The sequence below is a fragment of the Halomonas sp. DP8Y7-1 genome (genome assembly GCF_019801685.1).
In the GTDB taxonomy this organism is placed as follows: Bacteria; Pseudomonadota; Gammaproteobacteria; order Pseudomonadales; family Halomonadaceae; genus Halomonas; species Halomonas litopenaei_A.
On the sequence record NZ_JAHVIN010000015.1, the window covers coordinates 1 to 57,671 of the forward strand.

Here is a 57,671-nt window from a genome sequence, read left to right on the forward strand (position 1 = left end):
TCAAGACCGGCTTCGTCCACCTCGTTATTGCCAGACGCATTGGGCGACTCGGGGTTCACCTCCACCACCGGGGTAGCGTCCACGGTGATGGTCAGGGTCGCGTTAGCGGTATCCCCATCCGCATCGGTGATGGTGTAGTCGATCAGCACGTCGCCTTCAAAACCCGTCGCCGGGGTAAAGGTCACACTGCCGTCACCATTGAAGCTCACGCTGCCCTGGCTCGGGTCCTGCAGCGCGGCGTTGGTCAGGGTCACCGGACCATCGGCGCCGGCCACGTCGGCCCCGCCCGCACTGCCGTCCAGCACGTTGACGGTGATCGCCACGTTCTCGTCGGTCTCGGCCGCGTCGTCGGTGGCCTCGGGCACGTCATCCTTGATGTCGACGGCCAAGGCCGCGGGATCGCTGACGTCGCCGTCGGAGTCGGTCACCACCAGGCTGAACACGTCCTGGATGCCGTCGCTGCCGGTGCCCTGGCTGCTATGGTCGGTGGTGTTGTCGTCCAGGGTGTAGGTGTAGCTGTAGACGCCGCTGTTGACGGTGACCGTCAGCACGCCGTAGGTGCCCTGCACGGTGCCGCCGTTGGTCACGTCCACGCCGCTGATCACCACCGAGCCCACGCTGTCGGAGCCGGTATCGATGGCGATGGTGCCGCTGGTGGTCTCCAGGTCGGTGGCAGACTGGCTGCCGCCGTCGTCCAGACCGGCTTCGTCGACTTCGCTGTTTCCGGACGCTTTCGGTGCATCCGGCATCACCTGAACAACGGGCTCGTCATCCTCGACAACCACCCGCCAGGTCGCCTGGCTGGTGTCGCCATCATTGTCGGTAAGGGTGTAACGGATCTCAGCGGTGCCCTCGAACCCAGGGGCTGGGGTATAGGTAATGGTGCCATCGGCATTGAACACCAGACTGCCGGCATCGGCGTCGACTAGCTCGGCCGCAGTGAGACTGGCGCCATCGGCACCGAGGGTATCGGCACCAGTGGCATTGGTGACAACGTTGAGCGTGACCGCAGCATCGTCTGTCGTTTCGACAGTGGCATCGTCCACCGCAACAGGCGCATCATCGATGATCAGAATATCCAGCGAACCACCGGCACTACTGCCATCGACGTCCACTGCGCGAACCGCCAGGCTGTCCAGGAAGCCACCGTCTGTGGCACCCGCTTCGGCATCGTTATCCACGTTATTGGTCAACTGATAGGTGTAGCTGACCGTGCCACCGGCTGCGCTACCGGAAAAACCGGTCAACGTAAGAAGCCCGTGCTTGGTAACGATAGTGACCGGCGAGGTTCCCAGCGCGCTCAGCTGAGCAAAGGTGAGCGTGACAGGTCCGACGGACAGCGTTGACAAGCCATCTGGAGAGGTAAAACCAAAGGAACCGCTGCGAATCAACTGCGTGCTATCTCCGCGGGTGCCGCCACTCAGATCGGCCTCGTAGAGGACCTGTTCAGCGCTGGACGCGCCCACCGGTAGATCGCCGGATCCTCCAGGATTCCCGGGACCGCCAGGTCCTCCCGGGTTACCGGGACTGCCAGGACCTCCCGGATTACCGGGGCCACCAGATCCCGGCGTGCCGCCGTCTCCAGGGCCATCGAGCCCGATCAGAGTCACACCTTCGTCATCGTCACCGGGATCGACGGCATCGACGCCGGTGAAGTCACGGTCGATGAGCTCGTCACGTCCACCAAGATCAAACTGGAACGCCAGCGGGTCCACCAGCTCCACGATGCGCAGCAGACGGACAAAATTGCTACCTTCATCATCACCGCCACCAGCGCCACCGGCAGCCGGATCTTCGAGGTTATCAAAAAGATCACCATCTCCAGCATCGATCGCCGCGAGCAGGTCATTGAGCTCTGCGTCCCCCAACACGTTATCGGCCTGATCGGCAAGCTCAGCGAGTTCGGCAAGCTCCTCACCCTCACCCGTGGAAGCCGCCTGTGTACCGTCGGGTACAGGGGCGTCAATCAAGGCAGCACTGCCTGCGGCAAGCGGAACACCGAGTGACTCCAGCGCACCGTCGTCCGCACCGTCTCCGGCTTCAGTGGTGTGCAGCACCGCATCGACGGCCCCCTGGGGGGATTGCCAAAGGCTTACCTGCCCGCTCCCCGTCAGCGCCTGAGGAGCACCGGTGCCGCCGGGAGCGATGGACACCTCACCACCCTGGGATGTCACCAGTCTCTCGCCGTCTTGGATCTGGTCTCCAGGACGAAGCTCTCGAAGCGTCCCGTCTTCGCTTTGAATCCACGCTTGCCCTTGAACCGCCACCACTGTCGCTGTGCTCATTATCGAGTCCCTGCCCCTGTCTCGCGGAGTGCCTCGCCGTCCCAGGTACCGTGGCCACAATGACCCCACCAAGACTCAGCGCATCCCGCTAGTTATCTCCAGATAGCTGTCGGTGCGTTCCGTTGTTGCACATATCTGCAGTCTGCAAACAACCCGCACATCCAGCACAATTTGGAAGCAGTATTAGCGAAGCACCTTATGTCTCGGCATTGGACTCAAGTACAGGCACAAAGAGCATTCCGTTGCAGAACGCTCAGTTTGGTCAATTTTATAAGCATCAATCTTAGATTAGAGATGCATTTTCACACATCAAAATCATATAGAACTCACATTACCTAAGATTAAAATACTGGTACTCACTGCCGTGACCATATCTATCTGAGACACACCTTCTAACACTAGTTATCTAGTCATTTTCTGCTAACTCGTTAAATCAGCGATCTTTTGTGGTCCTGCTTCCTAGAGGGCGACGCCCAAGACGTGCCTCACTCTTTTGGGAGGCACGCCGGACAGCCGGCTCCCACTGTGTCTTCTCCTCCCCCCAGGCATGACGTTGCTAAGTCGTCAAAAACCGTCTTTAGCACCAGCGCGCCGTCCGCAGCGCCGGGGTGAATTCGGCACGCCTACCTGATTTATAAAAAACCTATTGCTTTCAGATATTTATAACAAAAAAGCACAAGGCGTATCTAATGGGCAACATCTAGGATGTTGATTTTTAAGGACTTATACAAAGGTCACATACATGCGTCTCCTTAGGGAGACACTTTTGTCTTTCACTGAGCCCGAACGGCTAGGCACACCAAAGACGAAACGCCATAGGTATATGTTTTTTCTACAAATCACTGAAACATGGCCCAGACTTTGCGCACCAGAACACCCAGTACAAGGCTTGACCCGCGCCACAGCACCACAGCGTGAGTGCACCAGGGCAGCCCCCACTACCACAGACGTTCGCAAGGAGAGGGTTCATGAAGATCACCATTCACGGTTCTGGTTACGTGGGTCTCGTCACCGGCGCCTGCCTCGCTGACGTAGGACACGATGTCATGTGTGTGGACGTCGACCAGGTCAAGGTCGCCCGACTCAAGCGCGGCGAAGTCCCTATCTACGAACCAGGATTGGAAGAGCTGATCCGCCACAACATGGATGACGGTCGCTTGCGCTTTTCCGACAGCCCACAAGAGGGTGTCGCGCATGGTCTGCTTCAGTTCATCGCGGTCGGAACTCCGCCTGACGAAGATGGCAGCGCTGACCTGACCCATGTGCTGGGTGTGGCGCAGACCATTGGCCAGTACATGGATGACTATCGAGTGGTGATCAACAAGTCCACCGTGCCGGTGGGTACAGCCGACAAGGTCACTCAAGCCGTTGCCAACGCACTGGAAGGTCGTCAGCTGGATGTCGATTTCGATGTCTGCTCAAACCCGGAATTTCTGAAGGAAGGGGCCGCCATCGAGGACTTCTCGCGAGGTGCTCGTATCGTGGTGGGAACCGACAGCGATCGAGTACGCCGCCTGATGCGCGAATGCTATGCGCCCTATAGCCGCCAGCGCGACAAGCTGATGTTCATGGAAGTCCGCAGTGCCGAACTGACCAAGTACGCAGCGAACGCCATGCTTGCGACAAAAATCAGCTTCATCAATGAAATCGCCAACCTGGCGGAGCATCTGGGAGCGGATGTCGAACAGGTGAGGCACGGTATCGGCAGTGATCCTCGCATCGGCTATCACTTCATCTACCCGGGATGTGGCTACGGTGGCTCCTGCTTCCCCAAGGACGTCAAGGCACTGGCGCGCACGGCCAGTGAAGTGGGAGCACCAGCGCGCATGCTTCAGGCGGTGGAAACCGTCAACAACAACCAGAAGACGCGACTGTTCGACAAGCTGGAACTCGCGCTGCATGGGAACCTGGAAGGACGCACCATCGCCATCTGGGGCCTGGCATTCAAGCCCAACACCGACGACATGCGCGAAGCCCCCAGTCGCGTGCTGATGGAGCAACTGTGGCAAGCCGGCGCACGGGTCCAGGCCTTCGACCCCGAAGCCGCTGCCGAGTGTCATCGCATCTACGGTGAGCGCCCGGACCTGTGCCTGTCAAAACAGCGCGATGCTGCCCTCGAAGGCGCCGACGCGCTGGTCATCTGCACCGAATGGAAAGCCTTCCGCACGGTGGACTTCGACAAGATCGCTCGCACGCTTAACCACCCGTTGGTCATTGATGGCCGCAACCTCTATTCCCCCGAGGATGTGGAACAAGCTGGGCTCAAGTACTACGCCATGGGCCGTGGAGCGTCTCTCCAGCAACCCAGGGTGTGAGGGCTCGACCATGTCATCACTTCCCAAGCACACCTCCGTGGCCAGCAAGGCCACGGAGTTGACCACCCTGGCTCTGCTGCTCGCTCTGCTCGTCGTGCTGGTCAGTGAACTCCCATCAGAGGTGTTCTCTCCGGCGTCGAAGAGCTTCTTCTTTGCCATCGGTGCCGTGGGTGCCTGGCGCTACTCCTGGTGGTTCGTCCAGGCCCTGCGCTCGGTGTGGTACAACCGCCGCATCTTCCCGCGGATGCGGGCACAGGCCGATGCCTTGGGTGACGCCGGCAGGCCGTCGGAGCTGTACGTGCTGTGCACCTCGTTTCGGATCGATCCGGACGTCTGCTATCGCGTCTACGATGCGCTGATTCGCGAAACCCGCAGCTACGGCGTGCCGACGACGGTCTTCGCCTCGGTGTCGGACCAGACCGACGTGGACATCATCTCCCACGTCCTGCAGGAGCATGGCTGGCCCGGGCATATCGAAGTCAGATACATGTTCCAGAAGGGCGACGGCAAGCGCTCCGCCATGGCCGAGGTGCTACGTGCGATCTCCCGTCGTGCACCGGCACCGGACGCGCTATTGGTGTCCATGGACGGTGACATTCTGCTGGAACCCGGCACCCTGGAGCGCTCGCTGTCGTTCTTTGCGCTGCGTGATGACCTTGGCGCTTTGACGACCAACAACAGTGCGATCGTCACTGGCAACGATGCCACCAAGGAGTGGTACGACCTGCGCTACGCGCAACGCCACCTGGTGATGAGTTCGATGTCTGTGTCAGAGCGCCTGCTGGTGCTCACTGGGCGCTACAGTGCCTTTCGTGCAGACCTCGCTACCCACCCTGACTTCATTGACATGGTCGAGAACGACCACGTGGATCACTGGCGCTTCGGCACCTTCAAGTTCCTGTCCGGCGACGACAAGTCGACCTGGTACTGGCTGCTGAAAAATGGCTGGAAGATGCTCTACCTGCCGGACGTCTACGTCTCTGGCTTCGAGGAGCTACCTGATCGCACGCGCTTTTTCGCCTCTACCACCGATCTGATGCGCCGCTGGTACGGCAACATGCTGCGCACCAGTGGCCGAGCCATCGCCTTGGGACCGCGCCCAATGGGGCTATTCACCTGGTGGAGCCTGATCGACCAGCGTCTCTCCATGTGGACGACCCTGATCGGGCCGACGGTGGCGATACTGGTGTCCTTGTTCGTGCGCCCGTCGTTCATCTTCGCCTATGCCCTGTGGATTCTGTTCACCAGGGGCATCTCGACGTTGATTCTTGCCTGGCAGCGCGGTCGCTTCAGCCTGCTGTGGATTCCGCTGATCTACTACAACCAGGTCTACGGCGCCCTGCTCAAGACCTACGTGAGCTTTCGCTTCAATCGGCAGAAGTGGTCGCGCCAGGGAATCTCTGCGGGTGAACCGGACAGCCCCAAGGCGGTTCGTCGACAGCGGCGGATGGGGCATCTGCTGCATGCCTTCCACGTCTGCCTGATGCTGTTCGTGCTGACCCTGGCAACCGGTGTGCTGAAGATCCCGGACGCCACATCCCTCGACATTCTTGGTCAGTCAGGAGCCGCCGCTAGCCCCGCCACTGTTGCGCCTCCCTAGGGGCTCTACGCAGCGCCATTCAAGCGTCCCACGATACCCGATCGATACGCACGACCAGATACGTCCCGACACGGCCAACTTCGACACAGGATCTCAGATACCGCCATGAGCGATTACTTCGACCACCACGATCAAGAGACACCTTCGTCACGTCCTGCCTCTTCGCCCTCTCGACAGCGGGCAGAGCCTAGCCTCGGGCAGGCTGGCCATGACGCCAGTACCAGCAACGGTGACAGCCGCCCAGGCCTCGCCCACGAGCGACGCGATGAACGCCGCTATATCCGCGTCACGCCGACCTTTGAAGTGCGCTTCGAGGATGGCAACCGTTTTCGCGGCGTCGACCTGTCACAGGGTGGGTTCGCGATCGAAAGCCCGAAAGCCATGCGCAAGGATGCGCGCATTCGCGGCGAGATCGCCATCCAGACCGCCAGCGGGGAACTGCTGGTGCCGGTCGGCGCCAGCTGCCGCCACAGCCTCGCACAGGAGGGGCGCGCCGGTACGCATCACGCTGGCTTCGAGATTACCGACATTTCCCCCTCCCACCTGGAGCTGCTGCGCCAGGTCGTGCGAGCCCACCTGGCAGGACGACCGCTGAACGTCGAACAGCTGTTGCAGGGTGAAGACAGCCAGACTCCCCGCAAGCGACGTGGAGCGGGCAGTGCACCGCAACCTGCGGCGCGTCCCCCCAAGCCCTTGGGTCGTTACGTGGCGCTGTTCATGGGCTTTGCGGTTCTGGCCATCGTGGCGGCGGCCACGGCCTACCGCAACTTCATGCTGATTGAACCCAGCTTTGCCGCGGTCACCGCTCCACGCATCGATATCCGAGCCCCTAGCCCCGGTATCTTGATGGCCCATGAGCTGGAAGCCGGTGATCGCGTCACCCGCGACGAAGCACTCACGCGGGTCAAGGACGTAGACCTGGAGTCCGACCTCATTCTGGCCGAGGCGGCTCAGCGCTATAACAGCCAACTGATCGAAAATCTGCAGGAAAGCCTGGATAGCGCCAACGGCGGTCAGGTCAGCCTGGCCAACTCCGCTGAGCCGGGCAACGGCGAAGCCGTCAGCTTCGAGACGGTGTCACCCGCCATTGCCGAGGCCCGGATCGACCAGTTCGAGACGGCCAGGGACTTCCAGGCGTCCCGCGTCACCGCACTGCAGGCACGCCAGTCCCAGAACGAGATTTACAGCCCCTGCGACTGCCTGGTCGCCTGGGCCCTGTCCAGTTCTGACGGCACCTATATCAATGAAAGCGAAAAGATCATGACCTTGATGCGCACCGGTCAGGACGAGGTCATGGTCGAAGCCCTGGTCCATATGGACGACATCGACCGCATCGAGCCGGATCAGTTGGCCTACCTGTCACTGCCCAATGCCTCAGGCACGATCAGCGCCAGGGTGCGCAGTGTGGCTCTCGACATCGAGCGCCAGCCCCGCGCGGGTTTCCCCAGCTGGGTGCGCCAGCAGCAGAACGTCGCCAGCGTGCTGCTGGTACCGGAAAAGCCGTTGCCCGTCGAAAGCGTCGGCACCCCGGTGGACGTGCGCTTCACCGAACAGGCGCTGCTGGGCGCCACCGCCGAGTGGATCTGGCAGAGCGGCCGCGGCATCTACCAGCAGGCCAGTCGACTGTTTTCTTCCGCCGAGGAAAGCCCTGAGGCCAACCAGGCAGGCTGATGCCCTCGCCATCGACGCGTCAGGGGAGCGCCTCCCCTGAGCGCTGCATGACAGTGATCAAGGAGAACACGCCATGACCAACACGACGCGCCTGACCGCTTCTGTCCTCGCCGTACTGGCCGCACAACCGCTGCTGGTCCAGGCCGCTGACGAGCCAGGACGGCCCGATGTTGCTGCCTGCTCCACCCGCCTTCCGCTGGTAGCGTCTCCGGCGCCGATGCTTGGCGAGTCGAGCGCTCACGATGCGATTCGAGAGGGCTTTGACACCACCCGAACCTGGGGCACCGAGGAAAACGTCGAACTGCTCGCCGGACACGCCGAGACGCCCGCCCTGCGCGTGCATTATCCGCAAGGAACGTCCTCACCGGGAGACACCGACGTCGGTGGTGCCGGCTTCTACGCCGAGCCCGCCGAACTGTCAGGCAGCGACCACGCCTGCCTCAGCTATCGGGTCCGTTTCGAGCAGGGTTTCGACTTCGTCAAGGGCGGCAAGCTGCCGGGTCTGTTCGGCGGTGAAGCCCCCAGTGGCGGCGATGACGTCACCGGCGAAAACGGTTTTTCGATGCGCTACATGTGGCGCGAGAACGGTCAAGGCGAGCTCTACGAATACGTGGTGGGCGGTGACAACGACTACGGTGACTCCATTGCCCGTGGGCGCTTCAGCTTTCCATCCGGACAGTGGGTCACGCTGGAACAGGAAATCATCCTCAATGATCCCGGCCAGGCCAATGGCGTCGCTCGCGTCTGGGTCAATGGCCAGCCGCTGATCGAGCAGACCGATATCACCTATCGCACCAGCGACAGCGTTCACATCGACGGCCTCATGTTCTCCACCTTCTTTGGTGGACATGGCAAGGACTGGCGCACGCCGCGGGACCAGCACGTCGACTTCGCCGACTTTCACTTCTACGCACCACGTTCATGAGTGTGACGGCCCACGGGCCGTCAACAAGGAGACCCTGCATGCCTGACTTGCGCGGATCATCGCCTCGCATCATCGCCTCGGCCTGGACAGCGCTACCTGCCGTGCTGGCGGGCAGCCTTGCGCTGGCAGCCGTATCGACAGCGGCCCAGGCCATGACCCTGGAAGAGCGAGCCGAACTCGACCTCAGCGACTACCGCGTGACGCGACCTGACGCTTCCTACTTCGATGTGGACAGCCGCATGCAGATGCTGGCAAGCACCGATAACTCCATCTTGCTGCAGGAAATCGACCAGCTCTCCAACGGGCCGAGCTGCCAGCAGCTGCTGGCACAGGAGCCGATCACGACCCGGCTGCGTATTCCAGGCTACTACCCCAGCCCCAAGGAGTGGGAGCTGGCCTCCCAGCCGCTGTTCGACTTTGAAGACAGCGTATCGATGCTGGCTGGTTCCTTCGTCGCCACAGCCGACGACTACTATGCACAGTGCCTGGTGTCGTTCCTTGATCAATGGGCGCAGCACGATGCCTTGACCGACTTCCACTACGATCCCATGGAGCCCCAGGCGTGGTTCGCCACCGAGTCGATGATCTTTGCCGCCGGCATGGCCTACTCGGTGGTGCGGCCCGAGGTCGAGGGCCACACCCAGGCCAAGCAACGCATCGAAGAGTGGCTGAACCGGCTGGCGCACAAGCACGCCAAGATTCCCGGGCAGCCCGGTAACAGCTGCTGCAACAACCACTTCTACCGGCGAGCCCTCTACGCCAGCGTGATCGGGGTGGTGACCGAGGATGACGAACTGTTTCGCTTCGGTGTCAGCGCCATCTATTCGGCACTGTCCGACATGACTGATCAGGGCGCCTTCCCGCTGGAAATCGACCGGGGTCGTCGCGCCACTCACTACCAGAACTATGCCCTGCTCTACCTGATCACCAACATGCAGGTCATCGCGCGTCAGGGCTACGACATCTTCGATCTCGAGATAGACGGCCACAGCATCCACGATGCGGTGGACTTCGCCCTGACCATCTTCAATAACCCGGAAGCTCTTGGAGAGCTTGCTCCTCGCGAGCAGTACACCGGTTTTCTCAAGGACAACCAGTATTTTGCCTGGATGGAGATCTACCAGAACCACTTCGATGATCCCCGCATCGAGGAATTTCTGACTCAGGTCCGTCCGGTCTACAACCGCAGCGCCGGCGGATACCAGACGCTCTACTTCATGTCACCGCAGGCGCAACAGCACCTGGTCATCGACGAAAGCCGGCGCGAGACGACCGCCTTCGAAGGCCTTGCCGATGACGCTGTATCGCAGTGACCGATAAAAAAGCCCCAGGAGGCCTGCCCATGATGCTCCCCCACTTTCGCTCCTTTACTCCTCAAGGCCTGCGCTGGTCGAAGGCCTTTCCGCTGACCGCATCCGCCGCCATGGCCCTGTGGCTGGGCGGCTGCGCCGCGCCGGGCTCGCAGTTCCAGTCGACCGGGGTCGACCCGTTGCCGGCGCAGTACCAGGACTTCTTTGATGGCGAACAGCCGCGCAATCCCGAATGGATGCATGACAACGCGCTCGACAAAGCCGAGCAGCTGGTCGCCGCGGGACAGACCCGCGAGGCGATCCTCGAACTGAAGGCCGTGGCGGCCCAGGACATACCCAAGGCGTACTACGAACTGGGCAAGATCTGGGACCAGGGTAAAGGCATCCAGGCAGACCCCGCCAAGGCGGCCACCTACTATGAAGACGCCGTGCGCACCCCTTCCTACATACTGGGCCACGCATCGCTGAATCTGGCCAAGCTGAGCCTTGAGCAGGAAGGTGCCCCCTACCGCCCGGTACTCGCCTACTACCTGCTCGAACAGGCCATGGAGGAGCAGATTGGCCGTGACGAGGGGGTGGTCATGGCATCGCTACTGGCTCGCGGTGCCGACGGTGTTGCCGCCGACCCTCAGCGTGCCCTGGCGCTTTACCGTCAAGCGGCTGACACCGGCAATGCCGATGCCACTCTGGCCTTGGCCCAGGCTTACGCTGAAGGCGGCTGGCTGGACAACGACCCCGAGCGCTCACGCCAGTATGCGCAGCGCTATGCCGAAGGCCTGCGCGAGCGAGCCGGTGGCGGCGACGTCAAGGCCATGACCGAGCTGGCCGAGCTGTACGCCGCGGATGGCCTGCTTGCCGGCAACGATGAGCAGCGCCTGCATTGGCTGACTCAGGCCGCCCAGGCGGGTGATCCTGGCGCTGTCGCCAAGGCCGGCCGTGAGATGCTCGAAAGCGGCCGCGCTGACCAGGGCGCTGAGCTGCTGAGTGAGGCGGCCAAGACGGGCGATGTCGATGCCATGGAGCGCCTGGGCAAACTGCTGCTCGAGGGAGACGGGCTCAGAGCGCGTCCCATGGAAGCCCGCTCATGGCTTGAAAAGGCCATCGCCGAAGACTCCGTGACGGCGCGTGTCACGCTGGGCCGTGCCCTGCTGGAAGGGGATGCATTGCCGGCCGAGCCGCAGCGAGGCATTCGCCTGCTCGAGGAAGCGGCCAACCGCGATGACGCTCTGGCCCTCGCGGTTCTCGGCCAGGTCTACCTGTCTGACGAGCGGGTGCCGTCACAGCCGATCATGGCCGCTCGCTATCTAGAGCGTGGCCATGAACTGGGGCACCCCTTCGCCACCGAGCAGCTGGGAAAGCTGTATCTCGAAGGCCGTGGTGTAGCCGCCAACCCGGCCCGCGCCGAACGCCTGCTGCGCGAGGCCATCGAGCAGGGCCAGACCGGCGCCTTGCGGGTACTGGGTGAGGCCTACCTGCAGCAGGACGGCCCGCTGGCCTACCAGCCCAATGAAGCAGAGCGCCTGCTGTCCCAGGCCGTCGAGGCGGGCGACACCAGCGCGGCCACTCGCTTGGGTGAAGCCTACCTGACTGGCGACCTGGCCGGTGGTCAAGGCCTCCAGCAGGCCTCTGTACCCTCACAGCCGCAGACGCCAGCCGCGTCCTCGACCATGTCACCAACCACGTCATCAACCAGGCTTCCCACCCCATCGGCGCAGCCGGAGGTCAGCCCCAGAGTCGAGGCGGGTCGTCGTCTGCTGACACAAGCTGCCGAGCAGGGCGACGCCTATGCCATGGTGGTGCTGGGCCGAGCCTATCGCGATGGTACCGGTGTCGAGCGCGACCTGACCGCGGCGACAGACTGGCTTGAACGGGCCGAGCAAGCGGGCCATCCCTCCGCGGCTGAAGCCCTGCTGCGCACCCAACGGGATCGCGGCAAGGCCGGCGATATCCAGGCCCTGATCGCTTCTGCGCGCCAGGGAAACGTCAACTCCATGGCGGATCTCGGTCGCGCCTATCGTGACGGTCAGGGCATTGGCCAGAACAACGCCGAGGCCAGTCGCTGGCTGGAACAGGCCGCTCGTCAGGGTCACCCTGGCGCCGCCGCCGCCCTGGGCCGGATGTACCTGGACGGTGATGGGGTCAGCAGGGATCCCGCCAAGGGCGCCGAATTGCTCAAGATGGCGGTGGCGGGAGGCCACGCCGGCGCGCGAGCAGACCTTGGCGAGCTGCTGCTGAGCGGTAATGGGGTCGACGCCGACCCTGAGCGAGGCCGTCAGCTGCTGCAACAGGCCGCAGAAGCAGGCAACCAGTACGCTGCCCAGACTCTGGGTGAGGCCTATCTGGATGGCCAGGGTGTCACCGCCGATGGAGAGCAGGCCGAACGCTGGCTCAGCCAGGCCAGCGAGGCCGGCAACCTGTCGGCCCGCTCCGCCCTGGGCACGGCGCTGATTCGCGGCGACCAGCAACTGGCCCAGGACGTACAGCGAGGAGAGCAGCTTTTGACCAGCGCAGCCGACCAGGGGCATGCCGGCGCCCAGGCCAACCTTGGCCGCGAATATCTGCGCGGTGACAACCTGGAGCGTGACACTCGGCAGGGAGCCGACTATCTGCTGCAAGCCGCTCGCCAAGGGCACGAGACCGCGCGGCTGGCCCTGGCCAAGGCCTACCTTGCCGCCAACGGCCTGGAAAACGCCAACCGGGAACAAGCGCTGGTATGGCTGGATGGAGTGATGGACGGCAACTCGCAGCTGGCCTCCCAGACCCTGCATGACCTGCTGTCTGACGAAGCCACCCTGGCCGCCATGCCCGCTGCCATGGAGGCAGACAGCTAATGTCCTGGCCGGCCGGGGCCCACGCCCTGGCCGACCCAGCCATCTCTCCCCCCTATCTCTCCCCTCTATCTCTCCATCCCCGCCAGTGTCGCGAGAGCGCGGCGCTGGCTAGCTCTCTAGACGCTCACTCAGGGCCTCGATAAAGGCACGCAGCTTGGCCGACTGGCGAAGTCTGGGCGGGTAGATCATCTGAATGGTACGCGTGCGCTCAGCGTACGTCGGCAACACCTCCACCAGCTCCCCCCTAGCCAGATCGTCGGCCACCAGATAGTCTGCCACTCGCACGATGCCCCGACCTGCCAACGCCTGCTGACGCAGCAGTCGATGATCATTGATGCTCAAGCATCCCTCCAGGGTGACGTCCTCCGAATCGAACGACCAAAGCTGTTGCTGGGTGAAGGTCAGGCAACGATGCTCGCGCAATTCTGCCGTGGATTGGGGCTGACCATGGCGCGCCAGATAGGAAGGTGCCGCGCAGCAAACCGCGCGGTAGCGCATCAGCGGACGCGCGATCATGCGCTCCGGTGGAACCAGGGTCGAGCGAAATGCCAGATCAAAGCGCTCTCGTGTCAGGTCATGGTTGCGATAGCTGACGTCCAGGTGCAGGCGTAGTTCGGGATGGGTGCGCTGAAAGTCGTTACAGATGTCCATCAGGTAGTGCTCGGCAAACAGCACCGGCGCCGTAATGCGCAGCTCTCCTGACAGGCGCCCGCCAGCGTGCTCGAGCTCTCTTCCCAGCTCTATCAGGCTATCCTGCACCTGGTCCATGCGCCGCAGCACGCGCTCACCATCTTCAGTGAGCCGCACGCTCCTGGTCGAACGAATCAAGAGACTGACGTTGAGGTCACGCTCCAGGCGCCGGACCTGCTCGGACAAATAGCTTTTCGACACACCGGATTGTTCGGCAGCACGGGTAAAACTCAGCGTGCGGGCGACATCGGCGAACAGTGCCATCCGCTCCAATGTCTTGTGATCAGGACTTGCCATCATCAGATTCCTGTCAATAAAGGACGGTCCGCACCACGAATGACGCCGTGATTGCAATAAAACTCTACCCTTGCGGAATGATCGGTGACAGACCTTACTGTTCACCTGAACGAACAATGTTTTCTCGCTACTGACTTCTAGCGAACGCTAGCGCTAGCTAGAGTGTGGGCAGCCAGAGTGAGGTCGGCCAGGGTGTAGCTTCCCGGCAGGCGTCATCACCCTGGAACCCTGGGCATGCTCCAGGTCCTGGCGCTATCCCCTCGGCCCCTCATGCCCGCCCTTGTCCCGGAGGAAATCAGCATGACCTACCATCCTGCAGCAGACCGCTATGAACGCATGCGCTACCGGCGCTGTGGTCGAAGTGGTCTGAAACTTCCTGCCCTGTCGCTCGGCCTGTGGCACAACTTCGGTCACAACGCCGACGAGCGCAATGCACGCGACATCTGCCGCACGGCGTTCGATCACGGCATCACCCACTTCGACCTGGCCAACAACTATGGTCCGCCCCCCGGCAGTGCCGAACAGATGTTTGGGCGTATTCTGCACTCGGACTTTGCCGGCCATCGCGATGAGCTGGTGATATCGACCAAGGCGGGCTACCACATGTGGCCTGGGCCCTACGGTGAATGGGGTAGCCGCAAGTACCTGCTGTCGAGCCTCGACCAGAGCCTTGCGCGAATGGGCATCGACTACGTCGACATCTTCTATTCCCATCGCTTCGACCCAGAGACGCCGCTGGAAGAGACCATGGGAGCGCTCGACCACGCCGTGCGCTCCGGCAAGGCGCTCTATGCCGGCATTTCGTCCTACAGCCCAGAACGCACCCGCGAGGCCGCCAGACTGCTGCGCGACATGGGCACGCCATGCCTCATTCATCAGCCCAGCTACTCGATGATCAATCGCTGGATCGAAGATGACGGCTTGCTCGACGTTCTCGACGAGGAGGGCATCGGCTCGATCGTCTTCTCGCCCCTCGCCCAGGGACTGTTGACCAACAAGTATCTCGATGGTGTGCCCCAGGACAGCCGTCTGGCCAAGGGCGGCGCTATCCGCGAGGACCACCTGTCGGACGACAACCTGAGGCGGGTAAGGGCGCTCAACGATATCGCCGCGCAACGGGGCCAGACCTTGGCCCAAATGGCGATTGCCTGGGTCCTGCGCCAGGGCCGCGTTACCACCGCACTGATTGGCGCCAGCCGGTCGGAACAGGTCGTCGACTGCGTCAGAGCACTGGATAACCCAGAATTCAGCGACGCAGAGCTCGCAGAGATCGACCGCTACGCGGTGGATGGTGGCATCAATCTTTGGGCGCAGTCATCCAAGGCCTGAAAGCACGCGCCTCATCATGAGGCGCATGTGCCGATACTGCTGCGTCAGCACGATTCCATGGTAACGCTCGGCCGCGTGCAGAGTAGCGCTGCTCGGCTCTGCGGCTCTGTGCCTCCACCCTGCAGTCAACTGAGGTCATGGCAGCTGCAAAAAGAATTTGAGTGATTGCTCAAGATGAGTTTGAATAGCCTCCTAAATACCGGCTGGACAGCCAATGAGGAGCATCACCATGGCACGCGTCATCAACCGCACCCTGCTGGACTGGGGGCGACTGACCGCCAATCTGGTCACCTACCCGGAGGGACATAGCGTCTATCGCCATAATGATCCCATGGGCGGCGGCCGATACTTCAAGCTGAACATGATTCTCAAGGCGCCCAAGGCAGGAGGCGTGTTCGAGACGGAGCGAGTGATCTTCAATCTGTTCGACCGGGTCATCCTGTTCCGGCCTGACCTTTACCAGCACAGCGTGTCGCGGATCGAGAAAGGCCAACGGGTGCTGCTGAGCCTGGCCCTGCATACCCCGTAGCAAGCGACTATCAGTGAAGCGTTCATCAACGTTTCTCGCCGGCTCTCTCGCCCTTCTCTCGCCCTTCTCTCGCCCTTCTCTCGCCCTTCTCTCCACCCCGTCGCACGCGAAAACCTCGATACCTTGCCGAATCAGCCGCCACTCAAGGAATAAGGGAACCTGGCGCCTCCTCCCCGGCCAAAGCCAGCATGGCTTTCGTCTTCAGGAGTCGCTGTGGTGTCTGATGCCCTGGTATTGGCGGAAATCGCTGCCAGCCGGTTCGGCCTGGGTCCCCGGCCAGGAGAGCTCGAGCAGATTGCTCACGATCCCCAAGGCTGGGTGCTGGCCCAGCTGGAAGCGCCCCAAGAGGCCCTGCTAGGCCCCGAAGGGGCACCACTGCCCTCCACACTCGACTATCTGGAGCGCTTCGCCCAGTTTCAGCGCGACCATGCCGAAGCACGGCGACGCATGGCCCGCCAAACGGCAGCTGGCGGGACCTCGCTACCGCGCCTGTCCCAGCGCTTTGGTCGCGATATGCAGGCGGAACGACAAGCTCGGGCACGACAGCAGTGCCTGACGGGTGCCCCGGTGCTGGAACGCTGGGTGATGTTCTGGAGCAACCACTTCTGTGTTTCCGCCGATCGCGGCAAGGTCGTGATGCTACCCGGTGCCTACGAGCGCGAGGCCATCCGCCCCAACATCACCTCCCGATTCAGCGACCTGCTGCTGGCAGTGGAGCAGCATCCGACCATGCTGCTGTACCTGGAAAACGCTGACTCTGTCGGCCCTTCCTCGGCCGTTGCTCGCGCCGCTCGCCGACGGGCCTCCCCCCGATCTCTGGGGCTCAATGAAAACCTGGCCCGGGAAATCCTCGAGCTTCACACCCTGAGCGTCGACGGGCCATACGACCAAGCAGATGTCGTCGCCCTGGCCCAGGCGCTTACCGGCTGGCGCACCCCGCTGGAGATGCCGCCGGCCGCGACCCTACCTGATCTGGGCTCCCATGGCAGCGTCTTTCACGAAGCGGCCCATGAACCAGGTCCACGAACCCTGCTGGGGCAACGTTTCTCTGCAGATGGCGCCGGTCAGGGTCAAGCCATGCTGCGCCTGCTGGCACAGCATGAATCGACAGCTACCTTCATCGCGCGCAAGCTTGCCCGCCATTTCGTGGCAGAACATCCTCCGGCAGAGCTCGTCAGCGCCTTGGTCAGGAGCTTTCGCGACCATGACGGCGACCTTGCCGAACTCTACCGTACCCTCTTCCGTCATCCTCTTGCCTGGCAGCCCGGGGCATACAAATTTCGCCGGCCTGAGGAGTTCCTGGTGGCCCTTTATCGCGCCTTGGACAAGACCCCACCTGCGACCGGCAACCAGTGGGAACAGGAGCTGCGTCTACTCGGCCAGCGCCCCTTCTGGCCTGGCTCTCCCGCCGGGTGGAGTGACGACAGCCGTGACTGGATCGGCGCGGATGCGCTGTATCGACGTGTTGCACTGGCACGCCGCCATGGACGTGACAGTACGGTGGAACCGCTGGCTCTGGCGGAGCACTGCCTGGGACCCAGGTTACGCGATGAGACTGCCGTCGCGATCAGCCAGCTGCCCCCTGGGATGGGCCGAGCCATGGTGCTGGCAAGCCCGGAATTCCAGTGGCGCTAGTCGCCCGACATCCTCCTTTTCGACCTTCTCATGTTCGACCTTCTCATTCCCGACACTCTCGATCCTGAACCCTGGGGATTCGCTACGGAGGCTGCCATGCTGAATCGACGTGATTTTCTCGGACGCCTGGCGCTGGGGTGCAGTATGTGGCTATGGCCGCCCCTCGCCAGGGCCGACACACACCAGGCGCGTCCTCGGCTGGTGGTGGTATTGCTGCGTGGTGCCCTCGATGGTCTGACGGCACTTCCTTGCCCCGGTGATCCGGCATACGCCAGCTTGCGCGGAGACCTTGCGGCGGCACTGCACCCATCAGCCCCTATGCTGAATGACACCTTTGCGCTGCATCCGGCGCTGTCATTCTGTCATCAACGCTTCCTGGCCGGGGACATGGCCGCCATACACGCCTGTGGCCAGGCCTATCGGGGACGCTCACACTTCAGTGCCCAGGAGTGCCTGGAGAACGGCACCGACCATCCGGGTGGCAGTCGCACCGGCTGGCTCAATCGAGCCATTGGCGAACAGGCTCACACCCAAGGCATCAGCCTCACGGATGACCGCCCTTTGATGATTCGAGGGCCCGCCCCCATCACCAGCTGGGTCCCCTCCCCCACCTCGGACGCTACCCGAGTGCTGGCCGCCAGAATGAGCGCGCTCTATCGACACGACGAGCGGCTGGGTCCGGCCTTCGCCAGAGCCCTGGAGATGCAGCGCATCGTTTCAGATGACGTGGTGGGCGGTACCCGCCTGGAGGACATAATGCCGGCGGCGGGACGCTTTCTGGCACCTGCCGAGGGAGCCAGTGTGGCGCTGATCGATGACCAGGGCTGGGATACGCATGCGCGCCAGAACGCCGTACTGGCGCGCAAACTTGCCGACCTGGATCACGGCCTGTCAGCGCTGCATCGGCAGCTCGGCGCTAGCTGGCGGCATACGGCGGTGGTGGTAATGACCGAGTTCGGTCGCACCGTTCGCGTCAACGGCAGCGGTGGCACCGACCACGGCACCGCCAGCTGCGTGCTGCTGGCTGGCGGCGCCATCCGAGGGGGCAAGGTCCACGGCGACTGGCCGGGTCTCGCTCGCCTTCGCGACAATAGAGACCTTGTCGCCGCTCAGGATATTCGCAGCGTGCTGAAGGGAGTGCTGCGAGATCATCTGGGGCTGGAGCGTGCCGCACTGGATACCACCGTCTTCCCGGACAGCACGACCATCGCCCCTTTTGAAGGGCTGATCAGAGCCACCTGATACCGTCGTCTCTCCCCCAATACTCGCTCAGGATTCCTCACTCAGGGACCACGTCATCGCTTGGTGCTTATATCAGAGACGAGGTCCTGTCGGCTGCGCCAATGCATGCCAATGCATGGAGGTAAGGGGGGCTTTCATCGGCCATATTGTTACGATATAACATATAAAAACCTCCCAGGAGCCTTCCTTCTATGTCGCTTTCTCAGCCGCGCCCCGTCGCGCCCTCCCTCTCTCTTGGCGCAAGCAGCGCGCTGGTCGACTCTTCCCAGGCCGCCGCAGCGCCCCTGCAGGCTCACAGCAACGTGCCACATTGGGCGATGGGTATCGAGGCCAGCGTGTTGCCCCGAATTTATGAAGACACTATCACCATCTCCGTGCTCCAACGGGCCCTGCCTGCCGTTCTGGCAAGCAGCGCTCAGGCCCAATGCCACAGCGAGCGACTGTGGAGCTTTCAATGGCTGGGTCCCGCCAATACGGACATGAAGCAGGCCCTGCTGCGCAGCTTGCCTGCGGCTGAGCAAGCAACAGCACTGATCGACGACGTCCTGCTGCTGACGGAGGCCATGGGAATGCTGTTCGACACTGACAGCCTGGGGGTCAGACTGCGCCTGATGAATGCCGCGATGTGCCCGCGCTTCCATTGTGACAAGCTGCCGGTGCGCATGGTCACGACCTATGTCGGCGCAGGCAGCGAATGGCTTCCGGAGTTTGCCGTCAATCGTCAGGGACTGGGCGCTCCGACCCCGGACAAGCCCGACGTACTGCGCGATCCCAGCGCGATTCGGGCGCTGGCACCAGGGGATCTGGCGCTGTTGAAGGGAGATGGCTGGGCCGGCAATGAAGGGCGGGGCCTGGTCCATCGCAGCCCCGCCGTGGCGTCGGGCGGTCGACGCCTACTGCTGACGATTGATCCGGCCTGAGCCGGCTTGGGCTCAGTGGACCTTGAGACGGGGGCCCACTGAGCGACCGAAGGCATCGCTCACCGCTTCGGCAGCGCCCTTCCAGGGGCCCAGCAAGAGGAACTGATGCTGTCGCTGCAGGCCCTGATACGCGGCTCGGGCCAGGCGCCCGCGCAGCGTGATGTCATCAGCAAACACGCCGCGCAGGGTGCCCACGCTGCCCGCCTCGCCCAAGGACAGCAGCGTCCCCTTGTCCTCGTAGCGGAAGGGGGCCGGGTCATCTCCTGCCAGAAAACGCGGCAGTTCTCGGGCCAGGTGTTCGGCCTGCTCGCTGGCGGCCTGAGCAGTAGGAGGCACCGGGCTTTCCTCGATCCAGGAGCAATCCCCCAGTGCAAACACCGCGTCATTGTCCATGGCCTGGAGGCTCGGCCTGACGATCCACTGGCGCTTGTCATTGACCGCAAGCCCCTTCATTCGACTCGCCAGCGATGGGCCAACCCGTCCGGCCGCCCAGATGGTCATGTCGGCGGGGAAGGACTGACCACCCTCAGTGGTGACACGCTGGGCGCTGACCGCGTTGACCTGCTGCGCGGTGTGAATGTCGACCCCGGCCTCCTGCAGACGAGCCTGCACGACGTGCCGTACTTCGTCGTCCATGCCAGGCATAAAGGTGTCGGTTGCCTCCAGCAAGGTGACCTTGACCTCGGGCTGGATCTCCTTGGGCGCCATGCTGGATGCCCTGGCCTCGGTGGCCAGCAGGCCAGCCAGTTCAACGCCGGTCGCCCCGGTGCCCACGATGGCGACATGATAGAGATCACTGCACCCTTGGGAGCGACGCGCCAGCAGACCGGCCGAGAAATGGCGATACAGTCGTTCTGCGTCTCGCTCGCTATCGAGCAGGAAGGCATTGTCGAGAACGCCGTCGACCCCCATGTCCGGGGTCACGCCCCCCAGCGCCAGCACCAGTGTGTCAAACGACAGCTGTCGCTCGGCGACCAGTACACGCCCGTTGTCGTCCTTCCATGGCGCCAGGGTAAGACGCTTGTGGCCAGCGTCCACGTCAACCAATTCGCCCTGTTCGAAACGAAATCCCCACTGCTGCGCCAAACCAGCGTAATCCAGCTCATCAACGCTTGCCCGGGTGAAACCCGCCGCCAGCTCGTGCAGACGGGGCTTCCACACATGGGTCGCAGCGCGATCCATCAGCAACACGTCCTTGTGCCCGGCCTTGGCCAAACGAATGGCCAGTTCCAGGCCGCCGGCTCCACCACCAACAATCACGATGCCTTCACTGCGAGTGTTCATGGGACCTCCTGTCGATGGCCTCCCGGACGATCCGGCAGGCCTTGGATCAGGCCTACCCTAACATCGCTCACTGATGCTTGCGCCCTGATACGTCGGTCGCCACGGCATCCGACATGTACAAAGGCAGTTAGAGCATTGCCGCTATACCACTGACATACCTAAGAAAAATAAGAAACATATGACGTAACGTTAAGTTAAACCAGCGCGGAGTTTGTTCTAAAGGTATGGTAGGTGCCTTTACGGCCAACACCGCTATCACTCCTTGAGGACCTCTCCTGCATGGACCATACCGTTGCGTCCTATCATCCCGCGCTCGTCGTGTTGAGTCTCGCTATCGCCGCCATTGCCTCATTGACCGCGCTGGACCTGGCAGGCCGGGTCAAGTCCAGTCGCGGACTGGCTCGGCAGCTTTGGCTGGCCGGGGGCGCCTTTGCCATGGGCACCGGCATCTGGTCGATGCACTTTGTCGGCATGCTGGCCATGGATACGGCTTCCCGTTCCGCCTACAACATCCCGCTGACCCTTGTCTCACTGCTGGCCGCCCTGCTCGCCTCGGCGCTGGCCCTGGCGACCGTGCAGGGAGGCCGGCTCACCTGGCCCAGGCTGACATCCGGTGCCATCATCATGGGCACTGGCGTGTGCCTGATGCACTACATCGGCATGGAAGCCATGCTGTCGATCACCGAGCTGCGCTATCGCATCGATCTGTTTCTGGCCTCGGTCGCCGTTGCCGTTGTCGCCTCAGCCCTCGCCCTCACCCTGGCCTTTCGACTGAATCGTGAAGGCATACGATCTCCGCTATGGCAGCGGGGTCTTGCTGCGCTGATCATGGCCGTCGGCATCGCTGGCATGCACTACACCGGCATGGCGGCTACCAGCTATCAGCGCGTGCCCATGGCCGTCGATGCCGGCGGCCTGGGTAACGGTCAGCTCGCCTTCCTTGTGGCATTGGCGTCGATCTTCATCATGGTGACGGCGCTGCTCATTTCTATCTACGACGCCCACCTGTCGTCACGCAATGCGCTGCTGGCCGACTCGCTGCAACGCGCCAATCAAGAGTTGAAGGATCTGGTCCACCAGGACGCGCTGACGCAGCTTCCCAACCGGCTCAAGCTCGAAGAGCACCTGGACGCGATGATTGCCACCGAGTCTGCGAGCTTCGCGGTGTTTTTCGTCGATCTGGATCGCTTCAAGCAGGTCAACGATTCGCTGGGACACCATGCTGGTGACGAACTGATCAAGGGCGCCGCCGCCCGGTTGAAATCAGCGGTGCGCGATGGCGACCTGGTCGCCCGGGTCGGTGGCGACGAGTTCATGATCGTAGCGGGCCCCAACATCACACATGGCGATGCAGAGGCCATGGCGCGCCGAATTCTCAGCGCGCTGGACAAGCCCTTCCAGATTCACAAGAGCATGGTGAAGGTTTCCACCAGCCTGGGGATCAGCCTGCATCCGGAAAACGGCAGGTCCCGCCACGACTTGATGGTGCATGCTGACGCCGCCATGTACAGCGCCAAGCAGAACGGCCGCAACACCTACCAGTTCTTTGCACCCGACATGACCCACGCGGCGGACCGCCGCAGCATCCTCGAACAGCGCCTACGCCATGCCCTCGACAACGACGGTCTGACCCTGGCCTACCAACCCAAGATCAATGTGCACAGCGGCCAGGTGGCGGGAGTAGAAGCCCTCTTGCGCTGGCACGATGAGGAGCTCGGCCAGATTGCCCCCGATGAAGCGATTCCTCTGGCGGAAGACTGCGGGCTGATACTGCCACTGGGTGAATGGGTCCTGCGCACGGCCTGTCGCTTCTCCTGTCAGTGGATGGAGGAAACCGGCCAGGCCCTGCCGGTAGCCGTCAATATCTCGGCAATTCAGCTGAACCACCGAGGTTTCGTCGACACCATCAAGACCGTGCTCACCGATACCGGCCTTCCGCCTAACCTGCTGGAACTCGAGTTGACCGAGACCTGCCTGGTGCAGAACCCGGATCGCGCTATGGAAGTCCTGGGCACCCTGCGGGAGCTCGGGGTTCTGATGTCCATTGACGATTTCGGTACCGGATACTCGAACCTTACCCAGTTGAAGAACCTGCCCGTCGATCGCCTGAAGATCGATCGCAGCTTCATGGAAGACATCGCCAACAACAGCCAGGACGCGGCGATCGTCCGGGCCGTCATCTCACTGGCCCGAAGCCTTGGGCTGCATATCATCGCCGAGGGGATCGAGAACTCGGAGCAGCTGGCGTTTATCAGCAAGCTTCAAGGGCATGAGTACCAGGGATACCTGTTCAGCAAGCCCGTCCCTGCAGCCGAATTAAGGCGCCTTCTGCAGGAACGTGCCACGCAGGTGCTGGCCGATCAGCCGCTACGCGCTCACGGCATCCCGCCAGACCAGCTACCGGCCTGAATCGCCCTGTCCTGCGCCACTTGACCCGAACCGGCCGGCCGCGTCACGCTGCCCAACACGCCCCCGTCACAGAGATCCCATGAATGACGCATGTCCAACGCCTGGAAACTGACACGTCCGCGCCGAGTGATGCGCAGTCTCCTCAAGACAGGCTGGTGATGCTGTTGGCTCGAGTGGAAAAGGGTGACCGAGAGGCATTTGCCGAACTGTACCAGGCAACCTCGGCGAAACTTTTCGGCACCGTGCTGCGTATCCTCAAGGACTCAACGTGGGCAGACGATGTCATTCAGGACGTTTACGTGACCATTTGGCAAAAGGCAGATCGCTTCGATCGACAGCGCGGCTCCGTCATCGGCTGGATGGCGACCATCGCCCGCAATGCGGCCATCGATGACCTGCGCAGAGCACCCCGCCACCAGAGTGAGGACGACAGTCACCTGGAGCACGCCGCAGCTACCCAGGCCTCGGCCTTCGAGCAGCGAGACCAGGATGAGTCCTCCGACCGCCTGTCGCAGTGCCTGGAGGAACTGGAGGAGACACGCAGCCAGATGGTCCGGCTGGCCTACCTGGACGGCTGGTCGAGGGCCGACCTGGCCACCCATTTCGGGCAACCCGTCAACACCGTCAAGACTTGGTTGCATCGCGCTCTCAAGCAATTGAAAGGATGCTTGTCGACATGAGCGATCTTACTGACAAGGACCTCCTTGCCGCCGAGTTTGTACTCGGCACACTCGACGATTCCGAGCGCCAGCAGGTCCACCGGCAACGCCAGCAAGATGGCGAGCTTGAGCAGCTGATCCAGGCCTGGGAGGCACGGCTCGCGCCCCTGGGCGATGAGGTCAAGTCCATTGCTCCTGGCCCCCACCTGCTGGCGCGTATCGAGCGACGTATCGACGCTGTCGAAGCTCGGGCCGCGTTGCAGCATAGCGATGATCGGGTTACCCGGCTGCGCCGTCGTTTAACCCTCTGGCGAGGGATGGCTGGGGTCTCTTCTGCCGCAGCGTTGATACTGGCAGCCTTGCTGGTGGGTGCACCGACGTCATCTCCCGACCAGTCCCAGTTTGTCGCGGTGTTCCAGCAGGACGACCAGCAACCCGCCTTCATGTTGAGCGTCAACCTTGAACAGCGCCGCCTGCACGTCATGCCCGTTACCGCCAAGCCGATGGAAGACCGCTCTTACCAGCTATGGATCAAGGAAGCCTCCCTGGGGCCGACGCCACAGTCGGTGGGGGTCCTGGACGACGACCTGAGCATCGACCAGAGCGCTCTGCAGCAGTACTCGCCCGAGCTGCTGAAACGGGCCACCTTTGGCATCAGTGTCGAGCCCTCGGGAGGCTCACCCACCGGCCAGCCCACGGGCCCCGCCATTCACGGGTATCTGTATCCCACCCAGGCCCCCGGCAACCAGCGTCTCTAGCCATGGCCGCAGAGAGGAACGCTTCCTCTCTGCCGCATCGGCTTTGTCAGCACCAGCTCAGGCCCCGTGGATTCCTCTGATCTATTCCCAAGGGGTCCTGCGAAGTGCCTCCTTCAGCGTTCTCCCAACGTCAATCGCCGGGACAGCAGCGCCTTAAGCGAACTTCAACAGTGCGCGGTTTTCCCCGTTTCTGACTGAAACCTTTGTCGTTCATGAAACCTTTGCCTTTCATGACACGTATCTGTTGCTGGCGAGCGAGCAGCCAACGGCATACCAGCGTGCCCCCGCTGCAGTGCCCCACGCCATAGGGCGCGATCATAGTGGCGCGACCATAGCGGCGCGAGGGCGTCTTCCGCGAGGGTGAGCGTTGCATGCCTGCCACCTGTTCGCCTCACCACTTCCCTGCTTGGCCGCCCTCCCGGCGGCCTTTTTTATCAAAGGCACAACGATCAAAGGCACAGCGATCAAAAAAAACCTCGCCGCTGAAACTTTGTGCCCAGAGGCTACGTACCTGACAGTGACTCGGCGCCACACCACGGGCCCGAGAGCCAAAGCCAGTCAACTGCACCAGGAGAGAATGATGTTCAAACAACTGACAGCAAGCATCCTCGTCAGCTCAGCAGTTTTCCTCACCGCTGGCGCCCATGCCGACCATCATGCGGACATGGAAGGATCCCATGATCTTGGCGTGTGGGCAGACGACCAGTCCGTTGCCGAGGGCACCGTGACGGCAGAACGCATCGTTGCCGAAAACAACGGCTGGATGGTCGTTCACCGCACCGATGACAGCCACAAGCCGGGTCCGGTAGTCGGCTACGCTCCGCTCAAGGCTGGCGAGAACACTGACATTGCCGCGATCCTGACAGAGGAAGTGGCCAATGGTGACATGCTGATGCTGATGCTCCACGGCGAAGATGGCGGCAACCAGACCGGCGTCTTCGAGTACACCCTTGGCGCCAGCGAAGATGGCCCGGTCAAGGTGGATGGCAACCTGGTGATGGCCGTCATCACGGCTCAGTAAGCCATCTCGCCAAGGTTCTTGCCCCTACATAACGCAAGTGTTGGCTTGAACCTGACAACGACGCGCATCAGCCAGCGCCCCGCTCTTGTCGAGCGGGGCGCTGGCGTGTTGTGCCAGGCAGGCGCAACGGAAAAAAGGCACCACGGTGATCACCCGTGATGCCAATGGGCACAGCCTATGAAGAGAGACCAAGGTCCAGCGAGACGCAGGACCTAGAAGACCAGGCTTAGAACAACAGGTGAGTGGCCAGCGCCACCATCGGCAAGGCCACCAGGGTACGCAACAGAAACACGACGACCAGATCCAGCACGGTCAGCGGAATCTTGGACTCGAGCATGGCATTGGCACTTTCGGTGAAGAAGATGATCTGCACCGTCGACAGCGTGCAGACAAAGAACACCGCCATCGGGTCGACCTCTGCACCAGAGATGATGATGGCCGGTAGAGCAATCTCGGCGATCGCCACCAGTACGGTAGGCGCAATGGCGCTGGCATCTGGCAGTTGCAGCGCTGAAATCAGCGGCTCAACCACGCTGCCAAGCATGTCGAAGACAGGCGTATAGGTGGCCAGCAGCAGCGCCAGTGTGGCGATGGCCAGAATGTAGGCGACGATTTTCTGGGCGAAGGTAATGGCTTCCCAAAACCCCTTGTAGAACACATCCAGACGGATCTGTGCGGCGCGCTCGGCTGCCGCGGCACAGGCACGAGCGATAATAGGGGTGTCACTGGTGCTCTGAAGATCTTCAGCCGTCTGCGGGTTACCCGCGAAGTAGACATCGCGCTTGCGCGACAGCGGCGGAATCCTGACCATCAACGCCGCCACGGTGAAGTTGATGACAAAGGACACCAGGATCATGTGGGGCAGATACGCCATGATGCCGCCAATGGAGGCCAGCAAGGCAAAGAAGCCCAGGCTGCAGATGCTGAAGTTGGTGGCAATGGCCGCAGATTCACGCTCGGTATAGTGGCCTTCCATGTACAGCTTGTTGGTGATGAAGATGCCCACCGCGGGTGCCGCCACGAAAGACGCCACCGCATCCACAGCAGACTTTCCAGGCAAGCGATAGAGGGGGCGCATCAAGGGTTCCATCAGCGTGCCGACGAACTCCAGAAAACCGAACTCAGTCAGGAAGATGACAAAGAAGCCGGCGATGGTCACAGTCAGGAAGACGCTGCCGCCAAGGTACAAGGCAAGCCCGCCGACATCCTCGTGCAACAGCCACTGTGGGCCGACCCCAAACGCCAGCAGCCCAGCGAACACCGCCGCCAGCAGGAAGGTGATTCCGGTCATGGTGCCGTCCTGACGATGATAACGCCGGAGTCCTTCATGCCCGGAAATACGTGACATCAGCCACGTCACACACAGCAGTACGATCAGTCCAAGCGTGATGAAATTCAGCGCTCCCCCCAGGGTCTGCTTCAGCAGGTTGATCATGATGACCAGGGGGATGGTCATCTGTCCGTCACCGTGAGGGAACGATAGAAAGAAGATACCCAGACCGATCAAGCTGCCTGCCAGCGAGATCAGTCCAGCGCTAGATGATGTGGATGCCACCTTGGGATTATTCATGTTGTGTCTCCAGTGGGGGCTGGCAATCGAAAGGTGTCACGGTATGCGCCCGTGACAGGGCCGGACGACCATGCTCCGGCCCGTCGCTTGGTGTCTGCGTCGTCTGCGCAGGCTGTCTAGCGGCGTTGCAAAGCGCTTTCCAACTCCGGCAAGGCCTGGAACAGATCGGCCACCAGGCCGTAGTCGGCTACCTGGAAGATCGGCGCCTCCTCGTCCTTGTTGATGGCCACAATAACCTTGGAATCCTTCATTCCCGCCAGGTGCTGGATCGCCCCACTGATGCCGACGGCGATATAGAGCTCGGGCGCGACGATCTTGCCGGTCTGCCCCACCTGCAGGTCGTTGGCCACATAGCCGGCGTCGACCGCGGCCCGCGAAGCACCAATGGCCCCGCCAAGGGCATCGGCGATACCGTCGAGCAGAGCGAAGTTGTCGCCACTTCCCATTCCACGACCGCCGGAAATGACGACCCTGGCCGAGCCCAGCTCCGGCCGGTCACTGGCGGCCTGGGACTCACTGACGAAGAGCGAGTGCTCGTTATGAGCCGTGACAGGCAGCACCGACACTGGAGCGGTCTGGTCGCGATTGGCCGCTGCCTCAAAGGCGGTGACCCTGACGGTGATGACCTTGATGGGGTCTAGGCTCTGGACAGTGGCAATGGCATTGCCTGCATAGATCGGCCGCTTGAACGTGTCCTCGTCTATCACCGCCACGATCTCTGAAAGCTGTGCCACGTCCTTGAGCGCCGCCAAACGCGGCAACACGTTCTTGCCCGTGGTCGAGGCCGCTGCCAGCACGTGGGTGTAGCCGTCGGCAAGGGTGACAAGTAGCTCGCCCATAGGCTCGGCGAGTTGATGGTCAAGGACGGATGAATCTGCCAACAGGACCCGACTCACGCCCTCGATGCCGGCAGCGCCTTGCGCCACTTCAGTGACCTGAAGGCCTGCTACCAGAACGTCGATCTCGACGTTGGCGTCCTGCTGGCAGTCCGCGATCTGCCTGGCGGCACCCACCACCTTGGCAGTGGCCGCAGCGAGTTGTCCCTGATGATGTTCGGCCAGTACGAGTAGCTTCATGAGATCACCTTGGCGTCGTTTCTGAGTCGCTCCACGAGCTCGCTGACCGAGCTCACCTTGATGCCTCCCTGTCGCTCGGCGGGGGGCTCTACCTTGAGCAGCCGCTGGTGAGCCGTCACGACGACCTCCAGCTCCTCCGGCGTCCAGCGATCCAGCGGCTTCTTCTTGGCCTTCATGATGTCCGGAAGCTTGGCGTAGCGTGGCTCATTCAGGCGCAGATCCGCAGTGATGACCGCCGGCAGCGTCAGCTCCAGTGTCTCAAGCCCACCATCGATCTCGCGGGTGACCCGCAGCGCATCACCCTCAACGCTCAGCTGGGAGGCAAAGGTGCCCTGGGGTACGCCCATCAGCGCAGCCAGCATCTGCCCGGTCTGATTGTTGTCCGAGTCGATCGCTTGCTTGCCCAGCAGCACCAGACCAGGTTTTTCCGCTGCGACCACCGCCTGCAGCAGCTTGGCGATGACCAACGCATCAAGCGACGCCGGGGCATCGACGTGGATGGCTCTATCGGCTCCCAGCGCCAGTGCGGTACGTAACTGCTCCTGGACCGCCTGGGGGCCAATGCTTGCCACCACGACCTCACTGGCGACTCCCGCTTCCTTGAGACGCACGGCCTCTTCCACCGCAATTTCACAGAAGGGGTTCAAAGCCATCTTGACGTTGCTGAGATCAACATCGGAGTGGTCCGGTTTGACCCGGATCTTGACGTTGTAATCGATGACGCGTTTCACCGCGACGAGGATTTTCATGGTGATATCTCCTTGTTCGAGTGTTACGCCGTGATGGCTCGACCGATGATGATCTTCTGGATTTCCGAGGTGCCCTCGAAGATCCGCGTGATGCGCGCATCGCGGTAATAGCGCTCGATCGGCAGATCGCTGATGTAGCCATACCCGCCATGTACCTGCACCGCGGCATCGGTCACCTTGGCCGCAGCCTCGGACGCCACCAGTTTGGCTACCGCGGACTCTAGGCTGAAGCGCTGCCCGGAATCACGTGCATCCGCCGCCTTATAGGTGACCAGACGTGCCGCCTCCAACTGGGCATGCATCTCGGCCAACATCCACTGAATGCCCTGGTGGCGGCCCAGCGGCTTGCCTGCGATGATGCGTTCCTTCGACCAGGCGATGGAGGCGTCATAGGCAGCTCGGGCAATCCCCACGCTCATCGCCGCCACTTCGACACGTCCTCGGTCCAGCACTTCCATGGCGGTCGCGAATCCCGCGCCCTCCTCCCCCATCAGAGCGTCATCGGGAAGCACACAGTCAAAGCCGATCTCGTAGATGTGGCTGCCGCGCAGACCAAGGGTCTTTTCTGGGCTGGAGAAGCTGATCCCGGGCGTATGACGATCTACCAGGAAGGCCGAGATACCGCGATGTCCCTGGTCAGGGTCGGTCTTGGCGTAGACCACCAGGAAGTCGGCGAAGGCGCCATTGGTGATGTAGTGCTTGGTGCCAGTCAGATGCCAGCCGTCAGCGGCGCGCACCGCGCGGGTTCGCATCTCGGCAGGATTGGAACCGGCACCAGGTTCGGTCAGCGCGAAAGCGCCGAGTTTCTCACCGCTTGCGCACAGCGGCAGCAGCGCCTGCCGCTGTGCCTCGGTGGCACCGATCAGTACCGAGTCGGTGGCGAGAAAGTGCGCCGTCAGCGACGAGCAGGTCGCCGCACAGTGGTAGGCAATTTCTTCCACTGCCAGGGACATGCCAATACTGGAGATATCGACACCACCGTACTCGGAAGGCAGGTTCATGCTCCAGAAGCCCAGCTCGCCCAGGGCACGCAGGCTCTCCTGGCAGAATTCCCGGGTCTCGTCGTAACGGGCTGCATGGGTCTTCAGCACATCGGCGCAGACGCGATGGGCGGCATCCTGAAACGCGATATCGTCTTCATTGAAGGTAAAGTTCATGCGTCAATCTCCTGATCGAGGTCCACGGTGTGCTGACCGAGCGTCGGCGCGGGGCGATGGCAGACGACCCGCTGACCATTGAAGAAAACCGGCTGGGCGGGGGACTTCCACTGCCCCATGTCGAGTAACAGCTGGCGATCCTCGGCATGCTGTGATTCGGCAAGCTGGGCAATGTCCCAGATGGGGGAAGCGGGAACCCCTGCTTCATCTAGACGCGAACAGACGTCTTTCACCGAGTAGTGACGTGTCCAGCATTCGATCTCGGCCTTGAGTGCGGCCTGATGGATGCAACGCTGCTCGTCATTGGCAAAGCGCGGATCGGTCAACAGCTCAGGGGCTTCCATGCACTCGGCAAGGCGGGCAAACAGCGGGTTATTGATGACGGCGATAATCACCTGGCCATCGCTGGCCTCGAAGCTATCGAACGGAGCGGACAGCGGATGACGGTTGCCGATAGGCGAAGGCGTGGGGCCACCAGCGATGAACTGCGCCAGATTGGTGACCTGCATGGCGAACAGACAATCGAGCATCGACACGTCAAGGTGACAGCCAGGGCGCTCTCCATCCCGCTCCCGTGCAAACAGGGCGGCACAGATTGACCAGCTCGCAAACATGCCAGCACAGACATCTCCCAGCGATTCGCCAATCCGCGTGGGGTGCCCTCCCTCGGGACCGGTGGCAGCCATCAGTCCCGACAGTGCTTGCGCAATGATGTCGTAGGCGGGCTTTGACCGCATGCTGCCCGTCTGACCAAAGCCCGAGATCGAGCAGTAGATCAGCGACGGAAAGCGCTCACCCAGGCTCTTCTCGTCAATACCCAGGCGCTCGGTCACGCCCGGACGGAAGTTTTCCACCAGTACGTCCGCCCCTTCGCACAGAGTGAAGAAACGCTCGCGATCGGTGGCATCCTTGAGGTCCAGACATACACTCTTCTTGCCGCGATTGAGCATCGAGAAGTACAGGCTTTCCCCCTGGACATAAGGTGCAATGTGGCGACTGTCATCACCATGGTCCGACTCGACCTTGATGACGTCCGCCCCCAGGTCCGCCAGCATCGCGGTGCAATAGGGCCCCGCCAGCACCCTCGACAGATCAAGAATGGTGACCCCTTCCAATGGCTTCATCGTGCCAGTCCTCCAGCGTCTTGTTATTGAAACGTGGCACGACGATCTCGACGAGCCACACAATATGTATATACATATCTTGGTCGTCATAAAAGCCTGAGGCAAAGCGACAATATTTTGCTCATTCGAAAAAAATCACAGAAACCCTTGTTTTACTAACCAAACTGATATTCAGGCAGGAGCAAAAAGTAGACTAAAGTCAAAGGAAGAACAGGCGAAGATGGCTTGGCGGGCATAAATTGGTATATACATCTTGATGTGCCGACCCATCCTGCACCGAGACGCCATCACCTGGACGCTACCCGTGAAGGGCGAGCGTGAAACGAGCGCATGGCGGGACAACCGGCACGGCGGATGAGGACGCAGCGCAGAGCAGCATCAAAGGTTTGGCCGTGCCATCAACCGTGGCGCGAGGTGTTCAGCTTGTAGCGATGTCCAGGATGGAGAAGCTGGGTATAGCTGATAAGAAGCTCTCCTGACCAGGTACGACGCACGACCAGCAGGCAGGCCTGATGAGGCGGGATCTCGAGTAGACGCGTTTCTTCAGCCGTCGGATTGATCGCTTCGACGCTGTTTTCCACGTCGGTGACGGGGTAGCGCGCGACCAGGATGGCGTTTGGGGTCTGCCGCGTGAAATCGTGCTTGAGGTAGTCCGGTGCCAGTCGAGGATTGACGTGGCGTCGCTCGAGTTGAATGGCCACGCCATCTTCCCGATGCAGAATCTCGGAGTAGAACACCATGGTCCCGGTTTTCACGCCAAGGAAGACCGCCACCTCCTCGGACGCCTCCACCTCCTCGAGGGCGATGATGTCACTGGAGTGCTCGCCACCTCGCGAGCGAATTTCGTCAGCAATATTGCGAATATCGAACAAGGACGACTCGGACTTGCGCTGGCTGACATAGGTGCCAGAGCCGACGCGTCTGACCAGCAGACCGCTCTGCACCAGGTCCCTAATGGCCTTGTTGGCGGTCATCCGGCTGACACCGAACTCCCGAGCGAGCGCATTTTCGGCGGGAATGCGATCGCCAGCAGAAAAGGTCCCTTCTTCGATATGAGATAGCAAATGCTCCTTGATTCTGGCGTAACCAGGCCGCTTGCTGACCATGAGGGATCCTTTTACTGGCACAAGGGCCCAAGTGTAGCCACGGCCCGTACCCCAGGGAAGCAGGTAAACGACACCTCACTCGATAAAGCCCGCCACGGCACCGAGAATTCCGTTACAGCATCGCCCCGCGTTCGGTGGCCTCTTCGGCATCGGCCGGCTCCGATCTCGTCGATGGCGGACAGGTATCGACGATAACGTCGATTCCGGCCCACACCCCTTGCCAGGAGTATGTCATGACGCCCTGATACCCCGTCGTACCATCGCAAAAACGGATATCAAAATCGGCGATGTGCTGCTCGACATATAGCCTGAGCTGTTCCGAGCCAAAGCTTCCGGAATCGTCATGATTCTCTAGAAAATAGGCGGTTCCAGCACCGCCAAACAGCGACAACACGCCATTGTCCGTGTACTCGTAGAAGAGCAGGGAATAGGGGCTACTGCGGTAAGCTTGCTCGTTGCCGACAAACTCGACCGACATCCTTTCCATGGCCTTGTGGCGCACACTTTGATAGAGCGCCTGTCGGTCGCTGGCCGGATGTCTAACCAGGTAGAGATTGGGAGTGACCTTGGACTGGACAAAGGTCATTGGACGAACGGTATCGACCGCCCTCGGGCCCACTACCGCCAGCACGCCCAGTCCGACCAGGCCAGCGACCCTCCATCGTCTCATGCTGTTCACGTGGCACTTACCTCGATATCACCAAAGCGACGGTTCGAATGGCAGAGAGGGTCAGTCGAAGCGATGTTGCGCGCCTTGCCTTGCGCTCGAGCGCTTCTCATAGGCACCCGTTCAACCCTACACCCATTTCGCCCTATGTCTCTTCCATCCTACCCCCATTCAAACCCTGCGGCGGATACCCGCCCGGACGAGGCTTCCGCAGGAGTTGTCGCGCTCCCGCGCGCGCTCCTTACCGGCCGTCCCCGTCGGCCTCGATGGATTCACCGAGCCTGGAGCAGAAACGCCCCCAGGCCAGCTGCAGGGACGGCAGCCAGGGAAGGCCATGCAACGCGCTGTGCACCATGCCGTCAGCGATTTCCAGTGATACCTGCGCCGAGGTGCGGGACCATTGCGCTACGGCGCCTTCTATCATTGCCGTCAGCGGATCATACTCGGCCGCCAGCACATGCATATGCTGCGATGGCGGCAGGTACCCATCATGGGCGGGAACCGTTGCCGCGACCATCGTCCACAACGCCAGGACGTCATCGCGGCTCAGCAGCGGCGCGTCTGCCCCCAAGAGAGACGCCTGTGGCGTGCCGACCACCGGATAGATCAACCCCAGCGGCGGCACGCCGGCGCCCTCCCGAGCCAGTGTCGCCGCCGCATCCAGAACCAGCCGACCTCCAGCGCTGTCCCCCACCGCGGCGACAGGATCACAGGCCTGCCACACGCCGAGCACGTCCGATAGAGCGTCACTGTAGGACGACTCGGGCAACAGGCGGTAGTCAACGCTGACCACTTCCCGGCTCAGGGCCTGCACCAGGGCTTCAGCGACGCCACGGTGGCTGCGGCTGGACCCCAGCGTCCAGCCGCCACCATGGGCGTACACTACAACGCCACCGCCCTGGCGCGGGCCGTCCCGGGGCCACAGCCTGGTCACCGGCACCCCGGCAATGGTGGTGGCCTCGTCGGCGATGGTGGCACTGTTCAGCTGAAAGCTCTGGCACAGACGCTCGTAGCCACGCCGGGCGTCAACGGGGGGCATCCCTTGGAGTCCGCAGAGTCCCTGCCGATAGCGGTTGATGAACGCTTCAATTTCCATAAGGCCTTCCGTAGGCAGATGTGCCACATCATGGTAGCGATGTCTCGGCGCGCCAGGCATTTACATCGGCAATCGCCCCCATTGCGAAGACTCGTACCCAGTCCCTTGGCAGCCTGTCGACTTGGGCTAGAATCAAGGCTCAATTTCCAGCCGGACGTCAGAATGCCGTTACAACACTTCGCTAAAACAACAATTACCACGGGCCTGTTCGCCCTCCTGACCGCCACCGCCCAGGCCGACGATGAGATCGTGGTCGGCGGCAAGAACTTCACCGAACAGCAGATCATCTCGAGCATGACCGCCCAGTACCTGGAGCATCTGGGTTACGACGTGGACAAACGCGCCGGCATGGGATCCGCGGTGCTGCGGCAGGCACAGGAAAACGGCCAGGTGGACGTCTACTGGGAGTACACCGGCACCTCGCTGATCGTCTTCAATGGCGTTGACGAAAAGCTGGACGCCCAGGCGACCTATGATCGCGTCAAGGCGCTGGACGCCGACAAGGGGCTGGCCTGGCTTGAGCCTTCCGGCGTCAACAACACCTATGCCATCGCCATGCGTGAGGCCGATGCCGAGGCCATGGACATCACCAGCATTTCGGACATGGCGTCGGCGATCAACGCAGGCGAAGAGCTACTGTTTGCCTCCAATGCCGAATTCTATGCGCGCCCCGATGGACTGCGTCCGATGCAGGACATCTACGGCTTTCAGTTCGACCGCTCCGATATCAAGCGCATGGATACGGGCCTGACCTATACCGCTCTCAGAGACGACCAGGTCGACATCGCCATGGTCACGACTACCGATGGACGAGTGTCGGCCTTCGACCTGCGCATTCTCGAAGACGACAAGGGCTTCTTCCCGCCCTATGCCATGACCCCCGTGGTGCGCCAGGAAGCGCTGGACACCCACCCGGAGCTGGCGGCCCAGCTGAATGCACTTGCCGCCACGCTAGACGATGACGTCATGACGCGGCTCAACGAGCAGGTGGACGTCAACCGCGACGTCGTGGAAACCGTCGCCGAGCAGTTTCTCGCCGACCAGGGGTTGATCGACTGATCGCATCTCCCGGCCACCGTGCCGATCGGGGCCGCCGCAATGCCAAGATGCCCCCTGCTTCTCACGTCGTGAAGCAGGGGGCACCGCCAGACTGTCGTTGCGTCGATTGTCCTTACATCCCGAAAAGAGTGTTTAGCGTTTGACGGTGTTCGGAATATCCATAGCAGGCTAAGGTATTGCTCATATCCCAATCCCTACTGCCATGGAGATCCCATGAAAGCTATCGGTTACTACGCCCCAGGCCCCATCGATCGCGACGACGCCCTGGTGGATCTCGCGCAAGAGGTGCCTCAGGCCAGCGGGCACGACGTGCTGGTCAAGGTCGAGGCCGTTTCGGTCAATCCCGTCGACGTCAAAATCCGCCAGTCACGAGCGCCCGAGCAAGGCCTGGCCGCGGTGATCGGCTGGGATGCCGTCGGAGAGGTGGTGGCTGTCGGCGACAAGGCAACCTCTGTCCAAGTGGGCGACCGAGTGTGGTACGCCGGGGATATTTCTCGCCCGGGCACGAACAGTGAGTACCACCTGGTGGACGCACGCATCGTCAGCAAGGCACCCGGCTCCATCGACAACGCGGCCGCCGCTGCCCTGCCCCTCACCGCTCTGACCGCCTTTGAGATGCTGTTTGATCGGCTCAAGATCAACGACCCGGTCCCCGGCGCCGCTCGCGCAGTGCTGGTCATCGGCGGGGCCGGCGGCGTCGGCTCGATCACTATCCAGCTGCTGCGCGCACTGACCGACTACACCGTCATTGCCACGGCGTCACGGCCAGAGACCCAGGAGTGGGTGAAGGAGCTGGGGGCCCACCATGTCGTCGATCACCATCAACCGCTGCCGGCACAGATCGATGCCCTTGGCCTCGGTGCTCCCGCTTTTGTGTTCTCGACCAATGCCTCAGAGGGCTACGCGCCCCAGATAGCAGAACTGATTGCGCCCCAGGGTCGCTTTGGCTTGATCGACGATCCGGCCTCCCTCGACGTGGTGCCGTTCAAGCCCAAGGCGGTGTCCATCCACTGGGAGCTGATGTTCACCCGCCCGCTGTTTTCCACCGCCGACATCGCCCGCCAGGGAGAAATTCTCGCCAAGGTGGCGCACCTGATCGATACCGGGCACCTTCGCTCCACCGCTACTGAGTCCTTTGGCACCATCAATGCCGCCAACCTCAAACGTGCCCATGCCCTGATCGAGAGCGGCCGGGCCAAGGGCAAGGTCGTGCTCGAAGGTTTCTAGGCGGTCCCTCTTGATAGCCACCCTGGCCTAGCTGGCCATCAAGGCGCCAACAGAAAACGCCCGCCCCGCTCGGTCTTGCCGAACGGGGCGGGCGTCATGTGGAGCGACGACGCTGCGATCGAGACGGCGCAGCTTACGTCGTCAACTCAGCATCGCCAGCTCAGCCTTTCCTGTTTGAACCTCAGGACAGGCGTTCGCGGAAGTCCTGGTAGCCAAACTCGCGGATGACCTGCAGGGCTCCGGTGTCCGAGTTCCACACCGCGATGGCCGGCAGACGCGTGCCATTGAAGGTGGTGGTCTTGACCATGGTGTAGTGCGCCATGTCCTTGAACACCAGTTTCTGCCCTATCTCGAGAGGGGCATCGAAGCTGTAGTCACCGATCACATCACCGGCCAGGCAGGTCAAGCCTCCCAAACGATAGGTGTGAGCCCGCTCACCTGGCTCCCCTGCCCCCAGCAGACCAGGCCGATAGGGCATTTCCAGCACGTCCGGCATGTGACAGGTGGCAGAGGTATCGAGAATCGCCTGATCGAGAGTATTGAAGGTGGTATCCAGTACCGTGGTGACCAGCACGCCGGACCCAATCGCCACCGCTTCTCCTGGCTCAAGGTAAACCTGAACCTGGTGACGCTCTGCGAAAGCGCGAATGCAGCGCACCAGGTCGTCGCGCTGGTAGTCGGGCCGGGTGATGTGGTGGCCACCACCGAAGTTCACCCACTCCATGCGACCAAGCAGGTGGCCGAAGCGCTCTTCCACCGCCGCCAGCGTTCGCTCAAGCGGCGGGAAATCCTGCTCGCACAGGGTGTGAAAATGCAGACCGGTGATGCCATCCAGGGTCGCTTCATCCAGCTCCGACAGCACAATACCCAGACGCGAGCCGGGAGCACAGGGATCATAGATCGGCACATCGCCCTCGGAGTGCTCCGGATTGATGCGCAAGCCGAACTTGATCCCAGGCCGCTGCTCCAGCGCTGCCTGCACCAGCGGCTGCGCGCGCTGCCACTGCGCGCAGCTGTTGAACACCACATGATCAGCGATCTTCAGGATCTCGATCAGATCGGCCTCGCTGTAGGCAGCACCAAAGACATGCACTTCGCCTTCGTAGTGCTCATGGCCCAGCAGGGCTTCATGCAGACCACTGGCACAGGTGCCGCTCAGGTAGCGCGACACCAGCGGCGCGAAATGCCACATGCTGAAGGCCTTGAGCGCTGACAGCACCTTGGCCCCGCTGGCGTCGGCCACCTCGGCGAGAATCCGCAGGTTGCGCTCCACCGCCACCTCATCCACCACATAGCAGGGAGAGGGCAGCGCGCGGGTATCGAGCCGCGAGATATCCGTGAACTGAAGGATCTCCACGCCTTACAGGTCCTCGCCCTTCTGTACGTCAAGACGGAAGGAGGGATCCAGCTCGACCACTTTCCACGGCAGACCGTAGGCATTCATGTCGGCCATGAACGGATCCGGATCGCACTGTTCCATGTTCCACACACCGGGACGCTTCCAGTGACCCTCGAGGATCATCTTGGCGCCAATCATCGCAGGCACACCGGTCGTGTAGGAAATGGCCTGGGACTGGACTTCGGCATAGCAAGCCTCGTGGTCACAGATGTTATACAGGTACATGACCTTTTCCTGGCCGTCCTTCTTGCCGCGGACGACGGTGCCGATGCAGGTCTTGCCCTTGGTGCGCGGTCCCAGGGTGGAAGGGTCGGGCAGCAGCTTGGCAAGGAACTGGATAGGCACAATTTCCTGGCCGTTATAGTCGACCGGCTCGATCCCCGTCATACCGACGTTCTTCAGCACTTCAAGGTGCTTGAGATAGCTGTCACCAAAGCTCATCCAGAACTGAGCCCGCTTTAGGCTCGGGAAGTGCTTCGAGAGCGACTCAAGCTCCTCGTGATAGAGACGGTAGATGTTGTAGTCACCGACCTCTTCAGGGCAGCTGAAACGCGCCATCTTGGACATCGGCGGGGTAGTGACGAACTCGCCATTCTCATAGTGACGACACTCGGCACTGACCTCCCGGATGTTGATCTCCGGGTTGAAGTTGGTGGCGAAGGGATAACCATGATCGCCGCCATTGACATCGATGATGTCCAGCTCTTCGATCTCGTCGAAATAGTGCTTGGCGAGATAGGCGGTGAACATGTTGGTGGCACCCGGATCGAAGCCGCTGCCCAGCAGAGCCGTCAGCCCCGCCTGCTGGAAGCGCTCCTGATAGGCCCACTGCCACTTGTACTCGAACTTGGCGGTATCAAGGGGTTCGTAATTGGCCGTGTCGAGGTAGTGAACACCCGCTGCCAGGCAGGCATCCATGATGCTCAGGTCCTGATAAGGCAGGGCGACATTGATGACCAGCTCGGGCTTTTCTGCCTCGAGCAACGCCGTCAGTTCAGCCACGTTGTCGGCATCGACCTGGGCCGTGCGGATGGGGCGCGGCAGCTGCTCGGCGATAGCCTTGCACTTGGACTCGGTGCGACTGGCCAACAGGATATCGGTAAACACCGAGTCCAGCTGGGCACACTTGTGGGCGACGACACTGCCGACACCGCCGGCACCAATGATGATCACTTTCGACATGTTGATACGCTCCCGCCTGAATACAACGATCCATCCACAGACAATAGAGAGGATGGATAGACCTGTTGAGCAGCCCTTCTCGACAGACTCCCTGACTCGCTCCTCCGAGCAAGCCAGCGGGCCCGACCCGTGACGTGGACTCGCTTAATGGGCCCGGTTGAGGTGCTTGGCGCCTCGCCCACAGGGCACGTCCTCGAGACATGCCCCTACCCTACTACCGGACGGCGCATGCTAACCACATTTGCCAGCTCATGCCACGGCTTTTCGCACCGAAAAGTGACCCCCGCCAGGGCCGTCCTCAGTGTAGTCAATCAGCACCCTATGACAGCTTGACGATGGCTTCGCTTTTCCCTTCTTCCACCACCCCGAACCGCCCCTTGCCAGCGCCGGTCTATCCCCCGGACTGACCGCCCGGACTGACTGCTCTGACTGACCATCCTGAGCGACTGCCCTGTTCGACCGTCATCGGGCCCTTCCATAGCCCACACCCAATACCCTCATCCGCGACAGCCGCACCATGATTCCGAAAAATTAAAGACTACGTATTCACTAAGCACTACTAAAGTATATTTACTTTATTTTCATACGCTTAAAAACAAAAACCAAAGGCATAAAAACTTTAAAGTTGAATACGTATTCCCAAGCCTTTAAAAGTGATTCCCCTTGCTGCCCGTCACACAGACACGCCTCCCGGCAGCGGCCGCCCCACCCCAGGGCATCACAACGATAACAGGAGAGCATCATGCGCCAATTCAACTCCCTTCCTTTCCGCCTCACCGTCCTGACCGCCGCCATCGGGCTGTCCAGCGCAGCCTTCGCCCAGCAGGAGCGGACCATCGATGTCAGCCTGCCGCTGGGACCCGACTCCCAGCAGGGCATCGGCGTGCTCAAGTTCGGAGAGGAGCTGGAGCGTCTGTCGGAAGGCCGGCTGACCATCGAGCCCCACTATGACAATGCGCTGGGGGCCGAGCGTGAAGTCATCGAGGGGATGGGGCTTGGCATCATCGATGCAGGCATCGCGTCGACCGGCCCCATGGGCGGCTTTGTCGATGAATTCCTGCTGTTCGACCTGCCCTATATCTTTGAGGATCACGGGCATGCTTATGCCTTCCTCGACAGCGAATACGGTGACCAGCTGGCCCAACTCGCCGAAGACCAGATGAACGTCAAGTTCCTGGCGTGGATGGAGAATGGCTTCCGTCACAACACCAATTCCGTGCGCGCGCTGGAGCAGCCCAGCGATCTGGAAGGGATCAACCACCGCACGCAGGAAAGCCGCGTGCAGGTTGATACCTGGGAAGCGCTGGGCGCCAACGCCACGCCAATGGCGTGGACCGAGGTCTATACAGCGCTGCAACAGGGCGTCATGGACAGCCAGGAAAACCCTCTGGCCACCATCTACGACGTCAATTTCTACGAGGTTCAGGATTACCTGAACATCACCCAGCACGTCTATTCACCGGCGCCGCTGATGATGAGCCTGGACCTGTTCAACTCCTTCAGCGAAGACGACCAGGCCCTGATTCTGGAGGCCGCTCAAATCGCACTGCCGGTTCAGCGGGAAGCCAGCCAGGAGCTGGAACAACGCTACAAGGGCGAGTTGGCTGACCTGGGCATGACGGTCACCGAACCTGACCTGGCGCCCTTCCGCGAGGCCGTGCGTCCGGTTATCGCCAAGTGGGGCCCGACCGTCGGCGAAGACCTGGTCGACGCGGCCATCAACTTCGAGCACTGAGTACCCGGCCCCCTGTCCAGCCAGCTGGTCAGGGGGCACTGCATTCTGCGAGGCCCTTCATGCACTCCTTTCTGCGTGTCGCCAACACGGCGATCTGGCACTTCAATCGGTTGATCGGCTGGGGGCTCGCCCTGCTTTTGCTGATCATGACCGTACTGATCTTTTGGCAGGTGTTCGCTCGCTTCGTGGTGGGCAGCCCGCTGTTCTTCTCCGATGAAATCGCTCGCTTTTCGATGCTCTGGCTAACCTTTATCGGTGCCGGCTACGCCTATCGTCATGGCGCCCTGATCTCCGTCGACATCGTGCTCGAATATGCAGGAGAGCGCCTGGCTCGGCTTTTGCGGATCGTGATCGTGCTGTGCTCGGCACTGTTTGCGTTCGTCATGATCAAGTATGGCCTCGAGCTGGTCGGCCGAGTGGCCAGCCAGACGGCGCCAAGCACGCGCATTTCCATGATGTGGCCATACCTGGCCATTCCTGCCGGCGGCGTCGTGATTCTGATCAATAGCCTGGGGCTGTTGATTGATGAAGCCCTCGGACAACCCGTCCAGCGACTGCAGGAGGTCAGCTGATCATGGCCCTCATGCTGTTCTTGACCCTTATCTCTCTTTTCGTGGTGGGTGTTCCCATTGCCTTCTCGCTGGGACTGGCGTCTGCCCTGACGGTGTGGCAAGGCGACCTGATGCCGATGCTGATCGTGGCACAGCAGCTGATTGCCTCGGTCAACTCCTTTCCGCTGATGGCGATTCCGTTCTTCATCCTCGCGGGCTACCTGATGCAGGGCGGCGGCATCTCGAAGCGCCTGGTCGATTTCTCCAATACCCTGGTCGGCAGCATGACGGGCGGGCTGGCCATGGTCGCCATCGTCACGTCGCTGTTCTTTGCTGCGATTTCTGGATCCGGGGCAGCCACCACGGCGGCCATCGGCTCTATCCTGATTCCCGCGATGCTGGCCAAGGGCTATCCCGGTGGCTATGCGGCGGCCAATCAGGCGGCGTCGGGCGCTCTGGGGGTCATTATCCCTCCCAGTATTCCCTTGATCCTCTATGCCATCGCGGCCAACGTGTCCGTTGGCGACATGTTCATTGCCGGCATCCTGCCTGGCATTCTGGTCACCCTTACCCTCCTGGTCTTTGCCTACTTCTTTGCCCGCGCCAACGGTCTTGGCGGTGGCGAGAAAAGCTCACTGAGCGACGTCTGGCGCGCCGGCAAGAAAGCCATCCTCGCCATCCTCATGCCGGTCATCATCCTTGGCGGCATCTACGGTGGGGTGTTTACACCGACCGAGGCAGCGGTGATCGCGGTGGCCTATTCCTTTGTCATCGGCACGGTGATCTATCGAGAGATCAAGCTCGACAGTCTGGTGGGCATTCTGCGTCAATCCGCAGTAACCACAGCGGTGGTTCTCAGCATCATCGCTGCCGCTGGACTGTATGGACGCATTCTGCAGAGCCTCAGAGTGCCGGACATGATCTCCGACTTCGTGATCTCGGCCATCGACAGTCCGCTGCTGTTTATCCTGCTGGCCAACCTGCTGCTGTTGCTCGCTGGCATGTTCATCGAGGCGGCGGCCGCCATCCTGATCTTCGTGCCCATCCTGCTGCCCATTGCCGTGAGCTACGGCTTCGACCCGATTCACTTCGGCATCATCATGGTGGTCAACCTGGCCATGGGCATGTTTACCCCACCGGTCGGGCTCAACCTGTTCGTGGCCTCTCAGATCACCAATATCGGCATTGCGCGGCTGACCTGGGCCGTCATGCCCTTCGTCGCCATCGTGCTGATCAACCTGCTCATCATCAGTCTGCTGCCGGCCCTGTCGACCTGGCTGCCGTCGCTGTAACCCTACAAGGAGAGACCCCATGAGTGTTGTAGAAAGCCTTCGCCCCCGCCAGGGACTGCGCGTACTGGTGACCGCCGGCGCGTCGGGCATTGGCCTTGCCATTGCTAGCGCCTTTGCCGAAGCCGGTGCTCGGGTTCACGTCTGCGACATCGATGACAAGGCGCTGGATGCCCTGCCGCCACACATCACACGCACCCATTGCGATGTCAGCAACGACGAGGATGTCGCTCGCCTGTTCGACGATGCATCGGCCCTGGGGGGCCTGGACGTGGTCGTCAATAACGCCGGTATTGCTGGCCCGACGGCAGGCATCGAGGACATCGACCACGCCAGCTGGACCCAGACCATCGATATCAACCTCAACGGACAGTACCGGGTCGCACATCGTGCAGCGCCCTTGCTGCGTGATAGTCAGGGACTGCTGGTCAATCTGGCCTCCGTGGCTGGCCGCCTGGGGTTCGCCTATCGCACCCCCTATGCCGCCAGCAAATGGGCCGTGGTCGGCCTGACCAAGAGCCTGGCCTGCGAGCTTGGTCCGGAAGGCGTGCGTGTGAATGCCATTCTTCCAGGCATCGTGCGCGGCCCACGGATCACCAAGGTCATTGAGGATCGAGCGGCCAAGCGTGGCATCAGCTACGAGGAGATGGAGACCGAGAACCTCTCAAAGATATCGATGCGCCGCATGGTAGACCCGACGGATATCGCCGCCATGGCGCTGTTCCTCGCTGCACCAGGCGGATCCAACATCTCGGGGCAGGCGCTCAGTGTCTGTGCCAACGTCGAATCCCTCTGACCTCAGGACGCTCTCATGACGACTTCCATCGGTGTGGTCGGCGCAGGACTCATTGGTCGCGCCTGGGCCATTGTATTCGCTCGAGCAGAGCTGCCCGTCACCTTGTTTGATGTAGATGCTGATGCCCTGGACAGGGCATCTGCAGCGATCCAGCAGTCGCTGACGGACCTGGCTGACGCAGGGCTGGTCGATGATCCAGTGGCGATCATGGCCAGAATTCGTTTTGACAGCCACCTCGTCTCGGCCATGCAGGATGCCATCTACGTCCAGGAGTGCGGGCCGGAAGACGTGACCGCGAAACGTCAGATCTACCGCGATCTGGAGGCGGTGGTCAGCAGTGACTGCGTGCTGGCCAGCTCCACCTCGGGGATCGCCGCCTCGCGCTTTACCGATCACCTGGAGCACCCTCAGCGCTGCCTCGTGGCACATCCGGTCAACCCGCCCTACCTGATTCCGCTGGTAGAGGTGGTACCGACGCCAGCCACCAGTGAACAGAGTGTTCAGCGGGCCATGGCCCTGATGGAACAAGCGCGCCAGGTCCCGATTCTGGTCCACCAGGAGGTGGCAGGCTTTGTCCTCAACCGCCTGCAAGGGGCGCTGCTCAACGAAGCCCTGCGGCTGTTCCGCGATGGCGTGGTGTCCGCCGAGGACCTCGACAAGACCATGAAACACGGGCTCGGCCTGCGCTGGTCCTTCATGGGCCCCTTCGAGACCATCGACCTCAATGCGCCTGCGGGCATTGCCGACTACGGCAAGCGCTACGGCCCGCTGTATCGCGATATCGATCGCGAGCGCGGACAGGAAGACCCCTGGCTCGACACCACCCTGGAGGCACTGGACGAGCAGCGCCGCGCCTTGCTCCCCACACACGAACTGGGTGAACGCCAGGCCTGGCGTGATCGCCGCTTGATGGCACTGCTCGCCCATCAGCAGGCTACGACACCACGCTAAACCGCACACGTCATGCGGCAACGTTCACGCCGCTGTGCTCACTTTGCTAGAGGACTTCACGGAAATGGCTACAACACGCAAGGTCATCATCACCTGCGCCGTCACCGGCGCCATTCACACCCCGTCCATGTCTCGCTACCTTCCCGTCACCCCCGAGGAGATTGCCGAGGCAGGTATCGCCGCCGCCGAGGCTGGCGCGTCGGTGCTGCATTTGCATGCCCGGGACCCCAAGGATGGCAGGCCGACCCAGGATCCGGCGATGTTCGAGCGCTTCCTGCCACGGATCAAGAGCTCCTGCGACGCGGTGATCAATCTGACCACCGGCGGCAGCCCCCATATGACGGTGGAAGAACGTATGCGCCCCGCCATGGAGTTCAAGCCTGAGCTGGCGTCCATGAACATGGGATCGATCAACTTCGGCCTGTTCCCGATGCTCGATCGCTACAACGAGCTGACCCATCAGTGGGAGCGCGATCACCTGGCCAATAGCCGTGACCTGGTGTTCAAGAACACCTTCGCTGATATCGAAAAAGCCATGACGCTTGGCGATGCCAATGGCACCCGCTTCGAATGCGAGTGCTACGACATCGGCCACCTGTATTCGCTGCGCAATCTGCTCGACCGTGGTGTCGCCAAGGGCCGCGTCTTCGTCCAGAGCGTGTTCGGTATCCTGGGTGGCATCGGGCCGCATCCTGAAGACGTCATGCACATGCGCCGCACCGCAGACCGCCTGTTCGGCGATGACTATGAATGGTCTGTGCTGGGGGCCGGCAGCAGCCAGATGCGCATTGCAGCGCAAGCCGCTGCCATGGGTGGACACGTGCGCGTCGGTCTCGAGGACTCGCTGTGGCTTGGGCCGGGCAAGCTGGCCGAGACCAATGCAAGCCAGGTGACCAAGGTCCGCGAGATCCTGGAAGGCCTGTCTCTCGAGGTGGCCACACCCGACGAGGCGCGTCAGATGCTTGGACTCAAGGGTGGGGATCAGGTCGGGTTCTAGGCTTGGCCCGTCGTTGAGCATGCCAATATCAGCACCCGCATAAGGAGATGGGTTGTGACGCTTTATCGACTCGGGGGCGCGTCCCCCGATATCGCCGCCGACGCCATGGTGATGGACGAGGCTACCCTGATCGGTGACGTGCAGCTGGGAGCAGACGTGAGTGTCTGGCCAGGTGCCGTCCTGCGTGGCGACAATGCCCCCATCCTGGTAGGCGCCGGCAGCAACCTGCAGGATGGCTGCGTGGTCCACACAGACCCCGGTGAGCCGGTGACCATTGGCCAGCGTGTCACCATTGGTCACCTGGCCATGTTGCACGGCTGCCGAATTGGCGACGAGGTGCTGGTCGGCATGAATGCTACCATCCTCAACGCAGCGGTGATCGGGGAGCAGAGTATCGTTGGCGCCGGAGCCCTGATTACCTCCGGCAAACATTTTCCCCCACGATCGCTCATCCTCGGCAGTCCCGCCAAACGCGTGCGTGAGCTGACCGAGGAAGAGGTCGAGTCGGTGAAGACCAACGCTCAGGTCTATATCGACAAGATCGCCACCTATGCTTCTCTGGAGCGTATTGAGCCGGCGTGAGCGCCGGCAATACAGTCACCCGACAAGATATGCCTCGATGAAAAAGAAATCCGTCACCTCCCGCGATGTTGCCCGCCTGGCCGGTGTCTCGCAGTCTGCCGTCAGTCGCACCTTCTCTCCCGAGGCGAAGGTATCGGAAAAGACGCGCCGGAAGGTCATGGAAGCCGCTCGAGAGCTCGGCTATCGCCCCAATACCATCGCGCGCTCACTGATCACTCGCTCCAGCAGGACCATCGCCGTCGTGGTGTATAGCCTGGAGAATCCGTTCTACAGCTTTATGCTCGAACAGGCATCACGGTTCTTTCGGCAGCAGGGCTATCACCTGCTGCTGTTTTCTGCCCCCGCCAGCGATGGCTTCGATGCCGTGCTGGAAGACATTCTGCGCAGTCAGGTGGAAGGCATTCTCATGCTTGCCATCACCATGACGGAGGAGCAAGCCGCCGTGGTGTCCGACTACGAAATCCCCGTGGTCATCATCAACCGTACCGTGGACTATGCCGGCATCAGTCAGGTGGCCTGCGACAACTATCAAGGGGGCTACTGGGCGGGCCGACACCTCGCTTCACAAGGCCACCGTCGCGTGGCGTACCTGGCGGGTCTTCCCGCCACGTCTACCAGCTGCCAACGGCAGGCGGGACTGGAAGAGGGTCTGGCAGCGGCAGGCCAGACACTGCATGCCTGCGACGTGGGCAACTATCAGTACGCTGACGCCTGTCAGGCGACTCGCCGCCTGTTTACCCACCCCACTCCGCCCGACGCCCTGTTTGCCGCCAACGACCTGATGGCCATCGCTGCCATGGAGGTGCTGCAGAGCGAATTTCAGCTGCGCATCCCACAGGACGTATCGATCATCGGCTTCGATGATGTGCCCATGGCCGCCTGGCCCAGTCACTCTCTGACCACTCTGCAGCAACCGGTACAGACCATGATCATGCGCGCCACCGAACTCCTGATGGCCCAGATCGATCACCCGGACACCCCTCCGCAGCAGCTGACCCTGCCGGTGACGCCGATGCTCCGCAGCAGCGTCCGGCGCGCATGACGCGCCCGGTCGCCAGTGCACTCCGCCGTGTCTAGCCCAGCGGCAGCCGGTTGGTGGACTTGATTTCCCGCAGGGACAGACTGGAGCGAATGTTGGTGACGCCCGGCAAGCGCCGCAACACGCGCTCGATGAAGTCACTGTAGTCCTCCAGGTCTCGAGCGACGACCATCAGCAGGAAGTCATCATCTCCGGTCGTATTGTGGCATGACAGAATATTCGGGCTGTCGATCACCACCTTCTCGAACGCCACCACCGTGGTGGCGTCATGGGCCATGCAATTGAGTTGAACGAACGCCATCACTCCTAGCCCGAGACGCTTGCGATCAAGCGTTGCCTGATAGCCTGAGATAACGCCGTCCTGCTCAAGACGCTTCAACCGTCGCCAGCATGGTGTCTCGCTCAATGACAGCGCCTCGGCAAGACGCGCATTGGTGATTCGACCGTCCTGCTGCAACAGATCAAGCAGCTGTAGATTTTTCCTGTCCAGCCCACTCACGCAATGTCCTCCCAATAAACATCGTGAAAATAAAAGATACTTTCCACATTGCGGGCTCTCAAGAAAATATAGCAAAGCAATTCCTGGCCAACGCTCTAGCATGGAACGACACATTCAGCCTTTGCGAGAGTCGATCATGCGTGCCGTTGTCATTGAAAAGTTCCAGCAGTTACCCAGTGTTCGGGTGGTGAAGGATCCTGCACCAGAGCCCCACGGCGTGGTCGTCAAGGTCGAAGCGGCTGGGCTATGTCGCAGTGACTGGCATGGCTGGATGGGCCACGATGCGGATATCACCCTCCCCCATGTCCCCGGCCACGAGATGGCGGGTGTCGTGGTCGCCGCCGGCAAGGACGTCACGCAATGGAAAGAGGGCGACCGTGTCACAGTGCCCTTCGTCAGCGGCTGCGGGCGCTGCCACGAGTGTCGTGCAGGCCATCAGCAAGTCTGCCACTCGCAGTTTCAACCGGGCTTCACTCACTGGGGGGCCTTTGCCGAATACACCAGTCTGCATCACGCCGACCTCAACCTCGTTGCGCTGCCAGAGGACATGTCATTTTCCACCGCCGCCAGTCTCGGCTGCCGTTTTGCCACAGCCTTCCGCGCAGTGGTGGATCAGGGGCGCGTGTCTGCCGGTGCGTGGGTCAGCGTGCATGGCTGTGGTGGCGTCGGCCTGTCTGCGATCATGATCGCCTCGGCGCTTGGCGCCCGGGTCATCGCCATCGACATCACGGACGGCGCACTGGCGATGGCCAAGAAACTGGGCGCCGTTGCGACGATCAATGCCTCGCAAAGATCGGATGTGGTGGAAGCGATTCAAGACATCAGTGCCGGCGGCGCTCACCTTTCCTTTGATGCCCTGGGCACTCAGGTCACCTGCAGCAACTCGATCATGGGACTACGTACCCGAGGCCGACACGTACAGATTGGGCTGCTGGCTGGGGAGCACCGGGCACCGGCGATCCCCATGCACAAGGTGATCGCCGAGGAGCTTGAACTTATCGGCAGCCACGGCATGCAGGCTCACCGCTATGACGCCATGCTGGGGATGATCCAGCAGGGGCAGCTGAATCCATCGCTGCTGGTGGGTGATCGCATCACGCTGGATGACACTCCCGCCCGGCTCACCAGCATGGATCAGTTCAAGGGGGTGGGCGCTACGGTGATTGATCGTTTCTGACACGCCACAACTGTTGACCACCAAGCAACAATTGCATGCCTGTTGACCGCTGCATCCGTGACGCTGATTCCCCTACCTTGGCACTGCTCAGCGACGTCAAGCGTCCATGGATCATCGTCAACAACAAGGACCCAGCATGTTCACCGCGCAACAGGTCAACGAGAGTGTGGCACTGCGACAGGATCTGCATCGCCATCCCGAGCTCAAGTTCGAGGAGCACCGCACCGCCGCGATCGTGGCATCGCGACTCAAGGAGCTCGGCTACACGGTCACCGAGAACATCGCCGGGACGGGCGTCCTGGCGGAACTGGATACCGGGCGCATCGGGCCAGTGATCGCCTTTCGGGCCGACATGGATGCACTGCCCATCCAGGAGGCCAACACCTTTGACCACGGTTCACGCCATCCGGGCCTCATGCATGCCTGCGGCCATGACGGCCACACCGCCGCCCTGCTGCTGGCGGCCGAAGCCATCATCCAGCGTCGAGACGCTCTGTGCGGCCACCTCAAGCTGATCTTTCAGCCGGCCGAGGAAGGTGGCAATGGTGCCGCGCGCATGATCGAGGAAGGAGTCCTCGACAATCCCCGCGTGTCCGCCATCTTCGGCTATCACAATCGCCCCGGCTTCCCCGCTGGCCAAGTCTTCGTCAAGCCAGGACCGGCGATGGGGGGCAATGACACCTTCCGCGTGACCATCAAGGGACGTTTCGGGCATGCCGCCATGCCGCACCTCGCGGTGGACCCGATCTACGTCGGCGCCAGTATTGTCCAGCAGCTGCAGGGACTGGTGGGACGTCACAAGTCTCCGCTCGAGGCCGGGGTCATCACCGTCGCGGCCTTTCATGCTGGAGAGGCCGCCAATGTGATTCCCGGCGAAGCCGAACTGGTCGTCAATATCCGCAGCGATCGCGCCTCATCCCGCGAGGCCTTGGCCGGACAGCTCGAACGGGTGGTCGACGGAGTCTGCAGCGCCCACGGCGCCAGCTTCGAGATGTTCCACGAGCACCAGATTCCGCCGTTGGTCAATGACCCGGAATGGGCTGAGAAGGTTCTTACTGCGGCAAAGGAAGCGCAGGTCAGTGACGACATTCAGCAACTGGACTACATGCCTACCATGGGGGCAGAGGACTTTGCGTTCTATCTCCAGCAGGTCCCTGGCTGCTTCTTCTTTGTCGGTAACGGTGACAGTGCCTACCTGCACAACGAGCACTACGACTTCAACGACCAGATCCTGCCGGTCGCAGGCGGCACCTTCGTGGCATTGGCGCAACACCTGATGCAAGCGAACTGACAGCGGCCCCTACCGGTGCCGGCGGTAGCAGAACAGACACCATCGACAACATTCTGTTGCTGTGTCCGCGAGTGAACGTTTCAGACAACCTCATAACAAGGTCAAGAGCCATGCAAGCCGTCCTCAGCTCCATTGAGCGTGTAGGCAACAAACTGCCTCATCCCTTCATTCTGTTCACCATCCTGGCTGCCGTGGTGGTGGTGGTCTCTGCCATTCTCGCCACCTTGGGCGTGTCAGCGGTCAACCCGCAGACGGATGCCGAGGTCCACGTGCGAAGCCTGATCTCTGCAGATGGACTGGAATTCATGCTGACCAGCGTCGTCAGCAACTTTGTCAACTTCCCGCCCCTGGGCCTGATCCTGGTGGTGATGTTCGGTATCGGTCTCGCCGACAAGGTGGGCTTGATGTCGACCCTGATGCAGGTCAGCGTGGCCAAGGCACCGCCGTCGCTGCTCACCTTCTGCGTGTTTCTGGCGGGCATCTGCGGCAGCATCGCCTCGGATGCCAACTACCTGATCCTGATTCCCCTGGCCGCCATGGTCTACTACTCCGTCGGTCGGCATCCGATTGCCGGTGCGGCCGCCGCCTATGCAGCGGCTGGGGCGGGCTTCGACGCCAGCCTCTTCATCACGGTCGGGGATGCGCTGTTCGCCGGTATTACCACCGATGCAGCGAGACTGGTGGATCCAGAGGCGTACATCTCTCCAGTGGACAACTACTACTTCGTGGCCTGCTCCGTGTTCGTGCTTGCCACGGTAGGCACCTTGGTGATCGACAAGGTGATCGAACCGCGGCTGCAGCGGACCCTGCCGCTTGGCAAGGACTTTACCGCTGAGGTGGAGACCCACGAACTGAGCGCCGACGAGAAGCGCGGTCTCAAGCGTGTGGGACTGACGACGCTGGTCTATCTGGCCTTGGTACTGCTGGCCGTGCTGCCGGAGGCATCGCCTCTGCGCAACGATGAGGGCGGACTGATCCCGTCACCGTTCTTGAAGTCGCTGGTACCGCTGATGTTCGGCTACTTCGTCGCCATCGGTCTGGTCTACGGCATCGCGGTGGGCAAGATCAAGACCAGCCGTGACGTCCCGCAGCGCATGGCCGAGGCGGCCAGCGAGCTGGCCCCCACGCTGGTGCTGTTCTTCGCCATCTCGCAGTTCATTGCCTACTTCAAGTGGTCAGAGCTGGGGCAGTTCATTGCCATTGAAGGCTCCAACATCCTGCAGAGTACCGGCTTCACCGGCCTGCCTCTGGTTGGCGCCTTCATCCTGATGAGTGCCGTGCTCAACGTCTTCATGACCAGCGGCTCGGCCCAGTGGGCACTGATGGCCCCGGTGTTCGTGCCGATGCTGATGATGATCGACTTTGACCCGGCCTTCGTGCTGGCGATGTTCCGGATTGGCGACTCAAGCACCAACATCATCTCGCCGATGAGTCCCTACTTTTCGGTCGCCCTGGTCTACATGCAGCGCTACAAACCGGATATGGGGCTGGGAACCCTGATTGCCACGATGTTGCCCATGGCGATCACCTTCCTGCTGACCTGGAGCGCCTTCCTGATGTTCTGGCTGACCATGGGCTGGCCGATCGGACCCGGGGTCTACATGATGGCAAGCTGATCACTGCATCGCCAACATCACCTTCCACAGATAGCTGGCAGCCGGCGACAGCCGCCTGCCGGCTCTGCGCACCAGATTCCCCTGACTCGCCCTGGCCATGGGGTGGTCAATGGGAATGGCGACCAGCTCGCCCGCTCGAACTTCTCGACCTGCTGCCGCAGCGGTCATGAATGCGACACCAATCCCGGCACAGGCCAGGCGTCGAGAGATCGAATGCAGATTGCAGCGGTATGAGGGCGTGGCCAGCAATCCTGACGCACGAAAAATCGCATCAACAAAACGCTGGGACCCGGACTCGTCCGGCAGAAAGATCAACTTGTGCTGAAGCAGCTGTGTGACGCTGACAGCATCGTACTGCGCCAGCGCATGCTGTGGAGCCACCAGGGCGCACAACGCCCCTCGCTCGAAAGAGTGCACCACAAGTCTGGGGTCGGATACCGGCCCATAGGTGACCGCAATGTCGACTTCATCATTGGCGACCATTTCATGTGGTTCGCGGGGGTAGTAGATGCCCGTGCGAATGTCGATCAACACATCGGGAAACTGCGCCGCCACCCGCTGCATGACATGGCGAATGAAGCTATCGACGAAGCCATCTCCCACCGACACCACCACCTTGCCACGCTGAAGGTTGCGCAGCCGGGACAGCGTATCACCGAGTTCCGAATGCAGCCGACGCTGGGCCAGGTAGCTCTCTTCCACAAGCTTGCCGGCCTCTGTCGGCACCACGTGACGGCCCTGCTTTTCCAGCAGGGCCATGCCTAACTCCTGCTCGAGGCTTCGCACCTGGCGGCTGATCACAGAAGGATTGACATGCAGATGCTCAGCCGCTGCGCGAATCCCCCCGCAACTGCAGACCTCGTGCAGATACAGCGCTCGCTTGTCCAGTAGATTCATAGGTGTCAGTCGGAAGGTGGGCAGGCATGCGGGCTACCGCATGCCTGGTGGCTTAGGCTTTGTCCGAAAAGTCGACGAGCGAAGGTTAGACAAGGCAAAAATCGGTGAGAAAGCGCAGTTTACGAGGTGTAAATGAGCACTTTGAGCCGATTTTTAACGCCGTATCACCAAGCGCAGGCACTTTTCGTACAAGCCCTAGTTCATCAAGAGTTCATCAAGGCATGGATATCGTCGAGCAGTGCCTGGGACACCCAGGCACCGCGTTGGGCGCTGCGTGCACGCTCCTGATAGCGGCGCTGGGCGGGCAACCGAGCCCCCTGTCCCAACATCTGCTCGAACAGTTGCTCTGCCCTGCCCATGTCAGCGGCTCCCGCTCCTGTTCGCGCCGGATCAATGGCGATGATCAACTCCCCGTGGAAGGGCAACCCACCACGCCCATCGTCGTGATCCGTTGACTCAAGGCTCATCAAGTCACCAATCATCGGCCCGGCGATCAGCTCGACCATCAGTGCCAGCGCCGACCCCTTGTGGCCACCGAAGGGCAGCATCGCACCATGATCCAGCACTTCCGCCGGATCGGTACATGGCTGGCCATGTCGGTCTACGCCCCAGCCTTCCGGAATCGCATCGCCGGAGCGACGGTAAAGCTCAATGTCACCCCGGGCAATGGCACTGGTGGCAAAGTCGAAGATCAGCGGTGGCTGCCCCTGCCGCGGCCAGCCAAACGCCAGCGGGTTGGTGCCGAACAGGGGACGCTTGCCTCCATGGGGAGCCATGTACGCCTGGGTCGGGTTGCAGGCAATGGCCACCAGCCCTGCCTCAGTCAGTTGCTCGAGCTCTACCCACAGGGCGGTGGCATGGACGCAACGCTGAATGGCCATTACCGCGATGCCACCCTGCCTGGCCTTGTCGATCAGAGGCGGCAGACCCAGGTTGAAGGCTGCCGGCGAAAATCCACCGTCAGCATCCACCCTGACTACCGCCGGGGCCAGGTCCTCGACACGCGGCTGTGCATCCGCGACAGCCGCGCCTTCACGTACCGTCGCGGCGATGCCGAGCAAGCGGTAAAGCCCATGGGACTGGCAAGCGTCCCATTGCGCCGCGACCAGGGTGGCCCCCAAGGCCTCGGCCTGGGCGGCGCTGAAGCCATGCTGGGCCAACACGCTGCGACATAGCGACATCATGGCCTCCCGCGTCAGATAGGCCCCCTCTGAACTGGCGGCGTTAGTGTCCTGCATCAGCGACTCTCCTTGGAACATGATCGGCCTACTTCCATGACGGCCCACTCAGCTGATCAGGCAACCACAGCGCCAAGGAAGGGAAGGCCAGAACCAGCGCCAACACGATCAACTGTACAACGATAAAAGGAATGACCCCGGTGTACATATGCTTGAGCGTAACCTCGGGTGGCGTGATCGCCCTGAGATAAAAGATGGAAGGAGCCAGAGGCGGCGTCAGGTAACTTGTCTGCATGACCACCAGGAAGGCAACACAGAACCATATCTCATCGAACCCAAGTGCCCGCACGATCGGCATGGCCACCGGTATCACGATCAGTACCACTGAGATCATGTCCAGCACGAACCCTGCCAGGAAGGCGATCAGCAGAATCATGCCGAGGATCATCCAGGGGCTCAGCCCGGTATCCATCAGCAGCGACTGCACCGTGGCCATGCCACCGGCGGCGAAGAACACACCGGCGAACATATTGCCCCCCAGCACGATCAGTAGAATCATCGCCGAAATATTCAAGGTCCGCTTGGCCGAGTTCCAAAGCACGTCCAGGGTCAGGTTGCGATAGGCCAGCGCCAGCACCACCGAACCCAGCGCGCCACAGGCTGCCGCTTCGGTGGGGGTCGCGATACCCAGCAGGATCGTGCCAAGCACAGTCACGATCAGTGCCATCGTCGGCAGCAGCGCGCCAAAGGTGACCTTGAGCTTCTCCCCCAGGGTCGCGCTCTCACCCTCTGTTGCCGACATGCGAGGCGCCATTTCTGGCTTGAGGTACGCCACCAGCACGATGTACAGCAGGAACAGCAACGCCATCAGGAATCCGGGAAACATCAGCCCACTGAACAGTGATCCCACCGACACGCTGGCCACAGGCCCCAGTACCACCACAGTGATGGAGGGAGGGATCGCGGTGCCCAGGGAGCCACTGGCGCAGATGGTGCCCGACATCAGCGATTTGCTGTACTGATGCTTGAGCATCACCGGGATGGCCAGCAGGCCGATCACCGCCTCGGTCGCGCCCACTACCCCACTCGCTGCTGCAAACAGCGTGCCCATGATGACCGCGCCCACGCCGAGTCCGCCAGGCAGGCGCCGGGTCCAGAAATGAATGGCGGTGAACAGCCGCTCCGCGATGCCTGAACGCTCGAGCATCGCACCCATGAAGATAAACAGCGGGACCGCTGCGAGAATCGAGTTGGACGCCGTGTCCTCGATCTTGGTCAACAGCTGGTAGGCAGCAGCATCGCCAAACTGCATTACCCCAAACAGCGTCGCTACCACAATCATCGAGAAGGCAATCGGGAAGCCGGCAATGATGAAGCCAATCAGCGCCGGAAACATCACCAGGGCAAGATAATCACTCATTGGGCGCCCTCACTCTCGGTTCCCTGACCTTTCCATGCAGCAATCGCCTTGAACACTTCGGCCACGACCTGCAGCGCCAGCAGCAGAAAGCCGAGCCACCAGGTCAGGAACACCGGCCAGATCACCGGGTTCCAGGCCGACCTGCCTGAGCGTTCATTGGATAAAAGCGCTTCGTGAGCGTATTGGCCAAGCTCCCACACCAGCCAGGCCAGAACCGGCAAGAACACGGCATAGCCGATCAGTTGCACCAGGGCATTGGTGCGACTCGACCAACGCAGCGTCATCAGATCAACGCTGACGTGCTGCCCCTGTCGCAGCGTATCAGCCATGCCCAGCATGAAGATGGCCCCCATGACCATGTAGCTGACCTCGAAGGCCCACAGGGTAGGTTGTCCCAACACATAGCGGCTGAAGACCTCGTAGACCAGCGCCGCTATCAGCGGAAAGGTCAGCAGAGCACCCAGCCCTCCTGCCCAGCGCGTCAGCCGCTCGATCGCGTGAATAAGCGTCATCTTGAATTGCCCGAAAGTAGGAAGTCAGAACAGGAAACGGCCCGGAGGAAGGGACCATCCCCTCCTCCGGGCCGCCAGCAACGATGTCAGTCCCGAGCCATGGCACCGATCGGCAGACGGTACTGCTGCCAGTTGGTCATGCTGGCCTTGAACTCACGCTGAGATTCAAGCACTCGAGCAAACCATTCGTTGCTCTCGGCGTACTCATCTTCCCACTTGCGGGTCTCCGCGTAGATGGCGTCGATAAAGTCTTGATCCAGCTGCACGATCTCGTTCGGACCGTCCACCAGTTCCTGGTAGGCCTCCAGGTCTGCATAGGAGCTCGCGAGCCAGGAGTCGAACACACTGAGCTTGCCGGCCAGACGCAGCAGCTCCTGCTGTTCGGCGCTCAGCGCGTCCCACGCCTCCTGGTTTACCTGACATTCCAGGAAGCCACCAGACTGGTGAACGCCCGGCAGCACCACGTACTGAGCCACATCCTGGAAGCCCGTTGGCTTGTTCATTTCCGGACTGCCCCACTCGGCAGCATCAATCACGCCGCGATCCAGGGCGTTGTAGATCTCACTGCCGGCCATGACCACCGTCGAGGCACCCAGGCGTGAGGCGATCTCAGCCCAGGCCCCTGACGTGCGCAGGCGCAGGCCCTGGAAATCCTCCAGCGTTTCGACCTTCTTGTTGGAGTGAAGGAAGATCTCGGTACCAAGAATGGAGCACGGGAAGGCCACCACATCGAAGACATCACGGCGGAACTCTTCATAGAGTTCCACGCCGCCGCCCTCGTACATCCACATCATGAATTCTTCCGGCGTGAGGCCGCTGGAGTGACCGGCCAACAACGCCGCCGTCGGATCTGTGCCGTAGTCATAGTTGACGTAATTATGGCTGACCTCGGCGACCCCGGCCTTGACGGTATTGGTCACCCGCAGCGCGCCACCCAGGGTGCCACCAGGAAACACCTCGATGGAAACATCACCCGCCGTCAGCTGATTGACATAGTCGGCGAAGGTCTGGGCGTCCCGCTCCAACCACGGCCCGCCACCCCATGGGGTGGCCATTTTCCACTCCATCGGTTCGGCAGTCGCAGACAGGGAGACACTCGCGAGGGCGGCGGCAACAGTCACGCTGCCAGCCAGTCGGTTCAACTTATACATTGTTATCCTCGTTGGATTTCTTATAGGCGTACAGGAGCGCAAGGCAATGCCCAGCCGGCGTTGTTATCGATCGGCAGACACTGCGTATTAAGCATCACTATCGTGATTGAGCATTGCATATACGCAATTTTCAGTCAAAATAAATGAAAAAGACCAACAATCAACGCTCCTCCCCCATCATCAAGGACGGCAGGAGCCGCCGGAGACCTGCATGAGCGAGACCTCCACGCCACCCCGGCCCCATGAGAAAGCGCGCAAGGCCGGATCCATCGGTGACAACCTGAAAGCCCTGCGCGGCGAACGCCAGCTGACCATCGCTCAGATGGCCCAGGTATCCGGCACATCCGCCGCCAGCATCTCGCGGATCGAGAACGGCAGGCTTTCGCCCACCTACGAAGTCATCGTCAAGCTGGCCAATGCACTGGATGTGGATGTCGGCGAACTCTTCTACTACCGCGAGCGCCGTGCGCTCAGTGGCTGGCGTACGCTGACTCGCTCAGGCCAGGGAGACATTGTCGAGACTCCCAACTATCGTTTTGAATTGCTTTGCAGCGACATGGTGTCGAAGGACTTTCTGGTGTTCTCGACCACGGTGTTGAACACCAGCATTGATGAGTTTGGTGAGCTTCAACGCCACGCCGGGCATGAACAGATCGTGGTCCAGGAAGGCGAGGTCGAGGTGTGGACCGAACACTACGCCCCGACACGCCTCAAGCCAGGAGACAGCATGTCCTTTGATAGCCAGATGGGACACGCCGTCATCTCGACGAGCCCCGCCCCCGCCCGCATCCTGTGGATCTGCAGCACCTGACCCAAGGCATCGTCCGTTCGGCGCATAGCGGGGCAAGCGTTTTTCTCCCGTTGCGAT

At 61.7% G+C, this 57,671-nt stretch carries 48 protein-coding genes; 29 read left to right on the forward strand and 19 right to left on the reverse strand.

The features are described 5' to 3' along the window. A partial coding sequence (locus KUV41_RS19170; protein WP_222487018.1) for a retention module-containing protein occupies window positions 1-2,285 on the reverse strand: 2,285 nt, incomplete at its 3' end. A gap of 968 nt (window positions 2,286-3,253) precedes the next feature. Between KUV41_RS19170 and KUV41_RS19175 the strand changes: the two genes are divergently transcribed. From KUV41_RS19175 to KUV41_RS19200, 6 genes are all read left to right on the forward strand, one after another. Further along, the gene (locus KUV41_RS19175; protein ID WP_222487019.1) at window positions 3,254-4,600 is read left to right on the forward strand and encodes a UDP-glucose dehydrogenase family protein; all 1,347 of its coding nucleotides are present in this window, start codon (window positions 3,254-3,256) and stop codon (window positions 4,598-4,600) included. A gap of 10 nt (window positions 4,601-4,610) precedes the next feature. Then, window positions 4,611-6,200, forward strand: a complete 1,590-nt coding sequence (locus KUV41_RS19180; RefSeq protein WP_261396121.1) for a glycosyltransferase — start codon at window positions 4,611-4,613, stop codon at window positions 6,198-6,200. Window positions 6,201-6,305: 105 nt separating this feature from the next. Beyond that, on the forward strand, window positions 6,306-7,871 hold the full coding sequence (locus KUV41_RS19185) for a PilZ domain-containing protein (RefSeq protein WP_222487020.1): 1,566 nt from the start codon (window positions 6,306-6,308) through the stop codon (window positions 7,869-7,871). A 73-nt stretch (window positions 7,872-7,944) separates the two neighbouring features. Then, window positions 7,945-8,796, forward strand: a complete 852-nt coding sequence (locus KUV41_RS19190; protein WP_206944776.1) for a polysaccharide lyase — start codon at window positions 7,945-7,947, stop codon at window positions 8,794-8,796. 38 nt (window positions 8,797-8,834) lie between these two features. Beyond that, window positions 8,835-10,109: an alginate lyase family protein gene (locus tag KUV41_RS19195; RefSeq protein ID WP_222487021.1), complete on the forward strand. Its 1,275-nt coding sequence runs from the start codon at window positions 8,835-8,837 to the stop codon at window positions 10,107-10,109. Window positions 10,110-10,138: 29 nt separating this feature from the next. Then, on the forward strand, window positions 10,139-12,937 hold the full coding sequence (locus KUV41_RS19200) for an SEL1-like repeat protein (protein ID WP_261396122.1): 2,799 nt from the start codon (window positions 10,139-10,141) through the stop codon (window positions 12,935-12,937). Window positions 12,938-13,045: 108 nt separating this feature from the next. Here KUV41_RS19200 and KUV41_RS19205 read toward each other — a convergent pair whose 3' ends face one another. Continuing rightward, window positions 13,046-13,927: a LysR family transcriptional regulator gene (locus tag KUV41_RS19205; protein WP_222487022.1), complete on the reverse strand. Its 882-nt coding sequence runs from the start codon at window positions 13,925-13,927 to the stop codon at window positions 13,046-13,048. A 297-nt stretch (window positions 13,928-14,224) separates the two neighbouring features. Between KUV41_RS19205 and mgrA the strand changes: the two genes are divergently transcribed. From mgrA to KUV41_RS19230, 5 genes are all read left to right on the forward strand, one after another. Further along, window positions 14,225-15,253 carry an L-glyceraldehyde 3-phosphate reductase gene (mgrA, locus tag KUV41_RS19210; protein ID WP_222487023.1) on the forward strand — a complete coding sequence of 343 codons (1,029 nt, stop codon included), beginning with the start codon at window positions 14,225-14,227 and terminating at the stop codon, window positions 15,251-15,253. Between the two features lie 229 nt (window positions 15,254-15,482). Then, window positions 15,483-15,782, forward strand: a complete 300-nt coding sequence (locus KUV41_RS19215) for a hypothetical protein (RefSeq protein WP_222164292.1) — start codon at window positions 15,483-15,485, stop codon at window positions 15,780-15,782. Window positions 15,783-15,998: 216 nt separating this feature from the next. Beyond that, a complete protein-coding gene (locus tag KUV41_RS19220; protein WP_222487024.1) occupies window positions 15,999-17,417 on the forward strand; it encodes a DUF1800 family protein in 1,419 nt (472 codons plus the stop codon). 96 nt (window positions 17,418-17,513) lie between these two features. Beyond that, window positions 17,514-18,659 carry a DUF1501 domain-containing protein gene (locus tag KUV41_RS19225; RefSeq protein ID WP_222487025.1) on the forward strand — a complete coding sequence of 382 codons (1,146 nt, stop codon included), beginning with the start codon at window positions 17,514-17,516 and terminating at the stop codon, window positions 18,657-18,659. Between the two features lie 191 nt (window positions 18,660-18,850). Beyond that, on the forward strand, window positions 18,851-19,579 hold the full coding sequence (locus tag KUV41_RS19230) for a DUF1826 domain-containing protein (RefSeq protein WP_222487026.1): 729 nt from the start codon (window positions 18,851-18,853) through the stop codon (window positions 19,577-19,579). A 12-nt stretch (window positions 19,580-19,591) separates the two neighbouring features. Here the strand turns inward: KUV41_RS19230 and KUV41_RS19235 are convergent, their stop codons facing one another. After that, entirely contained in the window at window positions 19,592-20,863 is a 1,272-nt protein-coding gene (locus KUV41_RS19235; protein WP_222487027.1) for an NAD(P)/FAD-dependent oxidoreductase, read from the reverse strand. A gap of 279 nt (window positions 20,864-21,142) precedes the next feature. On the opposite strand from KUV41_RS19235, the gene KUV41_RS19240 reads away from it, so the two are divergent. The 4 genes from KUV41_RS19240 (at window position 21,143) to KUV41_RS19255 (ending at window position 25,710) form a co-directional block, all read left to right on the forward strand. Beyond that, entirely contained in the window at window positions 21,143-23,272 is a 2,130-nt protein-coding gene (locus tag KUV41_RS19240) for a putative bifunctional diguanylate cyclase/phosphodiesterase (RefSeq protein WP_222487028.1), read from the forward strand. 83 nt (window positions 23,273-23,355) lie between these two features. Then, window positions 23,356-23,952 carry a sigma-70 family RNA polymerase sigma factor gene (locus KUV41_RS19245; RefSeq protein WP_222487029.1) on the forward strand — a complete coding sequence of 199 codons (597 nt, stop codon included), beginning with the start codon at window positions 23,356-23,358 and terminating at the stop codon, window positions 23,950-23,952. Continuing rightward, window positions 23,949-24,689 carry an anti-sigma factor domain-containing protein gene (locus KUV41_RS19250; protein ID WP_206944787.1) on the forward strand — a complete coding sequence of 247 codons (741 nt, stop codon included), beginning with the start codon at window positions 23,949-23,951 and terminating at the stop codon, window positions 24,687-24,689. Before KUV41_RS19245 ends, KUV41_RS19250 begins: the two co-directional genes overlap by 4 nt. Window positions 24,690-25,269: 580 nt before the next feature. Continuing rightward, entirely contained in the window at window positions 25,270-25,710 is a 441-nt protein-coding gene (locus tag KUV41_RS19255; RefSeq protein WP_206944788.1) for a hypothetical protein, read from the forward strand. Window positions 25,711-25,936: 226 nt separating this feature from the next. Here KUV41_RS19255 and KUV41_RS19260 read toward each other — a convergent pair whose 3' ends face one another. The 8 genes from KUV41_RS19260 to KUV41_RS19295 all read right to left on the reverse strand — a co-directional run bounded on the left by KUV41_RS19260 (window position 25,937) and on the right by KUV41_RS19295 (window position 34,255). After that, window positions 25,937-27,280 carry a YjiH family protein gene (locus tag KUV41_RS19260; protein ID WP_222487030.1) on the reverse strand — a complete coding sequence of 448 codons (1,344 nt, stop codon included), beginning with the start codon at window positions 27,278-27,280 and terminating at the stop codon, window positions 25,937-25,939. Between the two features lie 116 nt (window positions 27,281-27,396). After that, window positions 27,397-28,356 (reverse strand): electron transfer flavoprotein subunit alpha/FixB family protein, encoded by a 960-nt coding sequence (locus KUV41_RS19265; RefSeq protein WP_222487031.1) that lies wholly within the window; start codon window positions 28,354-28,356, stop codon window positions 27,397-27,399. Further along, window positions 28,353-29,105, reverse strand: a complete 753-nt coding sequence (locus tag KUV41_RS19270) for an electron transfer flavoprotein subunit beta/FixA family protein (RefSeq protein ID WP_222487032.1) — start codon at window positions 29,103-29,105, stop codon at window positions 28,353-28,355. The genes KUV41_RS19265 and KUV41_RS19270 overlap by 4 nt, the downstream gene beginning before the upstream one ends. A 23-nt stretch (window positions 29,106-29,128) precedes the next feature. Beyond that, window positions 29,129-30,262, reverse strand: a complete 1,134-nt coding sequence (locus KUV41_RS19275) for an acyl-CoA dehydrogenase family protein (protein WP_222487033.1) — start codon at window positions 30,260-30,262, stop codon at window positions 29,129-29,131. Further along, window positions 30,259-31,386: a CaiB/BaiF CoA transferase family protein gene (locus tag KUV41_RS19280; RefSeq protein ID WP_222487034.1), complete on the reverse strand. Its 1,128-nt coding sequence runs from the start codon at window positions 31,384-31,386 to the stop codon at window positions 30,259-30,261. Before KUV41_RS19280 ends, KUV41_RS19275 begins: the two co-directional genes overlap by 4 nt. Before the next feature lie 398 nt (window positions 31,387-31,784). Continuing rightward, window positions 31,785-32,492 (reverse strand): histidine utilization repressor, encoded by a 708-nt coding sequence (gene hutC / locus KUV41_RS19285; RefSeq protein ID WP_222239443.1) that lies wholly within the window; start codon window positions 32,490-32,492, stop codon window positions 31,785-31,787. Between the two features lie 112 nt (window positions 32,493-32,604). Further along, window positions 32,605-33,162: a hypothetical protein gene (locus KUV41_RS19290; protein ID WP_222487035.1), complete on the reverse strand. Its 558-nt coding sequence runs from the start codon at window positions 33,160-33,162 to the stop codon at window positions 32,605-32,607. A gap of 238 nt (window positions 33,163-33,400) precedes the next feature. Further along, on the reverse strand, window positions 33,401-34,255 hold the full coding sequence (locus KUV41_RS19295; RefSeq protein ID WP_222487036.1) for an alpha/beta hydrolase fold domain-containing protein: 855 nt from the start codon (window positions 34,253-34,255) through the stop codon (window positions 33,401-33,403). A gap of 162 nt (window positions 34,256-34,417) precedes the next feature. Here KUV41_RS19295 and KUV41_RS19300 point away from each other — a divergent pair, with 162 nt between their 5' ends. Both KUV41_RS19300 and KUV41_RS19305 read left to right on the forward strand, forming a co-directional pair. Continuing rightward, window positions 34,418-35,314 carry a glycine betaine ABC transporter substrate-binding protein gene (locus KUV41_RS19300; protein ID WP_222239445.1) on the forward strand — a complete coding sequence of 299 codons (897 nt, stop codon included), beginning with the start codon at window positions 34,418-34,420 and terminating at the stop codon, window positions 35,312-35,314. 213 nt (window positions 35,315-35,527) lie between these two features. Then, window positions 35,528-36,541 carry a zinc-binding alcohol dehydrogenase family protein gene (locus tag KUV41_RS19305; RefSeq protein WP_222239446.1) on the forward strand — a complete coding sequence of 338 codons (1,014 nt, stop codon included), beginning with the start codon at window positions 35,528-35,530 and terminating at the stop codon, window positions 36,539-36,541. A 181-nt stretch (window positions 36,542-36,722) separates the two neighbouring features. On the opposite strand, the gene nspC is transcribed toward KUV41_RS19305, so the two are convergent. Both nspC and KUV41_RS19315 read right to left on the reverse strand, forming a co-directional pair. Then, the gene (gene nspC, locus KUV41_RS19310) at window positions 36,723-37,898 is read right to left on the reverse strand and encodes a carboxynorspermidine decarboxylase (RefSeq protein WP_224852000.1); all 1,176 of its coding nucleotides are present in this window, start codon (window positions 37,896-37,898) and stop codon (window positions 36,723-36,725) included. 3 nt (window positions 37,899-37,901) lie between these two features. Then, complete coding sequence (locus KUV41_RS19315; RefSeq protein WP_222164309.1) at window positions 37,902-39,122, reverse strand: saccharopine dehydrogenase family protein; 1,221 nt, start codon at window positions 39,120-39,122, stop codon at window positions 37,902-37,904. Between the two features lie 742 nt (window positions 39,123-39,864). Here KUV41_RS19315 and KUV41_RS19320 point away from each other — a divergent pair. From KUV41_RS19320 to KUV41_RS19355, 8 genes are all read left to right on the forward strand, one after another. After that, complete coding sequence (locus tag KUV41_RS19320) at window positions 39,865-40,857, forward strand: DctP family TRAP transporter solute-binding subunit (protein WP_206944800.1); 993 nt, start codon at window positions 39,865-39,867, stop codon at window positions 40,855-40,857. Between the two features lie 59 nt (window positions 40,858-40,916). After that, window positions 40,917-41,429, forward strand: coding sequence for a TRAP transporter small permease (locus tag KUV41_RS19325; protein WP_222164311.1), 513 nt, complete (start codon window positions 40,917-40,919; stop codon window positions 41,427-41,429). Window positions 41,430-41,431: 2 nt separating this feature from the next. Then, on the forward strand, window positions 41,432-42,700 hold the full coding sequence (locus KUV41_RS19330; protein ID WP_222164312.1) for a TRAP transporter large permease: 1,269 nt from the start codon (window positions 41,432-41,434) through the stop codon (window positions 42,698-42,700). Window positions 42,701-42,719: 19 nt separating this feature from the next. Then, window positions 42,720-43,493, forward strand: coding sequence for an SDR family oxidoreductase (locus KUV41_RS19335; RefSeq protein ID WP_206944803.1), 774 nt, complete (start codon window positions 42,720-42,722; stop codon window positions 43,491-43,493). A 15-nt stretch (window positions 43,494-43,508) separates the two neighbouring features. After that, window positions 43,509-44,444, forward strand: coding sequence for a 3-hydroxyacyl-CoA dehydrogenase (locus tag KUV41_RS19340; RefSeq protein ID WP_222239447.1), 936 nt, complete (start codon window positions 43,509-43,511; stop codon window positions 44,442-44,444). 64 nt (window positions 44,445-44,508) lie between these two features. Further along, window positions 44,509-45,441: a 3-keto-5-aminohexanoate cleavage protein gene (locus KUV41_RS19345; RefSeq protein WP_222239448.1), complete on the forward strand. Its 933-nt coding sequence runs from the start codon at window positions 44,509-44,511 to the stop codon at window positions 45,439-45,441. A gap of 54 nt (window positions 45,442-45,495) precedes the next feature. Next, a complete protein-coding gene (locus KUV41_RS19350) occupies window positions 45,496-46,023 on the forward strand; it encodes a gamma carbonic anhydrase family protein (RefSeq protein ID WP_222484524.1) in 528 nt (175 codons plus the stop codon). 37 nt (window positions 46,024-46,060) lie between these two features. Then, window positions 46,061-47,065: a LacI family DNA-binding transcriptional regulator gene (locus KUV41_RS19355; protein ID WP_222164315.1), complete on the forward strand. Its 1,005-nt coding sequence runs from the start codon at window positions 46,061-46,063 to the stop codon at window positions 47,063-47,065. Between the two features lie 31 nt (window positions 47,066-47,096). On the opposite strand, the gene KUV41_RS19360 is transcribed toward KUV41_RS19355, so the two are convergent. Beyond that, window positions 47,097-47,561, reverse strand: coding sequence for an Lrp/AsnC family transcriptional regulator (locus KUV41_RS19360; protein ID WP_222487037.1), 465 nt, complete (start codon window positions 47,559-47,561; stop codon window positions 47,097-47,099). 136 nt (window positions 47,562-47,697) lie between these two features. Here KUV41_RS19360 and KUV41_RS19365 point away from each other — a divergent pair, with 136 nt between their 5' ends. The 3 genes from KUV41_RS19365 to KUV41_RS19375 all read left to right on the forward strand — a co-directional run bounded on the left by KUV41_RS19365 (window position 47,698) and on the right by KUV41_RS19375 (window position 51,645). Continuing rightward, a complete protein-coding gene (locus KUV41_RS19365; RefSeq protein WP_222487038.1) occupies window positions 47,698-48,738 on the forward strand; it encodes a zinc-dependent alcohol dehydrogenase family protein in 1,041 nt (346 codons plus the stop codon). 136 nt (window positions 48,739-48,874) lie between these two features. Then, window positions 48,875-50,029: a M20 family metallopeptidase gene (locus tag KUV41_RS19370; protein WP_222164316.1), complete on the forward strand. Its 1,155-nt coding sequence runs from the start codon at window positions 48,875-48,877 to the stop codon at window positions 50,027-50,029. Window positions 50,030-50,139: 110 nt separating this feature from the next. Next, on the forward strand, window positions 50,140-51,645 hold the full coding sequence (locus KUV41_RS19375) for an AbgT family transporter (RefSeq protein WP_222487039.1): 1,506 nt from the start codon (window positions 50,140-50,142) through the stop codon (window positions 51,643-51,645). On the opposite strand, the gene KUV41_RS19380 is transcribed toward KUV41_RS19375, so the two are convergent. From KUV41_RS19380 to KUV41_RS19400, 5 genes are all read right to left on the reverse strand, one after another. After that, entirely contained in the window at window positions 51,646-52,542 is an 897-nt protein-coding gene (locus KUV41_RS19380) for a LysR family transcriptional regulator (protein WP_222164317.1), read from the reverse strand. A gap of 203 nt (window positions 52,543-52,745) precedes the next feature. Then, on the reverse strand, window positions 52,746-53,780 hold the full coding sequence (locus KUV41_RS19385; protein WP_315900610.1) for an Ldh family oxidoreductase: 1,035 nt from the start codon (window positions 53,778-53,780) through the stop codon (window positions 52,746-52,748). Window positions 53,781-53,808: 28 nt separating this feature from the next. Next, on the reverse strand, window positions 53,809-55,140 hold the full coding sequence (locus KUV41_RS19390; protein ID WP_222164318.1) for a TRAP transporter large permease subunit: 1,332 nt from the start codon (window positions 55,138-55,140) through the stop codon (window positions 53,809-53,811). Next, window positions 55,137-55,652 (reverse strand): TRAP transporter small permease subunit, encoded by a 516-nt coding sequence (locus KUV41_RS19395; protein WP_222487040.1) that lies wholly within the window; start codon window positions 55,650-55,652, stop codon window positions 55,137-55,139. The genes KUV41_RS19390 and KUV41_RS19395 overlap by 4 nt, the downstream gene beginning before the upstream one ends. Before the next feature lie 86 nt (window positions 55,653-55,738). Continuing rightward, window positions 55,739-56,803 carry a C4-dicarboxylate ABC transporter substrate-binding protein gene (locus KUV41_RS19400; RefSeq protein WP_206944814.1) on the reverse strand — a complete coding sequence of 355 codons (1,065 nt, stop codon included), beginning with the start codon at window positions 56,801-56,803 and terminating at the stop codon, window positions 55,739-55,741. 211 nt (window positions 56,804-57,014) lie between these two features. Here KUV41_RS19400 and KUV41_RS19690 point away from each other — a divergent pair, with 211 nt between their 5' ends. Continuing rightward, window positions 57,015-57,614: a helix-turn-helix domain-containing protein gene (locus KUV41_RS19690; protein ID WP_222487041.1), complete on the forward strand. Its 600-nt coding sequence runs from the start codon at window positions 57,015-57,017 to the stop codon at window positions 57,612-57,614. The last annotated feature ends 57 nt before the right edge of the window (window positions 57,615-57,671 follow it).

What these genes read in the sequence shown, in the direction of transcription:
- KUV41_RS19175 (WP_222487019.1), top strand. Translation starts at nt 3,254, where the DNA reads ATGAAGATCACCATTCACGGTTCTGGTTACGTGGGTCTCGTCACCGGC.
- KUV41_RS19180 (WP_261396121.1), top strand. Translation starts at nt 4,611, where the DNA reads ATGTCATCACTTCCCAAGCACACCTCCGTGGCCAGCAAGGCCACGGAG.
- KUV41_RS19185 (WP_222487020.1), top strand. Translation starts at nt 6,306, where the DNA reads ATGAGCGATTACTTCGACCACCACGATCAAGAGACACCTTCGTCACGT.
- KUV41_RS19190 (WP_206944776.1), top strand. Translation starts at nt 7,945, where the DNA reads ATGACCAACACGACGCGCCTGACCGCTTCTGTCCTCGCCGTACTGGCC.
- KUV41_RS19195 (WP_222487021.1), top strand. Translation starts at nt 8,835, where the DNA reads ATGCCTGACTTGCGCGGATCATCGCCTCGCATCATCGCCTCGGCCTGG.
- KUV41_RS19200 (WP_261396122.1), top strand. Translation starts at nt 10,139, where the DNA reads ATGATGCTCCCCCACTTTCGCTCCTTTACTCCTCAAGGCCTGCGCTGG.
- KUV41_RS19205 (WP_222487022.1), bottom strand. Translation starts at nt 13,927, where the DNA reads ATGATGGCAAGTCCTGATCACAAGACATTGGAGCGGATGGCACTGTTC.
- mgrA (WP_222487023.1), top strand. Translation starts at nt 14,225, where the DNA reads ATGACCTACCATCCTGCAGCAGACCGCTATGAACGCATGCGCTACCGG.
- KUV41_RS19215 (WP_222164292.1), top strand. Translation starts at nt 15,483, where the DNA reads ATGGCACGCGTCATCAACCGCACCCTGCTGGACTGGGGGCGACTGACC.
- KUV41_RS19225 (WP_222487025.1), top strand. Translation starts at nt 17,514, where the DNA reads ATGCTGAATCGACGTGATTTTCTCGGACGCCTGGCGCTGGGGTGCAGT.
- KUV41_RS19230 (WP_222487026.1), top strand. Translation starts at nt 18,851, where the DNA reads ATGTCGCTTTCTCAGCCGCGCCCCGTCGCGCCCTCCCTCTCTCTTGGC.
- KUV41_RS19235 (WP_222487027.1), bottom strand. Translation starts at nt 20,863, where the DNA reads ATGAACACTCGCAGTGAAGGCATCGTGATTGTTGGTGGTGGAGCCGGC.
- KUV41_RS19240 (WP_222487028.1), top strand. Translation starts at nt 21,143, where the DNA reads ATGGACCATACCGTTGCGTCCTATCATCCCGCGCTCGTCGTGTTGAGT.
- KUV41_RS19245 (WP_222487029.1), top strand. Translation starts at nt 23,356, where the DNA reads ATGACGCATGTCCAACGCCTGGAAACTGACACGTCCGCGCCGAGTGAT.
- KUV41_RS19250 (WP_206944787.1), top strand. Translation starts at nt 23,949, where the DNA reads ATGAGCGATCTTACTGACAAGGACCTCCTTGCCGCCGAGTTTGTACTC.
- KUV41_RS19255 (WP_206944788.1), top strand. Translation starts at nt 25,270, where the DNA reads ATGTTCAAACAACTGACAGCAAGCATCCTCGTCAGCTCAGCAGTTTTC.
- KUV41_RS19260 (WP_222487030.1), bottom strand. Translation starts at nt 27,280, where the DNA reads ATGAATAATCCCAAGGTGGCATCCACATCATCTAGCGCTGGACTGATC.
- KUV41_RS19265 (WP_222487031.1), bottom strand. Translation starts at nt 28,356, where the DNA reads ATGAAGCTACTCGTACTGGCCGAACATCATCAGGGACAACTCGCTGCG.
- KUV41_RS19270 (WP_222487032.1), bottom strand. Translation starts at nt 29,105, where the DNA reads ATGAAAATCCTCGTCGCGGTGAAACGCGTCATCGATTACAACGTCAAG.
- KUV41_RS19275 (WP_222487033.1), bottom strand. Translation starts at nt 30,262, where the DNA reads ATGAACTTTACCTTCAATGAAGACGATATCGCGTTTCAGGATGCCGCC.
- KUV41_RS19280 (WP_222487034.1), bottom strand. Translation starts at nt 31,386, where the DNA reads ATGAAGCCATTGGAAGGGGTCACCATTCTTGATCTGTCGAGGGTGCTG.
- hutC (WP_222239443.1), bottom strand. Translation starts at nt 32,492, where the DNA reads ATGGTCAGCAAGCGGCCTGGTTACGCCAGAATCAAGGAGCATTTGCTA.
- KUV41_RS19290 (WP_222487035.1), bottom strand. Translation starts at nt 33,162, where the DNA reads ATGAGACGATGGAGGGTCGCTGGCCTGGTCGGACTGGGCGTGCTGGCG.
- KUV41_RS19295 (WP_222487036.1), bottom strand. Translation starts at nt 34,255, where the DNA reads ATGGAAATTGAAGCGTTCATCAACCGCTATCGGCAGGGACTCTGCGGA.
- KUV41_RS19300 (WP_222239445.1), top strand. Translation starts at nt 34,418, where the DNA reads ATGCCGTTACAACACTTCGCTAAAACAACAATTACCACGGGCCTGTTC.
- KUV41_RS19305 (WP_222239446.1), top strand. Translation starts at nt 35,528, where the DNA reads ATGAAAGCTATCGGTTACTACGCCCCAGGCCCCATCGATCGCGACGAC.
- KUV41_RS19315 (WP_222164309.1), bottom strand. Translation starts at nt 39,122, where the DNA reads ATGTCGAAAGTGATCATCATTGGTGCCGGCGGTGTCGGCAGTGTCGTC.
- KUV41_RS19320 (WP_206944800.1), top strand. Translation starts at nt 39,865, where the DNA reads ATGCGCCAATTCAACTCCCTTCCTTTCCGCCTCACCGTCCTGACCGCC.
- KUV41_RS19325 (WP_222164311.1), top strand. Translation starts at nt 40,917, where the DNA reads ATGCACTCCTTTCTGCGTGTCGCCAACACGGCGATCTGGCACTTCAAT.
- KUV41_RS19330 (WP_222164312.1), top strand. Translation starts at nt 41,432, where the DNA reads ATGGCCCTCATGCTGTTCTTGACCCTTATCTCTCTTTTCGTGGTGGGT.
- KUV41_RS19335 (WP_206944803.1), top strand. Translation starts at nt 42,720, where the DNA reads ATGAGTGTTGTAGAAAGCCTTCGCCCCCGCCAGGGACTGCGCGTACTG.
- KUV41_RS19340 (WP_222239447.1), top strand. Translation starts at nt 43,509, where the DNA reads ATGACGACTTCCATCGGTGTGGTCGGCGCAGGACTCATTGGTCGCGCC.
- KUV41_RS19345 (WP_222239448.1), top strand. Translation starts at nt 44,509, where the DNA reads ATGGCTACAACACGCAAGGTCATCATCACCTGCGCCGTCACCGGCGCC.
- KUV41_RS19355 (WP_222164315.1), top strand. Translation starts at nt 46,061, where the DNA reads ATGAAAAAGAAATCCGTCACCTCCCGCGATGTTGCCCGCCTGGCCGGT.
- KUV41_RS19365 (WP_222487038.1), top strand. Translation starts at nt 47,698, where the DNA reads ATGCGTGCCGTTGTCATTGAAAAGTTCCAGCAGTTACCCAGTGTTCGG.
- KUV41_RS19370 (WP_222164316.1), top strand. Translation starts at nt 48,875, where the DNA reads ATGTTCACCGCGCAACAGGTCAACGAGAGTGTGGCACTGCGACAGGAT.
- KUV41_RS19375 (WP_222487039.1), top strand. Translation starts at nt 50,140, where the DNA reads ATGCAAGCCGTCCTCAGCTCCATTGAGCGTGTAGGCAACAAACTGCCT.
- KUV41_RS19380 (WP_222164317.1), bottom strand. Translation starts at nt 52,542, where the DNA reads ATGAATCTACTGGACAAGCGAGCGCTGTATCTGCACGAGGTCTGCAGT.
- KUV41_RS19385 (WP_315900610.1), bottom strand. Translation starts at nt 53,780, where the DNA reads ATGCAGGACACTAACGCCGCCAGTTCAGAGGGGGCCTATCTGACGCGG.
- KUV41_RS19390 (WP_222164318.1), bottom strand. Translation starts at nt 55,140, where the DNA reads ATGAGTGATTATCTTGCCCTGGTGATGTTTCCGGCGCTGATTGGCTTC.
- KUV41_RS19395 (WP_222487040.1), bottom strand. Translation starts at nt 55,652, where the DNA reads ATGACGCTTATTCACGCGATCGAGCGGCTGACGCGCTGGGCAGGAGGG.
- KUV41_RS19400 (WP_206944814.1), bottom strand. Translation starts at nt 56,803, where the DNA reads ATGTATAAGTTGAACCGACTGGCTGGCAGCGTGACTGTTGCCGCCGCC.
- KUV41_RS19690 (WP_222487041.1), top strand. Translation starts at nt 57,015, where the DNA reads ATGAGCGAGACCTCCACGCCACCCCGGCCCCATGAGAAAGCGCGCAAG.